The organism is Microbacterium sp. Ag1 (assembly GCF_001005635.1).
Classification (GTDB): domain Bacteria; phylum Actinomycetota; class Actinomycetes; order Actinomycetales; family Microbacteriaceae; genus Microbacterium; species Microbacterium oxydans.
On the sequence record NZ_LBCR01000032.1, the window covers coordinates 1 to 56304 of the forward strand.

At 68.9% G+C, this 56304-nt stretch carries 53 protein-coding genes (1 of these 53 only partly in view); 39 read left to right on the forward strand and 14 right to left on the reverse strand.

All coding sequences use genetic code 11. The features are described from left to right. Positions 1–28: 28 nt before the first annotated feature. Positions 29–481 (reverse strand): hypothetical protein, encoded by a 453-nt coding sequence (locus tag AAY78_RS13220; RefSeq protein ID WP_046748780.1) that lies wholly within the window; start codon positions 479–481, stop codon positions 29–31. 165 nt (positions 482–646) lie between these two features. On the opposite strand from AAY78_RS13220, the gene AAY78_RS13225 reads away from it, so the two are divergent. From AAY78_RS13225 to AAY78_RS13275, 12 genes are all read left to right on the forward strand, one after another. Beyond that, on the forward strand, positions 647–961 hold the full coding sequence (locus tag AAY78_RS13225; protein ID WP_046748781.1) for a DUF2277 domain-containing protein: 315 nt from the start codon (positions 647–649) through the stop codon (positions 959–961). A 143-nt stretch (positions 962–1104) separates the two neighbouring features. Next, positions 1105–2148 (forward strand): response regulator, encoded by a 1044-nt coding sequence (locus AAY78_RS13230; RefSeq protein ID WP_046748782.1) that lies wholly within the window; start codon positions 1105–1107, stop codon positions 2146–2148. Continuing rightward, positions 2148–3137, forward strand: a complete 990-nt coding sequence (locus AAY78_RS13235) for an ATP-grasp domain-containing protein (RefSeq protein ID WP_046748783.1) — start codon at positions 2148–2150, stop codon at positions 3135–3137. The genes AAY78_RS13230 and AAY78_RS13235 overlap by 1 nt, the downstream gene beginning before the upstream one ends. After that, positions 3134–3847 (forward strand): PHP domain-containing protein, encoded by a 714-nt coding sequence (locus tag AAY78_RS13240; protein WP_046748784.1) that lies wholly within the window; start codon positions 3134–3136, stop codon positions 3845–3847. The genes AAY78_RS13235 and AAY78_RS13240 overlap by 4 nt, the downstream gene beginning before the upstream one ends. Then, a complete protein-coding gene (locus AAY78_RS13245; protein WP_046748785.1) occupies positions 3847–5334 on the forward strand; it encodes a glycosyltransferase family 2 protein in 1488 nt (495 codons plus the stop codon). The genes AAY78_RS13240 and AAY78_RS13245 overlap by 1 nt, the downstream gene beginning before the upstream one ends. Continuing rightward, on the forward strand, positions 5331–5474 hold the full coding sequence (locus AAY78_RS19955; RefSeq protein WP_170224283.1) for a hypothetical protein: 144 nt from the start codon (positions 5331–5333) through the stop codon (positions 5472–5474). The genes AAY78_RS13245 and AAY78_RS19955 overlap by 4 nt, the downstream gene beginning before the upstream one ends. Beyond that, entirely contained in the window at positions 5471–5818 is a 348-nt protein-coding gene (locus AAY78_RS13250; protein ID WP_046748786.1) for a response regulator transcription factor, read from the forward strand. Before AAY78_RS19955 ends, AAY78_RS13250 begins: the two co-directional genes overlap by 4 nt. Beyond that, complete coding sequence (locus AAY78_RS13255) at positions 5815–7620, forward strand: sensor histidine kinase (protein ID WP_046748787.1); 1806 nt, start codon at positions 5815–5817, stop codon at positions 7618–7620. Before AAY78_RS13250 ends, AAY78_RS13255 begins: the two co-directional genes overlap by 4 nt. Positions 7621–7656: 36 nt before the next feature. After that, on the forward strand, positions 7657–7905 hold the full coding sequence (locus tag AAY78_RS13260; RefSeq protein WP_046748788.1) for an AbrB/MazE/SpoVT family DNA-binding domain-containing protein: 249 nt from the start codon (positions 7657–7659) through the stop codon (positions 7903–7905). Next, entirely contained in the window at positions 7905–8267 is a 363-nt protein-coding gene (locus AAY78_RS13265) for a type II toxin-antitoxin system VapC family toxin (RefSeq protein WP_046748789.1), read from the forward strand. The genes AAY78_RS13260 and AAY78_RS13265 overlap by 1 nt, the downstream gene beginning before the upstream one ends. A gap of 102 nt (positions 8268–8369) precedes the next feature. Further along, positions 8370–8921: an OsmC family protein gene (locus AAY78_RS13270; RefSeq protein WP_046749043.1), complete on the forward strand. Its 552-nt coding sequence runs from the start codon at positions 8370–8372 to the stop codon at positions 8919–8921. Positions 8922–9060: 139 nt separating this feature from the next. Continuing rightward, positions 9061–10749 (forward strand): ABC-F family ATP-binding cassette domain-containing protein, encoded by a 1689-nt coding sequence (locus tag AAY78_RS13275; protein ID WP_046748790.1) that lies wholly within the window; start codon positions 9061–9063, stop codon positions 10747–10749. Positions 10750–10804: 55 nt separating this feature from the next. Here the strand turns inward: AAY78_RS13275 and AAY78_RS13280 are convergent, their stop codons facing one another. Continuing rightward, on the reverse strand, positions 10805–11890 hold the full coding sequence (locus tag AAY78_RS13280) for an FAD-dependent oxidoreductase (RefSeq protein WP_046748791.1): 1086 nt from the start codon (positions 11888–11890) through the stop codon (positions 10805–10807). A gap of 73 nt (positions 11891–11963) precedes the next feature. Here AAY78_RS13280 and AAY78_RS13285 point away from each other — a divergent pair, with 73 nt between their 5' ends. The 5 genes from AAY78_RS13285 (at position 11964) to AAY78_RS13305 (ending at position 20483) form a co-directional block, all read left to right on the forward strand. Then, positions 11964–13079: a GuaB3 family IMP dehydrogenase-related protein gene (locus AAY78_RS13285; RefSeq protein WP_046748792.1), complete on the forward strand. Its 1116-nt coding sequence runs from the start codon at positions 11964–11966 to the stop codon at positions 13077–13079. 59 nt (positions 13080–13138) lie between these two features. Continuing rightward, positions 13139–13900 carry an SURF1 family protein gene (locus tag AAY78_RS13290; RefSeq protein ID WP_046749044.1) on the forward strand — a complete coding sequence of 254 codons (762 nt, stop codon included), beginning with the start codon at positions 13139–13141 and terminating at the stop codon, positions 13898–13900. A 236-nt stretch (positions 13901–14136) separates the two neighbouring features. After that, positions 14137–18756, forward strand: a complete 4620-nt coding sequence (locus AAY78_RS13295; RefSeq protein WP_052748785.1) for an ExeM/NucH family extracellular endonuclease — start codon at positions 14137–14139, stop codon at positions 18754–18756. A 174-nt stretch (positions 18757–18930) separates the two neighbouring features. After that, a complete protein-coding gene (locus tag AAY78_RS20280; protein WP_046748793.1) occupies positions 18931–19212 on the forward strand; it encodes a helix-turn-helix domain-containing protein in 282 nt (93 codons plus the stop codon). Beyond that, positions 19209–20483, forward strand: coding sequence for a HipA domain-containing protein (locus AAY78_RS13305; RefSeq protein ID WP_046748794.1), 1275 nt, complete (start codon positions 19209–19211; stop codon positions 20481–20483). The genes AAY78_RS20280 and AAY78_RS13305 overlap by 4 nt, the downstream gene beginning before the upstream one ends. Before the next feature lie 9 nt (positions 20484–20492). On the opposite strand, the gene AAY78_RS13310 is transcribed toward AAY78_RS13305, so the two are convergent. Beyond that, entirely contained in the window at positions 20493–21116 is a 624-nt protein-coding gene (locus AAY78_RS13310) for a glyoxalase (RefSeq protein ID WP_046748795.1), read from the reverse strand. Between the two features lie 118 nt (positions 21117–21234). On the opposite strand from AAY78_RS13310, the gene AAY78_RS13315 reads away from it, so the two are divergent. The 5 genes from AAY78_RS13315 to AAY78_RS13335 all read left to right on the forward strand — a co-directional run bounded on the left by AAY78_RS13315 (position 21235) and on the right by AAY78_RS13335 (position 26601). Further along, positions 21235–21747 (forward strand): DUF3817 domain-containing protein, encoded by a 513-nt coding sequence (locus AAY78_RS13315; RefSeq protein WP_021198891.1) that lies wholly within the window; start codon positions 21235–21237, stop codon positions 21745–21747. Beyond that, positions 21744–23330: a glutamine-hydrolyzing GMP synthase gene (gene guaA / locus AAY78_RS13320; RefSeq protein WP_046748796.1), complete on the forward strand. Its 1587-nt coding sequence runs from the start codon at positions 21744–21746 to the stop codon at positions 23328–23330. Before AAY78_RS13315 ends, guaA begins: the two co-directional genes overlap by 4 nt. Before the next feature lie 8 nt (positions 23331–23338). Continuing rightward, positions 23339–24727, forward strand: a complete 1389-nt coding sequence (locus AAY78_RS13325; RefSeq protein WP_046748797.1) for a glycosyltransferase — start codon at positions 23339–23341, stop codon at positions 24725–24727. Between the two features lie 139 nt (positions 24728–24866). Then, positions 24867–25292 carry a YciI family protein gene (locus AAY78_RS13330; RefSeq protein WP_046748798.1) on the forward strand — a complete coding sequence of 142 codons (426 nt, stop codon included), beginning with the start codon at positions 24867–24869 and terminating at the stop codon, positions 25290–25292. 13 nt (positions 25293–25305) lie between these two features. Further along, a complete protein-coding gene (locus AAY78_RS13335) occupies positions 25306–26601 on the forward strand; it encodes an RNA polymerase sigma factor (protein ID WP_046748799.1) in 1296 nt (431 codons plus the stop codon). A 61-nt stretch (positions 26602–26662) separates the two neighbouring features. On the opposite strand, the gene AAY78_RS13340 is transcribed toward AAY78_RS13335, so the two are convergent. Together AAY78_RS13340 and AAY78_RS13345 are read right to left on the reverse strand one after the other, a co-directional pair. After that, the gene (locus AAY78_RS13340; RefSeq protein WP_045263759.1) at positions 26663–26935 is read right to left on the reverse strand and encodes a GlsB/YeaQ/YmgE family stress response membrane protein; all 273 of its coding nucleotides are present in this window, start codon (positions 26933–26935) and stop codon (positions 26663–26665) included. A gap of 168 nt (positions 26936–27103) precedes the next feature. After that, positions 27104–28024, reverse strand: a complete 921-nt coding sequence (locus AAY78_RS13345; protein WP_046748800.1) for a Bax inhibitor-1/YccA family protein — start codon at positions 28022–28024, stop codon at positions 27104–27106. Positions 28025–28114: 90 nt separating this feature from the next. Here AAY78_RS13345 and AAY78_RS13350 point away from each other — a divergent pair, with 90 nt between their 5' ends. Then, the gene (locus tag AAY78_RS13350) at positions 28115–29101 is read left to right on the forward strand and encodes a glycerophosphodiester phosphodiesterase family protein (RefSeq protein WP_046749046.1); all 987 of its coding nucleotides are present in this window, start codon (positions 28115–28117) and stop codon (positions 29099–29101) included. A 16-nt stretch (positions 29102–29117) separates the two neighbouring features. On the opposite strand, the gene AAY78_RS13355 is transcribed toward AAY78_RS13350, so the two are convergent. Together AAY78_RS13355 and AAY78_RS13360 are read right to left on the reverse strand one after the other, a co-directional pair. After that, entirely contained in the window at positions 29118–29579 is a 462-nt protein-coding gene (locus AAY78_RS13355; protein ID WP_046748801.1) for a hemerythrin domain-containing protein, read from the reverse strand. 40 nt (positions 29580–29619) lie between these two features. After that, the gene (locus AAY78_RS13360; RefSeq protein ID WP_046748802.1) at positions 29620–30018 is read right to left on the reverse strand and encodes a YccF domain-containing protein; all 399 of its coding nucleotides are present in this window, start codon (positions 30016–30018) and stop codon (positions 29620–29622) included. 89 nt (positions 30019–30107) lie between these two features. Between AAY78_RS13360 and AAY78_RS13365 the strand changes: the two genes are divergently transcribed. The 7 genes from AAY78_RS13365 (at position 30108) to ligD (ending at position 41130) form a co-directional block, all read left to right on the forward strand. Next, entirely contained in the window at positions 30108–31067 is a 960-nt protein-coding gene (locus AAY78_RS13365) for an ABC transporter ATP-binding protein (protein ID WP_046748803.1), read from the forward strand. After that, the gene (locus tag AAY78_RS13370; protein WP_046748804.1) at positions 31064–32083 is read left to right on the forward strand and encodes an ABC transporter permease; all 1020 of its coding nucleotides are present in this window, start codon (positions 31064–31066) and stop codon (positions 32081–32083) included. Before AAY78_RS13365 ends, AAY78_RS13370 begins: the two co-directional genes overlap by 4 nt. A gap of 154 nt (positions 32084–32237) precedes the next feature. Beyond that, on the forward strand, positions 32238–35354 hold the full coding sequence (locus AAY78_RS13375; RefSeq protein WP_046748805.1) for a lamin tail domain-containing protein: 3117 nt from the start codon (positions 32238–32240) through the stop codon (positions 35352–35354). A gap of 144 nt (positions 35355–35498) precedes the next feature. Continuing rightward, positions 35499–36110: a LysE family translocator gene (locus AAY78_RS13380; RefSeq protein ID WP_046748806.1), complete on the forward strand. Its 612-nt coding sequence runs from the start codon at positions 35499–35501 to the stop codon at positions 36108–36110. Between the two features lie 89 nt (positions 36111–36199). Continuing rightward, positions 36200–38671: an ATP-dependent helicase gene (locus tag AAY78_RS13385; RefSeq protein ID WP_046748807.1), complete on the forward strand. Its 2472-nt coding sequence runs from the start codon at positions 36200–36202 to the stop codon at positions 38669–38671. A 75-nt stretch (positions 38672–38746) separates the two neighbouring features. Further along, positions 38747–39970 carry an SseB family protein gene (locus tag AAY78_RS13390; protein WP_052748786.1) on the forward strand — a complete coding sequence of 408 codons (1224 nt, stop codon included), beginning with the start codon at positions 38747–38749 and terminating at the stop codon, positions 39968–39970. Positions 39971–40056: 86 nt separating this feature from the next. After that, complete coding sequence (gene ligD / locus AAY78_RS13395; RefSeq protein WP_046748808.1) at positions 40057–41130, forward strand: non-homologous end-joining DNA ligase; 1074 nt, start codon at positions 40057–40059, stop codon at positions 41128–41130. 52 nt (positions 41131–41182) lie between these two features. Here the strand turns inward: ligD and AAY78_RS13400 are convergent, their stop codons facing one another. Both AAY78_RS13400 and AAY78_RS13405 read right to left on the reverse strand, forming a co-directional pair. Further along, entirely contained in the window at positions 41183–42226 is a 1044-nt protein-coding gene (locus tag AAY78_RS13400; protein WP_046748809.1) for an ATP-dependent DNA ligase, read from the reverse strand. A 44-nt stretch (positions 42227–42270) separates the two neighbouring features. Beyond that, entirely contained in the window at positions 42271–43722 is a 1452-nt protein-coding gene (locus AAY78_RS13405; protein ID WP_046748810.1) for a phytoene desaturase family protein, read from the reverse strand. A 72-nt stretch (positions 43723–43794) separates the two neighbouring features. Here AAY78_RS13405 and AAY78_RS13410 point away from each other — a divergent pair, with 72 nt between their 5' ends. Then, entirely contained in the window at positions 43795–44283 is a 489-nt protein-coding gene (locus AAY78_RS13410; RefSeq protein WP_046748811.1) for a hypothetical protein, read from the forward strand. 2 nt (positions 44284–44285) lie between these two features. Then, positions 44286–44819, forward strand: a complete 534-nt coding sequence (locus AAY78_RS13415; protein WP_052748787.1) for a GNAT family N-acetyltransferase — start codon at positions 44286–44288, stop codon at positions 44817–44819. On the opposite strand, the gene AAY78_RS13420 is transcribed toward AAY78_RS13415, so the two are convergent. Then, a complete protein-coding gene (locus AAY78_RS13420) occupies positions 44804–45601 on the reverse strand; it encodes an AraC family transcriptional regulator (RefSeq protein WP_082108691.1) in 798 nt (265 codons plus the stop codon). The two genes, AAY78_RS13415 and AAY78_RS13420, sit on opposite strands and share 16 nt — an antisense overlap. A gap of 54 nt (positions 45602–45655) precedes the next feature. Here AAY78_RS13420 and AAY78_RS13425 point away from each other — a divergent pair, with 54 nt between their 5' ends. After that, positions 45656–46945 (forward strand): CynX/NimT family MFS transporter, encoded by a 1290-nt coding sequence (locus AAY78_RS13425; RefSeq protein WP_046748812.1) that lies wholly within the window; start codon positions 45656–45658, stop codon positions 46943–46945. A gap of 22 nt (positions 46946–46967) precedes the next feature. Here AAY78_RS13425 and AAY78_RS13430 read toward each other — a convergent pair whose 3' ends face one another. Both AAY78_RS13430 and AAY78_RS13435 read right to left on the reverse strand, forming a co-directional pair. Then, a complete protein-coding gene (locus AAY78_RS13430) occupies positions 46968–48203 on the reverse strand; it encodes an acyl-CoA dehydrogenase family protein (RefSeq protein WP_046748813.1) in 1236 nt (411 codons plus the stop codon). Between the two features lie 62 nt (positions 48204–48265). After that, positions 48266–48928, reverse strand: a complete 663-nt coding sequence (locus AAY78_RS13435; protein ID WP_046748814.1) for a TetR/AcrR family transcriptional regulator — start codon at positions 48926–48928, stop codon at positions 48266–48268. Positions 48929–48988: 60 nt separating this feature from the next. Between AAY78_RS13435 and AAY78_RS13440 the strand changes: the two genes are divergently transcribed. The 3 genes from AAY78_RS13440 to sucD all read left to right on the forward strand — a co-directional run bounded on the left by AAY78_RS13440 (position 48989) and on the right by sucD (position 51554). Beyond that, positions 48989–49342, forward strand: a complete 354-nt coding sequence (locus tag AAY78_RS13440) for a DUF2510 domain-containing protein (RefSeq protein WP_046748815.1) — start codon at positions 48989–48991, stop codon at positions 49340–49342. Between the two features lie 115 nt (positions 49343–49457). After that, positions 49458–50624 (forward strand): ADP-forming succinate--CoA ligase subunit beta, encoded by a 1167-nt coding sequence (gene sucC / locus AAY78_RS13445; protein WP_045263776.1) that lies wholly within the window; start codon positions 49458–49460, stop codon positions 50622–50624. 27 nt (positions 50625–50651) lie between these two features. Further along, positions 50652–51554: a succinate--CoA ligase subunit alpha gene (gene sucD, locus AAY78_RS13450; RefSeq protein WP_046748816.1), complete on the forward strand. Its 903-nt coding sequence runs from the start codon at positions 50652–50654 to the stop codon at positions 51552–51554. Between the two features lie 313 nt (positions 51555–51867). Here sucD and AAY78_RS13455 read toward each other — a convergent pair whose 3' ends face one another. Then, the gene (locus AAY78_RS13455; protein WP_046748817.1) at positions 51868–52446 is read right to left on the reverse strand and encodes a TetR/AcrR family transcriptional regulator; all 579 of its coding nucleotides are present in this window, start codon (positions 52444–52446) and stop codon (positions 51868–51870) included. Between the two features lie 76 nt (positions 52447–52522). Here AAY78_RS13455 and AAY78_RS13460 point away from each other — a divergent pair, with 76 nt between their 5' ends. Continuing rightward, positions 52523–52924, forward strand: coding sequence for a VOC family protein (locus AAY78_RS13460; protein WP_046748818.1), 402 nt, complete (start codon positions 52523–52525; stop codon positions 52922–52924). Between the two features lie 147 nt (positions 52925–53071). On the opposite strand, the gene AAY78_RS13465 is transcribed toward AAY78_RS13460, so the two are convergent. After that, the gene (locus AAY78_RS13465) at positions 53072–54547 is read right to left on the reverse strand and encodes an NCS2 family permease (protein ID WP_046748819.1); all 1476 of its coding nucleotides are present in this window, start codon (positions 54545–54547) and stop codon (positions 53072–53074) included. Between the two features lie 90 nt (positions 54548–54637). Between AAY78_RS13465 and AAY78_RS13470 the strand changes: the two genes are divergently transcribed. Together AAY78_RS13470 and purN are read left to right on the forward strand one after the other, a co-directional pair. After that, a complete protein-coding gene (locus AAY78_RS13470; RefSeq protein ID WP_046748820.1) occupies positions 54638–56014 on the forward strand; it encodes a cell division protein PerM in 1377 nt (458 codons plus the stop codon). 62 nt (positions 56015–56076) lie between these two features. Next, positions 56077–56304, forward strand: partial view of a phosphoribosylglycinamide formyltransferase gene (gene purN, locus AAY78_RS13475; protein ID WP_046748821.1) — the start only. It continues 360 nt past the right edge of the window; the window shows 228 of its 588 coding nt (coding positions 1–228); the start codon lies at positions 56077–56079; the stop codon falls past the right edge of the window.

Genomic DNA, 56304 nt, shown 5'->3' on the forward strand with positions numbered 1-56304 from the left:
GGCCCCTCTTCGTGTCACGCCGCTGCGGTCACCCGCAGGTGTAGGTGACGCCGTTGACTTCCCAGACGCCGGCACCCAGCTCGGCGCACGTGCCGAAGATCGCGGCGAAGACGGTGACGGACAGGATGATCCCGATGATGCCGAGGATCGTCAGGATCGCGCCGATGATGATGCCCGCGATGGCCAGCCCCTTCGGCTGCCCGGTCTTGCCGAGTTTCACCGCGGCGACGATGCTCAGGATGAGTCCGATCGGCGCCGCCAGGAAGGCGAGGACCAGACCGACGATCGACAGGACGCGACCGGGAGGCGTGGGCTCCGGCTGCGGGTACGCCGGTGCCGTGGGCGCCGGATAGGCCGGGGCTGCTGTCGGTGCGGATTCCCAGGCCGGGGCTGCGGTCGGCGGAGCGGGAGGGGCAGCGGGCGGTGTCGTCGGGGTCGAGGAGTCGGGAGCGGGCGGTTCGGGGAACGGCGGGTTCGTCATGGTCTGTCCTGTCGACGGGGGTGGGGATCGCACTGGCGGCCCCGATAGCCCCGAGCGTAGCGAGCGGCCCTCGGCGGCACCATCCCCTGTCGTCGGTCCGACCCCGGCGGGCGGGGAGACGCCGCGACTCTTCCGTCGACCCGCCGCGCGGCGTAGCGTGCGGGTATGTGCCGCAACATCATCCCGCTGAACAACCTCGAGCCCGCTGCGACCGCGCAGGAATGCCGCGATGCGGCGTTGCAGTTCGTGCGCAAGATCGCCGGGACCACGGCGCCGTCGCGGGCGAACCAGGCCGTCTTCGAGAGCGCGGTCGACGAGATCGCGGCTGTCGTCGACCGTCTCCTGGGTGAGCTCGTCACCACCGCACCTCCGAAGAATCGTGAGGACGAGGCGGCGAAGCGACGGGCGCGCTCGGCCGAGCGGTACGAGGCGATCCGGGTGTTCCAGGAGGAGAAGCGCGCCGCCCGCGCAGGAGCGTAGGCGCATACCGTCGCAATGGCGGCGGCGTATGCCAGAATCGTCATACCCCGCTCGACTTTCCCTGCGGTCCCGGTGTTGAAGGCGCCGAGATCGCGCCGCCGATCCCCATCGGTCAGGGAACCTCCCCAAGGAGAGCCGTACACATGCCTGAGGACTCTCCTCGCGTTCTCGTCGTCGACGACGATCCGGACGTCGCCCTGCTCGTCAAGACCGTGCTCGAGCGACGTGCCGCGTGCATCGTCGACGTCGCCGAGGACGGACAGGTCGCGATCGATCGGGTCGCGGAGGTGCGGCCGGACGTCGTGGTGACCGACATCGAGATGCCGGGACTGAGCGGCCTCGAGCTGCTCGCCGAGCTGCGACGCATCGTTCCGTCGGTGCCTGTCGTGGTGATGACCGCCCACGTCTCCGTGGAGTACGCGGTCTCGGCCCTGCGAGCGCAGGCGGACGAGTTCCTGACCAAACCGCTCGACAACGGCAAGCTCGTGGAGGCCGTCACCCGTCTGGTCGAGGAGGGGCGCCGCCGCCGAGCGGAAGCGCGCACACCGGAGCGGGTGCTCGCGATCGGCGCACATCCGGACGATGTCGAGATCGGTGTCGGTGGACTGCTCGCCGCGCACGCCAGGGCTCAGGACGAGATCACGATCCTCACGCTCTCCCGCGGTGCCAGGGGTGGGGACGCCGACAGCAGGCAGAACGAATCCCTCGCAGCGGCGGAGATGCTGGGCGCCCGTCTCTTCCTGAAGGACCTCATCGACACCGAGATCTCCGGAGGGGGATCCACGGTGCGCATCATCGAAGAGGTCGTGCAGGAGATCCAGCCGACGATCGTCTACACGCATTCGCCGCACGACCGGCACCAGGATCACCGTGCCGTGAGCGAGGCGACCGTCGTGGCCACGCGTCGGGTCGGTACCGTCGCGTGCTATCAGAGTCCGTCGGCGACGATCGACTTCCGGCCCACGAGGTTCGTGCGCATCGACCAGTACCTCGACGAGAAGCTGCGGCTCCTCGAACGCTTCGGCTCGCAGACGGCGAGCCGCGACTACCTCGCGCCCGAGTTCGTCACGGCGACGGCACGGTACTGGTCGAGATTCGGTGGGGGAACGGCCGTCGAACCGCTCGAGGTCGTGCGGGAGACCGCCGAGTTCATCGGCGCCCACGAGCTCACACGACGGGAGAGCTGATGACGAAGCGCGTGCTGGTGACCGGTGCCGGTGGTCCGGCGGGAGTGGCCGTGATCCGGTCGCTGCTCCGCCGCTCGGACCTGACCGTGTTCGCCGCGGACATGGACGGCTGGGCGAGCGGCATCTACCTGGTGCCCCCGGAGCAGCGACGCCTCGTGCCACCGGGACGTGACGACGACTTCGTGCCGGCGATCGCGCGCATGGTGGCGGACGACGGCCTCGATCTGGTGATCTCGACCGTCGACGTCGAGCTCATCGCCCTCGCGGGACGGCGCGATGAGCTGGCACCCGCCGTGCTGGCTGCGCCGTCCGAGAACACGCTGAACACCGCGCTCGACAAGCTCGCCCTCGCGGAACGCTGCGCGTCGACCGGTCGCGTCCCGCGCACCGTCCTCGCCGGGCGTGATGCCGAGGCCGTCGAGTGGGAGTTCCCGGTCTTCGCCAAGCCGCGTCAGGGTGCAGGGAGCCGTGGCGTGCGGCTCGTGCCCGACCGTGCTGCTCTCGAGGCCCTGCCGACGGACGAGGGACTCATCGTCCAGGACTTCCTTCCGGGGGAGGAGTACTCCGTCGATGTCATCGCGGATGCCACCGGAGCCGTCGTGGCAGCGGTACCCCGCACGCGAGCCAGGGTCGACTCCGGCGTCGCCATCGCCGGACGCACGGTCCGCGATGCGGAACTCGAGGAGACGGCGGCATCGATCGCCCGCGCGATCGGACTGGTCGGCGTCGCGAACGTGCAGTTGCGGCGCGATCGCACGGGTCGTGCGGTGCTGCTCGAGGTCAACCCTCGCTTCCCCGGCGCCTTGCCTTTGACGATCGCGGCCGGCGTCGACATCCCGTCGCTCGTGGCCGACCTCTTCCTGGGGCGAGAGCTTCCCGTGCAGATCCCGTTCCGCGAGGTCGCCTCCGTGCGCTTCCTCGAGGATGTGATCGTGGAGATCGACGATGTGCTGGTCTCCGACCATGCGGGGCATCAGGAGGAACTGTGAGCCACGCGCTGCTCCGCGGCGACCACCACGTCCACTCCACCTTCTCGGACGATGCGGTCTCGACACTCGCACAGAACGTCGAGGCTGCGGCCGCAGCGGGACTGAACACGGTGCGCCTCGTCGACCACGTGCGTCAGAGCACGACCTGGGTGCCGGAGTACCTCGCTGCGGTGCGGGTGCTCCGGGTGCCGGACGGGCTCACGGTGCTCACCGGTGTCGAGGCGAAGATCCTCGACGTCGGGGGAACTCTCGACATCCCGACCCTCCCCGACGGCATCGATCGGATCCTCATCGCCGACCACCAGTTCCCGGGGGTGGACGGTCCGCTCGGACCCACCGCGGTGCGGGAGCGGCTGGCCGCGGGATGGGCCGCTGACGACGTTCTCGATCAGTTCGTCGAGGCGCTCATCGCCACGATGCGGCGCTACCCGGGGAACCAGCTCGCGCACTGCTTCTCGATCCTGCCGAAGATCGGTCTGTCCGAGGCCGACCTGGGTGCGCAGCGCGCGGATGCCTGGGCACGCACCGCCGCCGACACCGACACCCTCGTCGAAGTGAACGAGAAGTGGGGCTGCCCTGGGGTCGATGCGCTGGCCGCGCTGCGCCGCGCCGGCGGCACGGTGGTCGCCTCGACCGACAGCCACGACGCCGCCGAGGTGGGCCGGTACTCGAGGATCCTCCCGCTGCTCGACGCGGTGGCGGTCTCCTGATGGCCGATCTCACCTGGCTGGAGACCGTGCTGGTCATCCTCCTGCTGCTCTGCATCCTCGTCGGCACGCTGCCTGTGGTCAACACCGGCCTGCAGTTCCTCATCCTTCCGCTGCATGCGTTCCGCAACCATTACGGCAAGGCGGCGCCGTACCACCCGAACGTCGCCGTCGTCATCCCCGCCTGGAACGAGGGTGCGGTGATCGGCCCCGCGATCGAACGGCTGCTGCAGCTGGAGTATCCGGCTGAGCGCCTGCGGGTCTTCGTCGTCGACGACGCATCGACCGACGACACCCCCGAGGTCGTCGCCGCCACGTCAGCGGCCCACCCCGGCCGCGTCGTGCACCTGCGGCGCGAGAAGGGGGGAGAGGGTAAGGCGCACACGCTCAACCACGGTCTCGACGTGATCCTCGCCGACACGTGGGCCGAGGCCGTGCTCATCATGGATGCGGATGTGATCTTCGCCCGTGATTCGCTGCGCAAGCTCACCCGTCACCTGGCCGACGAGAAGGTCGGTGCCGTGACGGCCTACATCGCCGAGGGCAGCCGCGACCGCAACTACCTCACGCGTTTCATCGCCATCGAGTACGTGATCGGTCAGCTCTCCGCACGTCGGGTGCAGAACGTCGGCGGCGCCATCGCCTGCCTCGCGGGCGGCGCCCAGCTGCACTCGCGCGCGAACCTCGAAGCCATCGGCGGACGCATCCCCACGGGAACCCTCGCCGAGGACACCATGACGACGTTCGAGGGCCAGCTCAAGGGACGCCGGATGGTGTTCGAGCCGCGTGCCGTGGTGCTGGCCGAGGAGCCGCGGACGATCGACAGCCTGTGGAAGCAGCGTCTGCGCTGGGCGCGCGGCAACGTGCAGCTCACCTCGATCTACCGAAAGCTGTGGTTCCGCCCGAGCCGGGACCACAACCTGGGCAGTTTCGGCTTCGGGCTCGCCTGGTTCACGATCCTCCTGCTCCCTGCGTTCATGCTGCTCGCGGCGGCCGGCCTGCTCGCGCTCCTCCTGCTGCACAGCGACATCGCGGAGTTCGTGTTCCGCTTCATGTGGATCGCGGCGGCCTGCATCTACATCTACTCGATGCTCTACTCGGTGCAGCTGGATCCCCGCATCGGCAGACAGTCCTGGCGCGAGGCGATCATGTTCCCAGGGCTCGGTGCCCTGATCCTGATGGCCATCGCGATCTTCCCGCAGCTGTTCGAGTCCGCGTTGCTCGCGCTCGGGCTGCCCGTGACGCACGAGGCCCGCATCATGTGGGCGGTGATCTTCTACCTGTGGGGACCGATCTCGATGCTGGGGATCTGGCTCGCCCGCGTGGTGGAGCCGCTCCCTGGCGGACGCTTCTTCGCGGGGCTGCTGCTCTACGTCTGCGGGTACGGCTCACTGCTGTGCGCCATCACCGTGGATTCCTACATCAAGGAGTGGCGTCGCGCCGATGCCTCCTGGATCAAGACCGAGAAGATCGGACGTGTCGACTCATGACCGCAACCCCGTCGAACGATGCCGAGGTGGAGGAGATCGCCGCGGATGCCCGACGTGAGCGACGTCTGATCCCTCAGGCTCTGCTCGCCCTCGCCGTGGTGGTCGTCATCGTCGTGGTGAGAGAGCTGCTGCTCCGATGAGCGGGAGGCCGTTGGCCCTCGTCGTCGAGGACGCGCCCGATCAGGCCGCGCTGCTGCGCCGCTATCTCGACCGCGAGGGGTTCGACGTGTTCGTGGCCCGTGACGCCGAGTCGGCGATCGCCGCGTTCTCCGAGATCGATCCCGTGGTGGCCGTGCTCGACCTGCTGCTGCCCGGTATCTCGGGACAGGAGTGCGCGCGGCTGGTCCGGGCCCGGTTCCCCGACTGCTTCCTGGTGATCAGCTCGGTGCTCGATGCCACCGACTATCCGCCGGCGGACGCCGCGCTCCCCAAGCCGATCACGGGTTCCGAGCTGCACGCGATCGTCGAGGGCGTGCGGCGATGAGGGCCACGCCGCTCGATCGCGCGGAGAACCGCTGGTATCAGGTCTTCGACAACCCGAGCCCGCTGCTCAAGCAGGCGCCGACGGTCACCGCGACGGTGATCGCGGCGCTCCTCACCTGGTGGGTTCCCGACCTTCCCATGACGCACGTCGCACCGGCCGTGGCGGGGATCATCCTGGTGCTCGCGGCCACGGCCTTCGCCGCGGTGCTGACGGCCCGCGGGGTGCACGAGGGATGGGCGCTCCTGCTCATCCCCATCGTCGACATCATCGGCCTCGGACTCTTCCGCACGGGTACCGGGGGAGCGACATCGCTCTTCTCATCACTCGTGCTCCTCCCGGTGGTCTGGCTGGCCGCCGCCCCGGGCATCCGCTGGGTGTTCGTGGTCGGCGGGCTCACGTCGATCGCGTTGCTGATGCCGTACGTCACCGCGCCACCCGCGACCTCGGTCGAGTGGCTGCGGGGCGTGGTGGGCCCGCTCGTGTTCTCGGCGGTGGCGGCCGTGATCAACCAGCTCGCGCGGCAGCAGCGGATGCGCGTGGAACAGGCGGAGGAGCTCGTCGCCGAACGAACCAGAGCGCTGTCCGAGAACGTGGCCATGATCGTGCAGCTGCGCGAGAAGGAGCACCAGTACCGGGAGCTGCTGGACTCGTTCGAGAGCCTGTGGTCGTCGATAACGGCGCAGGCCGTGGTGGCCACGGACTGCAGCGGTATCGTGACGGCCTGGAACCCGGGAGCGGTGCGCCTGCTCGGACTTCCCGTCGACGAGGCTCTCGACGACGTGCGCATCGATCGCTTCTTCTCGACCGCCGTGCTCTCGATGCTGGCGGCTGACACGGCGGAGCACTCCGCGCCGTCCGGCGACATGCCCGCCGGCTACGCCGAACTCGACCCGGGGATCAAGGCTCTGTTCGGACAGGCGGACGCCGGTGTCCCCGTCGACGGGGACATCGAGGTCGTGACCGCAGGCGGGACGACGGTTCCCGCACGTGTGACGGTCACTCCCCACAAGGACGGTGCGGGCGCGCAGCAGGGATATCTGTTCGTGCTGACGGACGAGACCAGGGCCGTCGAGGTCGCGAGGATGAAGGACGAGTTCGTCGGGATGATCTCCCATGAGCTCCGGACGCCCCTCAGCGCCATCATCGGCTTCCTGGACCTGCTGCAGAACGATCCAGGGCAGCCGCTCACGGAGGACCAGCAGGAGTTCGTCGGCATTATCGAGCGCAACGCGCAGCGTCTGCTCAATCTCGTCGGCGACCTGTTGTTCACCGCCCAGGTCGAGTCCGGGCGATTCCCCCTCGAGCGTGATGAGGCCGATGCGGCCGCGCTGGTGCGATCCGCGGTGGTGTCGGCCGGTCCGCATGCGCAGCGGGAAGGGATCGAACTCGTCGCGGAGGTCGGTCCTGCGGCGATGCCCGTCTTCGTCGATGCCGGAAGAGTGGGGCAGGCCATCGACAACCTGCTCTCCAATGCCATCAAGTTCACCTCTCGCGGCGGGAAGGTCACCGCGCGAGTGCGCGCGGTCGACGGCGGCGTGGAGTTCTCGATCGCCGATACCGGGGTCGGGATACCGGAGGACGAACAGGGGATGCTGTTCACCCGCTTCTTCCGTGCGTCGACCGCGACGCGCAACGCGGTACCCGGCGTGGGTCTCGGTCTCACGATCACCCGTGCCATCGTCCTCGCGCACGGAGGGACGATGGACGTGACGAGCAAGGAGGGTGTCGGCACGGAGTTCCGCTTCTTCCTGCCTGCCGCTCCGCGCACCGAGGTGCTGACGAGTCTGAGTCGCGCCGAGTGAAGCCCCCGCCGTGAGGGACGGTGGTATCGTCGAAGGATGGATACCACATTCGTTGCACCGATGGGTGATCGTGGTCGCCTCGTGGTCCCTGCCGAACTCCGCGACCGTCAGCATTGGGACCAGGGCGTGCCGCTGCTCATGATCGAGACGTCGGGAGGCGTGATCCTGCTCACCAGGGAGCAGGCCAAAGCCCTCGTCAGGTCGCAGCTGGAGGGGGAGCGCGCTCTCGAGTCGCTGCTCGCGGAGCGCCGGAGGTCCGCGGACTCCGAGGATGCAGCGGCGTGATGGTGGTCGACGCGTCAGCTCTCCTCGCTTTCCTGCAGGGCGAGCCTGGCGCCGATCGCGTCGAGGAGATCCTCGACGACTCCGTGATCGGAGCCGCGAACTGGTCGGAGGTCGCGCAGAAGGTGCGCGCGTCCGGAGCGGACTGGGGCATCGCCTCCGGCTTGTTGCTCAGCTACCGGCTGAAGGTCGAGCCGGTGTCCCGGCGCGACGCGGAAGCCGCCGCGGAATCGTGGAGGCGCGGAAGCGGGCTGTCGCTGGCGGACCGCCTGTGTCTCGCACTTGCGCGACGGCTCGACCTTCCTGTTCTCACGGCGGACCGGGCGTGGGAAGAGTCCGAGCGCATCGAGCAGCTGCGGCGCTGACACCACCGGCGTGGTCTCGGCGTCGTGACGCTGCGTTTCGCGGTGTGAAGCCCGATGACGGGCGGCGGGCGCGGGGAACCGGACGATCGCTACCGTCGGGCCATGACTCTTCTCCAGGACCAGCTCGCCGGTGTCGCGGATGTCACCCCGGCCGAGCGCGCGCAGCGACTCACCGACGCGGGATCGGCGTGGAACGAGCGGATCGCCGCGGACGAAGCAAAGGCGCGATTGACGTACCGCGTCAGCGGACGCGGAATCGGCTCGGTCGCGACCGAGATCCGGGCCGGCGCGCACCGCTTCCTCGTCGACGAGCCGGGTGCGCTCGCCGGGGACGACGTCGCGGCCAGTCCGGTCGAGTACGCGCTGGGTGCGCTCGTCTCGTGCCAGGTGGTCGTGTACCGGCTCTACGCCCAGGCCCTCGGCCTCACGATCGACGCGATCGAGATCACGGCCGAGGGCGACCTCGACGTGCGCAAGCTCTTCGGCATCGACGAGTCGGGGCGCGCCGGATTCCACGATGTGCGCGTGGCTGTCGACATCACCGGTCCGAACAGCGTGGAGGAGTATGAGAACCTGCGCGCCGTCGTCGATGCGCATTGCCCGGTGCTCGACCTCTTCGCCGCTCCCGTACCGACGTCGAGCGCTCTCATCTGAGCGGTCCGCAGCGTCTTCGGCCCGGTGTCGTCTGCGACCTGGCCCGTTCCGTCCGTGACCTGGCCCGTTGGGTCCGTGACCGCTCCTGCTGATATCCTGGTCGGCTCGGCATGTGCGGGCGGAAGGACGGCCACGCACCGTGGGCTTCATCGATGTATCCAGCGTCTCCCTGACGCTTCCAGACGGCAGACCGCTTCTCGACGAGGCGAGCTTCCGGGTCGGCGCGGGCTCGACGAGCGCTCTGATCGGCCCGAACGGCGCCGGCAAGACGACGATGCTGCGCATCATCCGCGGCGATCAGACGGCTGATGACGGCGTCGTGACGATCGACGGCGGACTCGGCGTCATGGACCAGTTCGTCGGCCACGGCGAAGCGGGCGAGACCGTGCACCAGCTGTTGGTGCGTGTCTCTCCCACACGTATCCGCGTCGCTGCGGAGGCGCTCGAGACCGCGGAGAACGCGCTGATCGAACGCGACGAGCACGATACGCAGATGGCCTATGCATCGGCGATCGCCGAGTACGCGGACGCCGGCGGATACGAGCACGAGACGATCTGGGACCAGTGCACGGTCGCCGCGCTCGGCGTCCCGTTCGAGCGCGCAAGATACCGCGAGCTCACCACGCTCTCCGGCGGCGAGCAGAAGCGCCTGGCGCTCGAGGCCCTGTTGCGCGGACCCGACGAGGTGCTGCTGCTCGACGAGCCGGACAACTATCTCGACGTGCCGACGAAGCGCTGGCTCGAGGATCAGCTGCGCCAGACGCCCAAGACCGTGCTGCTCGTGTCGCACGACCGTGAACTGCTCGCTCGAGCGGCCGACCGCCTCATCACGCTCGAACCCGGAGGCGCCGGGGCCACGGCCTGGGTGCACGGCGGCGGCTTCGGCACCTACCATCAGGCTCGCACCGACCGGATGGACCGGCTCGACGAGCTGCGCAGACGGTGGGACGAGCAGCACGAGAAGCTGCGGACCCTGGTGGCCAACCTCAAGGTCAAGGCCTCGGCGAACGACGGCTTCGCCTCGCGCTACCAGGCGGCGCAGACACGCCTGCGCAAGTTCGAGGAAGCGGGTCCCCCGGAGGAGCGTCCGCCGGCCCAGGACTTCGACATGCGCCTGCGCGGCGCGCGCACGGGCAAACGGGCGGTGGTCGCGCAGCGCCTGGAGCTGACGGGTCTCATGCGGCCCTTCGACGCGGAGGTCTGGTACGGCGACCGGGTGGCCGTGCTCGGGTCGAACGGGTCGGGCAAGTCGCACTTCCTGCGCCTGCTCGCTCGCGGTGGATCCGACCCCGACGCCACGCTCGGTCACGTCACGTCGACGGGTGAGCAGCTCAGTGCTGTCGAACACACCGGCTCGGCCGTGCTCGGAGCGAGGGTGGTGCCGGGCCTGTTCGCGCAGACGCACGCGCACCCCGAGTTCGTCGGCCGCACGCTGCTAGAGATCTTGCATCGGGGGGACGATCGCCGTGCGGGTATGCCACGCGACGCCGCGAGTTCGGCACTCGACCGCTACGGTCTCGTGCGTCAGGCGCAGCAGAGCTTCGACTCGCTGTCGGGAGGACAGCAGGCGCGGTTCCAGGTGCTCCTTCTGGAGCTCTCCGGGGCGACGCTGCTGCTGCTCGACGAGCCGACCGACAACCTCGACCTGGAATCGGCCGAGGCGCTGGAGCAGGCCCTCGCGCGCTTCGAGGGAACGGTACTGGCGGTCACGCACGACCGCTGGTTCGCCCGTTCGTTCGACCGGTTCCTGGTGTTCGGGTCGGACGGCGAGGTCTACGAGTCCGACGAGCCCGTGTGGGACGAGAAGCGGGTGGCGCGCTCGCGCTGACGTTCGTTCGCGGACACGGGCCGTGCTGCTGTGTCGCTCAGGACAGTCGGGTCGCTCAGGGCAGTCGGAAGGGTGCGGCAGCGCGCGCGGCGGGGTCGATCGCGAGGTCGGCGAGGACCCCGCCGACGCCGGGAGCGAACTTGAAGCCGTGGCCGGAGAACCCGGCTCCCACCACGATCCGGCCGAGGCGATCGAGCACGAAGGCGCCGTCGCCGGTCGAGGTGTACGTGCAGCTGAGCGGTTCCGGCCCCGCCGGGTCGAGGCCGGGCATCCACTCCCGCACGTAGTCCGAGAGCGCACGCTGATGCGTCGGCAGGTGCGGGCGGGCATCGGGATCGACCTCGTCGCCGACACGGTGGAACCCGACTTTCACGCCCTCTCCTGGCGTCGGCATGCCGTACACGGTCGCGGGGTAGATCCCCGGCTGCAGGTAGTGGTTGAACGAGGGCCACGGCGCGTCCGTGAGCGGCCGGAAGTGTGCCGGCGTCTCCTCGGTCACGGTGAGGCGCGGCAGGCCGAAGTGCGGAAGCAGAGTCCGCGTCCAGGCTCCCGCCGTCACCACGACGGTCTCGGCACGCAGGTGGATGTCCTCGGCGACGGTGACCCCCACGCCGTCCGAGTCCTCCTCGATGCGCTCGACCGGGGTGCTCCAGCGCACTTCTCCGCCGCCGATGACGACGCGACGCTCCAGCTCCCGCAGTGCCTCGGCGGCGCGCACGACCCCGGCGTCGGACGACCACAGCACGTCGCCGCCGAAGCGCATTCCCGGCCACCGGGCACCCGCCTCGGCGGGCGAGAGGACGGCACTCGGGATGCCGCGGCCCTCCAGGCCCGACCGCACGGCGGCGATGTCGATGTCGCCGTGGGTCACGAGGCCGTGCAGACGAAGGAGAGACTCGCCGCCGACCGACCCGAGGGCGTCCCACCCTTGACGGGCGCGCACGAGCAGGTCGAGGTAATGCTCCTCGTCGTAGGCGTTGTTGAAGTTGCGGGTCGCGCCGTGCGATGCGCCCTCACGGTGACCGCGGGCGAATCTCTCCAGCACGACCGGTCTGAGTCCTCGACGCACGAGGGCCCAGGCCGTCGCCAACCCCATGACCCCGCCGCCCACCACGACCACGTCGACATGCTCGATCCTCATGGTGCCTCCCGGTCTCGCCTCCAGTCTCCCAGCACGGGCGGCTCCGCCTGCCGGGTAGGCTGGAGGGGTGACCATGGAGATCGAGCTCGGCCGAGGAAAGCGTGCACGTCGCGCGTACACGTTCGATGACATCGCGGTGGTGCCCTCGCGGCGCACGCGCAACCCGGAGGACGTGTCGACCGCCTGGACGATCGACGCCTTCGGGTTCGAGATCCCGGTGCTGGGTGCGCCGATGGACTCGGTCGTGAGCCCTCAGACGGCGATCATGCTCGGCCAGCTCGGCGGCCTCGGAGTGCTCGACCTCGAGGGGCTCTGGACACGCTACGAGAACCCCGAGCCGCTGCTGGCGGAGATCGCAGGTCTCGACGACACCAAGGCGACGGTCCGCATGCAGGAGCTCTACTCGGAGCCGATCAAGCCCGAGCTCATCACCCGTCGCCTCGCCGAGGTCCGCGAGGCCGGCGTCACCGTGGCCGGCTCCCTCACGCCGCAGCGCACGCAGGAGTTCTACGACACCGTCGCCGCCGCAGGTGTCGACCTGTTCGTGATCCGGGGGACCACGGTCTCTGCCGAGCACGTGTCGAGCGTTGCCGAGCCCCTGAACCTCAAGAAGTTCATCTACGACCTCGATGTGCCGGTCATCGTGGGAGGAGCTGCGACCTACACGGCAGCCCTCCACCTGATGCGCACGGGGGCTGCGGGCGTGCTCGTCGGCTTCGGCGGGGGAGCGGCCTCGACGACGCGGGCCACCCTCGGCATCCACGCCCCGATGGCGACAGCGGTCTCCGACGTCGCCGCTGCGCGCCGAGACTACCTCGACGAGTCCGGTGGGCGCTACGTGCACGTGATCGCCGACGGTGGCGTCGGCACGTCCGGCGACATCGTCAAGGCTCTCGCGATGGGCGCAGACGCCGTCATGCTCGGCGTCGCGCTCGCTCGTGCGACCGATGCGCCGGGACGCGGGTTCCACTGGGGACCTGAAGCGCATCACCCGAAGCTCCCGCGCGGGCACCGCGTCGAGGTGGGTGGCATCGGCACGCTCGAGGAGATCCTGTACGGACCGGCGCCCGTCGCCGACGGCACCGCCAACCTCATCGGCGCGCTGCGCAAGTCGATGGCGACCACCGGGTACTCCGACCTCAAGGAGTTCCAGCGGGTCGAGGTCGTGCTGGCGCCCTACGAGGCCTGAGGGTCCTGCGCGTCACCGTGACCACTCCTGCACTCTTCCCCCCGACTCTCCGCGAGGTCATGCTCAGGGGACGCTGGATCGGCATGCTCCTGCTCTGCCTCCTGGTGGCCGGGGTGTTCGCCTGGCTCGGTCAGTGGCAGCTGGAACGTGCGATCGAGACCGATCCGCCGGCCCCTGGCGCCACCGAGCAGGTGCAGCAGCTCGAGGATGTGCTCCAGCCGGGGGAGTATCTGCCGGAACCGCTCGTGGGCCAGCGGGTCCAGACCGCGGGCACCTGGGTTCCCGGCGACTTCATCGTCGTGGCGAGCCGTTTCAACGACGATGTCGAGGGGTATTGGGTCACCGGCCAGCTGCGGGTGGCCGACCGGACCTCGATCGCCGTCGCGGTCGGCTGGGCACCGGATCCCGAGTCGGCCGAGGCGGCTGTCGAAGAGCTCGAGGCTGCGGCTGACGGCTCCGAGGTCGAGATCACCGGGCGCATCATCTCGGACGAGGGCCCCAGGGTGCCTCCGCACGCCGACCCGCAGCGACTGGACCGCATGTCGCCCGCCGCGCTCCTCAGCCGCTGGCACGACATCGAGGAGCTCGACGTCTACCGTCCGTACCTCGCCTCGACGACCGCGACGGCCGGGCTGGTCGACATCTCGTCCCCCGCGCCCGATGAGCTTTCTCCCGTCAACTGGCTCAACGTGTTCTATGCCGTCGAGTGGGCCATCTTCGCCGGTTTCGCGTTCTACCTCTGGTACCGACTGGCGAAGGATGCCTGGGAGCGCGAGGTCGAGGAGTTCGAAGACCGGGCCGGAGAAGGCGCAGTCGTCTGATCGGACGCGCATCCGCGCGCCCCGCGGTGCGCAATTGCGTGCTCGCGTGCGTCGGTAGTGACCTTCGTCAGGGGTGCTTCCGGCCATCCGGTGAGCGCTCGATGACGAATCGGAAAACTCCGTTGAGGATGTCCGGACCGCTCCGTATGCTCGCACCATGTGAGCACGCTGGGAGTTTCCCCTGTGTGCCGTGACAGCCCTGAGAAGTGTCGAACCCGACCGAGGAGACAGCACCGATGATGTCCGCTCCAGATGACGAGAACCGCGTGGCTCCCGTCTCGCACCGTAGAAGTCGGGGGCGCATCGGCGCTCTCGCCGTGACCTGCGTCGCCGCATTGAGCCTCGGCTCGCTGGCCGCGGTTCCCGCCACAGCCGACACCACGGGCACGGGGGTGGTGATCAACGAGGCCTACCTCTCCGGCGGCAGCGCGGGCGCGGCCTTCAAGAACAAGTTCGTCGAGCTCTACAACCCCACCTCGGCTCCGGTCACGCTCGACGGGATGTCGCTGCAGTACCGGTCCGCCACCGGGTCGGCCGCCTTCAACGGCGTCGCTCCGCTCACCGGTGTGATCCCCGCCGGCGGTTACTACCTGGTGCAGGGCAACAGCAACGGCGCGAACGGTGCGGAGCTTCCGACCCCTGATACCGTCAGCGCTCTGACCCCGAGCGGCACCAACGGCACGCTCGCGCTCGTCGAGGGTACGGCGGCGGTGAGTCTCACTCCCGGCTCGGTCGTGGGCGTCGACGGCGTCGTCGACCTGCTCGGCTACGGCACGTCCAACACGTTCGAGGGTGCGGCGGCGACCGCACCCGCCGGCAACACCGACGTCAAGTCGCTCAACCGCACCGGCGGTGTCGACACCGACGTCAACAGTGCCGACTTCACGCTCTCCGCCGCCATCACGCCGCAGAACTCGGGCGGCGTCGACCCCGGCCCCGGCCCCGGCACCGATCCGAAGAAGGCGACGATCGCCGAGGTTCAGGGCACCACCGACGTCTCGCCGCTGAACGGCCAGACGGTGCAGGTCGAGGGTGTCGTCACGGCCGACTACCGCACCGGCGGTTACAAGGGCATCGTGATCCAGACACAGGGGTCCGGCGGCACGACCGATGCGACTCCCGGTGCGTCCGACGGTGTGTTCGTCTTCTTGAACGCGCTGACCCCGACCCTCGCGATCGGCGACCTCGTCTCGGTGACGGGTTCGGTGAGCGAGTACTTCGGTCAGACGCAGATCAACCCGGCGGCAGCCGCCGACGTCTCGGTCGTCACCGCCGGCGTCGGAGTTCCCGCCGTCACCCCGCTGCCCGCCACGGTGCAGGGCACCGACCGTGAGCAGTACGAGAACATGTACGTGGCCCCGGAAGGCACCTATCGCCTGGCTTCGAGCCACCAGCTGTTCAACTTCGGAGCGCTCTGGCTCAACGCCGGCGACGCGCTCGCGGTGAAGAGCACCGAGACCACGCGACCCGGTGATCAGGCCGCCGCGATCGCTGCAGCGAACCGCGCGAACCGCATCCTGCTGGATGACGGCTGGTCGATCCAGGTCACCAACAGCGGTCACCCGGGACAGCAGCCGTACTTCACGAAGGACACGGTGGTCCGCAACGGCGACACCGTCGACTTCGGCGACAACGGCTACGTGCTGCAGTGGGGCTTCAACGACTGGCGCCTGCAGCCGGTCGTCCCGATCGACGACTCCTCGTCCGCCGACCTCAAGGTCGGATTCACGGCGACGAACCCGCGCCCCGCACAGGCTCCGGAGGTCGGCGGCGACGTGCAGGTCGCGTCGTTCAACGTCTACAACTACTTCACGACGCTGAAGAGCGAGAACTCCAGCGCCCGCGGGGCCGCGAACGCGGCGCAGTTCGCGATCCAGAAGTCGAAGATCGTCGCGGCGATCAACGGACTGGACGCGGACATCGTGTCGTTGATGGAGATCGAGAACTCGGTGAAGCTGGGCAAGCCGATCGACACGGCCCTGAAGGATCTGGTCGCCGGACTCAACGCCGACGCCGGGAGCGACGTGTGGGGCTACGTGCCCACGCCCGCCGCCCTGAACGACGCGGCGACGACCGACTTCATCACCAACGCGATCATCTACAAGAAGGACGCCGTCAAGCGGGTCGGCGACAGCGTCACCGTCACCGATGAGTCCGTGTGGGGCAACGCCCGCGAACCGATCGCTCAGGCGTTCGACATCGACGGACGCGTGGTCACGGTGGTGGCGAACCACCTGAAGTCGAAGTCGCCGCCCGAGGGGGCAGGTGCGGAGCCGGCCGACGGTCAGGGCTTCTTCAACGCCGACCGGGTGAAGCAGGCGAACGCGATCCTCGCCTTCACCGCTCAGCTGGAAGAGACGACAGGCAGCGGCGACATGCTGCTGATCGGCGACTTCAACGCCTACGGCAAGGAAGACCCGATCGACGTGTTCACCTCGAACGGGTGGAGCGACCTCGTCGCCGACAAGGCATCTGGTCAGTACACGTATTCGTTCGACGGCGAGCTCGGATCGCTCGACCACGTGATCGCGTCTCCGTCGCTCGCCTCGTCGATCACCGGCGCCGGCGTGTGGGGCATCAACTCGCCCGAGTGGAGCGACCGTGGCTATGCCTTCGGCGCGACCGAGCAGGGCACGCCCTACCGTTCCAGCGACCACGACCCGATCATCGTCGGCGTCTCCTCGGAGATCCCGCCGGTGAGCATCGACGTCGTCACGGTGAACGACTTCCACGGTCGCATCGAGGCCGACGGTGCCGCAGCGGGTGCAGCGGTGCTGGCCGGTGCGGTCAAGCAGTTCCGTGAGGCGAATCCGAACACGATCTTCGCCGGTGCCGGCGACCTGATCGGCGCATCCACGTTCACCTCGTTCATCAACGACGACAACCCCACGATCGACGCGCTCAACGCAGCCGGCCTCGACGTCAGCGCGGCGGGCAACCACGAGTTCGATCAGGGCTGGGCCGACCTCCGCGACCGCGTGCAGGACCGCGCGGACTGGGAGTACATCTCCTCGAACGTGTTCGTCACCGAGACCGGCGAGCCCGCGCTCGCACCGGCATGGGTGAAGGAGCTCGACGGGGTGCGGGTCGGTTTCGTCGGAGCGGTCACCGAAGACCTCGATTCGCTCGTCTCGCCCGAGGGCATCAAGGACCTCGAGGTGCGCAGCATCGTCGACTCCGTGAACGCGGTGGCCGACGACCTGCGCGACGGTGACGAGTCCAACGGCGAGGCGGATGTCGTCATCCTGCTCGTGCACGAGGGTGCATCCAGCACCGCCGTCTCCAGCATCACCCCGGACTCGCCGCTCGGCGAGATCGTCTACGGGGTCGACGGCGACGTGGACGCGATCGTCTCGGCGCACACCCACCTCGCCTACAACCACGTGATCGACGGCCGCCCGGTGGTCTCCGCGGGGCAGTACGGCGAGAACCTGGGCCTGATGAACATCAAGGTCGACCCGAAGACGAAGGACCTGATCTCGATCACCAACGAGATCAAGCCCCTCACCGCCGCGGGCAAGCCGCTGTACCCGGCCGTGCCCGAGGTACAGGCGATCGTCGACCAGGCGAAGGCCGAGGCCGACGTGCTGGGCGCGGTCAAGGTCGGAGACATCACCGCCGACTTCAACCGTGCGCGTCAGACCAACGGTTCGGAGAACCGCGGTGGCGAGTCCACGATCGGCAACTTCGTCGCCGACGTGCAGAAGTGGTCCACGGGCGCCGATGTGGCGATCATGAACCCGGGTGGCATCCGTGCCAACCTGTCGTACGCCTCGGCGGGCGCGAACGATCCGGCGGGCAATGTCACCTACCGCGAGGCGGCGACGGTCCAGCCGTTCGCCAACACGCTGGTGACGCTGACGCTCACGGGTGCGCAGCTGAAGGGTGTTCTCGAGGAGCAGTGGCAGCCGGCGGGTTCGGCTCGTCCGTTCCTCAAGCTCGGCGTCTCGAAGGGTCTGGTCTACACCTACGACCCCGCCGCGGCGCAGGGTTCGCGGATCACCTCGATCACGCTCAACGGTGCGGCGCTCGACCCGGCTGCGAACTACACGGTCGCAGCCAACTCGTTCCTCGCGGCTGGTGGAGACAACTTCTTCACCTTCAAGGAGGGCACGGGCAAGCGCGACACCGGCAAGATCGACCTGCAGTCGATGGTCGACTGGTTCGACGCGAACAAGACCGCGAGCCCCGACTACGCCCAGCGCGCCGTCGGAGTCTCGGTCAGCGCGGCGGACGCCGACGGCTACAGCGCCGGCGACCAGGTGACCGTGTCGCTCTCCTCGCTGGCGTTCAGCGCCGGTGAGCCGGCTCCGGGCGAGGTGACGCTGTCGCTCGGTGGCACGCAGCTCGCTGCCGGCGCCGTCGATCCGGCTGTCGTCGACACCACGGACGAGGGCGGGCGCGCCAGCCTGACCTTCACGGTTCCGTCCGGCGTCTTCGGCGACCAGGTGCTCACCGTGAACGTCGCCGGCACCGGAACCACCGTGCAGGTGCCGTTCACGATCGCCGGCGAGGAAGAGTTCGCCGGGACGATCGCGCTCGGTTCGTCCAAGGTGACCGCCGGCAAGAACCTCAAGGTCACCGGCGCCGGCTACGTGCCCGGCGAGACCGTGAGCATCGAACTGCGTCCGAAGAAGGGCAAGCCGGTGCAGGTCGGCACCGTCCAGGTCGGCGCAGACGGCACCTTCAGCACGTCGGTCACCGTGCCGAAGAGCGCTCCGTCCGGCAAGTACACCGTCGCCGCATCGCAGGCGGACGGGGACGCGGCGACCGCGACGGTCACCGTGAACCGGGCAGGCGGGATCATCGGCGCGATCCTCGACTGGCTCTGGGAACTCCTGACCCGGTGGTTCTGACCGGATGACACAGGCGAAGGCCGTCGGGAGTGATCCCGGCGGCCGTCGTCGTCTCCTCGCCCGATTGTGTGTTCCAGACCACAGGCCGAGAAGTGTGTTCAAACGCACTAGGCCAAGTGTTACTTTTACGACACATAGGCGATAGTGTTTTTAAACACACAGCATGGAGGTGTCATGGAGAGTCAACCATTCCACTCAGCGCGACAGCTCGGGGCCGTTCTGAGAAGCGCGCGTCTGCGTCGAGGCTGGAGTCAGACGGAGCTTGCTGAGCGGGCGGACGTCGATAGGCCTTGGTTGGTGAAGCTGGAGACTGGGCGCGTCGACAACCCGACGCTTCGCCGGGTTCTGCATGTGGTGGAGTCTCTCGGACTGCAGCTGAACGTCCAGGAGCACGCAAAAGGCGATTCCTCGTTCGATCTCAGTGCCTTGTGGAGCGAGGAGGAGGGCGGGAGATGAACGCCGCATCCTCTGCGCAGGGCGATCTGGTCGCGTTCGTCGATGGTCAGCGCACCGGCCTGTTCACTCAGAATGCGCATGGCGCGATCAGCTTCGCGTATGACGACGATCTGTCGCCCGTGGCGACGCCACTCTCGATCTCGATGCCACTCGTGGCCGGTGCGGAGTACGGCAACCGGGTGGCACGACCGTTCCTGCAGGGGTTGCTGAGCGACAACCCCGCAACTCTGGAGGCCATCGCTGCTGCGCATCACACGAGTCCCCGGAACCCGATGGGTCTCCTCCGCCATGTCGGACGTGATACGGCCGGTGCGCTCCAGCTGTTGCCTCCGGGCGAAGCGTCCGACGACGCTGCGGCGCGCACGGGTGACGTGCATTACATCGACGACCTCGGCGAACTCGTCGCGTCCGTGGTCGATTCCGCAGGGAATTGGTCCGAGAGGTACGACGAGTTCCGTTGGAGCCTCGCCGGTGCGCAGCCGAAGCTTGCGCTGTACCGTTCAGACGACGGCCAATGGGGTGTTCCGCGGGATTCGACGCCGACCACCCACATCCTGAAGCCCGCAGCGCGTGGTGGCCGTCACGACGTCAACGAGTTTCTGACCATGAGAGCTGGGCGTCGTCTGGGGTTGCGGGTCGCCGACCACGGGCTCATGGTCACGGACCGCGGCGACTTCGTCTTCGTCGCGAAGCGCTATGACCGTGTCCAAGCCGGTGATCGGCTCCACCGGCTCCATCAGGAGGATTTCGGGCAGGCACTCAGCGTCGACCCCGCGCTCAAGTACCAATCCGACGGTGGCCCCGGGCTGGAGAAGTTCGCTCGGGTGGTGCGGGCGTTCGCCCCGTCCGAGCAGCGGCGCGCGGCGAACGAGCTGTTCGAAGCGCTCGTCTTCACCTGCGCCGCGGCGAACACCGATGCACATGCCAAGAATTACTCCGTCATCCATTCGGGGACGCAGATGAGGTTGGCGCCTCTCTACGACCTCGGAAGCAACGCGCTCTACCGAGGGGATCAGCCGATGCCCTCTGCGGTGTCCATCGGAGGCGAGCGCGTGATGGCACGCATTGGGATGACGCACTGGTTGAAAGCGGCCAAAACGCTCGGAGTCGAGGCGCAGGCGGCACGGGATGCCGTCGAGCGAATCCGCGGCGGGGTCTCCGCCGCCTTCGTGGCCGCGCGCGCCGACCTCCTAGCGGACGACGACGGACTGGACTACGCCGATCGGCTCGTAGAGGCCGTCGAGGAGCGCGCTCGCCATCACGGGTGGTGAACGCGTCGCCTAGGCGCTCACCGCGACGGGAGCCCAGACGAAGCCGTCGGGATCGACGGCCGCACCGAGCACGCCGTTGACGGTGATCCGATGCGAGCCCGAGCCTTCTGCCGGAACGCCCGCATCCTTGGCGAGTGACGCGTGCCGGTACAGGCCGAGGCCGATCGAGCCGGATCCGGTGTCGAACTGCACGTAGCTGCGGCCGAAGCTCTTGTCGACCGGGATGCCGCGCTCCACGTAGAAGGTCTTCGAGGCGACCACATCGCCTGCGCCGAGCAGGAGGATGATCTCGTCGACCGTGCGGCTCGGGGGAGCGGTGTCCTTCTTCGCCGAGGTCGCGACTTTCCAGATCGCACCGTCCGGTGCCTGGATCGTGCCACCGACGCCCCAGAGCGACTTCGATACGGGCTTGATCACGGTGGCCCCAGCGGCGACGGCCGCATCGACGAGCGCGTGCACGTTCGCGGGCTGCGAGACGACGAGCGACAGCGTGTAGCCGCGGAAGCCGGAGGAGGGGGCATCCGCGGCGCGGAACCGCAGGCGGTCGCCCAGGTCGAACGCCTCCGCGTAGAAGGAGCGGGCGGCGTCCACATCCGGGACGTCGAGGGTGAGGGAATCGATGGTCGTGTTCATGTCGACGACGCTACGACCGTGACCTTCCGGCCGCTTCTCGATTCCTGACCGATGCATCGCCCTCTCCCGGACGCCGCTGCCGGATTCGTCACGATTTCCCGGCGGCTAGACTGGACGCATGCCCGAACCGAAAGTCGCCAGCTTTCCGGCGATCCGCGGTGCACTGAAGTTCTACCAGATCGCGTCGATCATCACAGGTGTCATGCTGCTCCTGCTGTTGACCGAGATGGTGCTGAAGTACACGCCGATCCACCTCGAGCTCTTCATGGGCGGCTCCGGAGGTCCGCTCTGGTTCGCCGGCGTGCTCGCCGGTCCCGACTGCCAGTGGTGGTCGCTGTTCGCCCCCATGACGAACTCCTGCGAGATGACGTCTCTGGGTGACGGCTTCAACCTGTCGCTGTTCATCCTCGTGGCGCACGGCTGGTTCTATGTCGTGTACCTCTTCGCGTGCTTCCGCATGTGGAGCCTGATGCGCTGGCGCTTCCCGCGCTTCATCCTCCTCGCGCTCGGCGGCGTCGTGCCGCTGCTGTCGTTCTTCATGGAGGCGGTCGTCGCCCGTGAAGTCAAGACCTATCTCGCCACCAGGGAGGCCGCCGAGGCCTCCGCCCCCGCCCCGGAAGGTGTCCGTTGACCGAACAGTCCGAGACCCAGCAGCGTCCTGCGCTCGTCGTCGACTTCGGCGCGCAGTACGCGCAGCTGATCGCCCGTCGCGTCCGTGAGGCGGGTGTGTACAGCGAGATCGTGCCGCACACCGCCACGGCAGAGGAGATCGCCGCGAAGAACCCGGTCGCGATCATCCTCTCCGGCGGACCGTCGTCGGTGTACGAGGAGGGTGCCCCCAAGCTCGACCCCGCGGTCTTCGATCTCGGTGTCCCGACTCTCGGCATCTGCTACGGCTTCCAGTACATGGCCCAGACACTGGGCGGCGAGGTCGCGAACACCGGTCTGCGCGAGTACGGCGCGACGGACGCCGTCATCACGGGCGACGGCGGCACGCTGCTCGGCGGCCAGCCGGTGCAGCAGAACGTCTGGATGAGCCACGGCGACCAGGTGGCCGAGGCCCCCGACGGCTTCGAGGTGCTCGCGACGACGGAAGCGACCAAGGTCGCCGCATTCGCGAACCCCGAGCGCGGTTTCTACGGTGTGCAGTGGCACCCCGAGGTCAAGCACTCCGACCATGGCCAGCGTGTGCTGGAGAACTTCCTCCATAAGGGTGCCGGACTCGCCTCGGACTGGAACAGCGGCAACGTGATCGCCGAGCAGATCGAGCGCATCCGGGAGCAGGTGGGTGACGCCCGCGTCATCTCCGCGCTCTCCGGTGGCGTCGATTCCGCGGTCTCGACCGCTCTCGTGCACAAGGCCATCGGCGACCAGCTCACGGCCGTCTTCGTCGACCACGGGCTTCTCCGCAAGGGCGAGCGCGAGCAGGTCGAGAAGGACTACGTCGAATCCACCGGTGTGCGCCTCATCACGGTCGATGCCGCCGACACGTTCCTCGGTCACCTCCAGGGTGTGACCGACCCCGAGGAGAAGCGCAAGATCATCGGCCGCGAGTTCATCCGCGCGTTCGAGAAGGTGCAGCTCGACCTGGTGGCCGAAGCCAAGGCCTCGGGTGGCGCTCCGGTGAAGTTCCTCGTGCAGGGCACGCTCTACCCCGACGTCGTCGAGTCGGGCGGCGGCGCTGGCACCGCGAACATCAAGTCGCACCACAACGTGGGCGGTCTCCCGGACGACCTCGACTTCGAGCTCATCGAGCCGCTGCGCGCCCTGTTCAAGGACGAGGTGCGTGCGATCGGTCGCGAGCTGGGCATCCCCGAGGCGATCGTCGGACGCCAGCCGTTTCCGGGGCCCGGCCTCGGCATCAGGATCATCGGTGAGGTCACCGCTGACCGTCTCGAGATTCTGCGTGAGGCCGACGCCATCGCCCGCGAGGAGCTGACCAAGGCCGGCCTCGACCAGGAGATCTGGCAGTGCCCGGTCGTGCTTCTGGCCGACGTGCGCTCGGTGGGCGTGCAGGGTGACGGTCGCACCTACGGTCACCCGATCGTGCTGCGCCCGGTGTCGAGTGAAGACGCCATGACGGCCGACTGGACGCGCCTGCCGTACGACGTGCTGTCGAAGATCTCCAACCGCATCACGAACGGCGTCCGCGACGTCAACCGCGTTGTGCTCGACGTCACGTCGAAGCCGCCGGGGACGATCGAGTGGGAGTAGGGAGCACGATGCTCCCCGACGCGGCGCCGGCACTTCCCGACGCCGAGTATCTGGTGCTGTCCAGTCGGCTCATCCCCGGCATGGACGGCGGATACACGATCGCGACGCTCACACGCGCCCGACAGCTCGCCGCCGCGGGTGTGGCCGACGGCGCGGGCCCGCAGCTGCTCACGTTCGACCCGGGGACCGTGGCCGACCACGCCGAGCACCGACGGACGTTCGCGGAGCAGGGTGCGCTCGTCGATCCTTCGCGCATGCGGAACCTGTTCGACGAGGCCACGGCTTCCGACGGGGGAGCGGCCGATTGGCTGCGGACAGCCGCAGATCCCGCCGTGAGCGCCGATCCCGATGTGGAGTACCGGGTGCTCACGGATGCCGAGGGGCGACCGTTCGCGGCGCTGCCGGTGATCCCGGGCAACCCGGACTGGCATCTGAGCGAGGAGCCCGTGCTCGTCTACGACGCCGCGGGCCAGGTGACGGGAGCGCTGCACGGCTTCCGCGGCCTCTATCGAGCCTGGCTCGACCACGTGACCGGGGCCTTCGGCGACCGTCGGATCATCGTGATCTGCGAGTCCAGGCAGCTCGGCGAGCTCATCGCGGACTGGTCCGACCCGCGCGTGCGCATCCTGCACACGATCCACACCATGCACGTGGAGGCGCCGTACACGCCTGATGCCCCGATGAACACGCTCTGGACACGGTGGTTCCGGCTGGCCGACCGGTTCGACGCCGTGATCTGGCCGACCGCCACGCAGCGCGATGACGTCGTGTCGCGCTTCGGTGCATCGGCTCGACACGTCCTGGTGCCGAACCCCATCGCTCCGGTCGACCGTAGCGACGACCTGCGCGAGGAGGGCCTCGTGGTGGTGCTGGGGCGCCTCGCGCCCGGAAAACGCGTCGATCAGGCGATCCGCGCCTTCCTCGCGGCCGACGTGCCTGGCACCCGCATGGAGATCTGGGGCGGCGGCCCGGAGGAGGAGCGGCTGCGCGCGTTGATCGCGGAGCTCGATGCGGGAGATCGTGTGCTCCTCGCCGGTTACACGGATTCACCGGGAACCGTTCTCGATCGAGCCGCGATGATCGTCACCGCGACCGCCTTCGAGGGACAGCCGCTGTCGATCGTCGAGGCGCTCCTGCACGGTGCCCCGGTGGTGTCCTACGACGCCCGGTACGGTATCCGGGATGTCCTGGAACAGGGCGGTGGCGTTCTGGTGCCGAGCGGTGACGTCGAGGCGCTGGGACAGGCGATCCGCGCACTGCTCACAGACCCCGATCGACTTGCGGCTCTGAGCGCCGAAGCCCCGTCGGTCGCGGCCGCGTGGAGCCCGCAGCGCTCGCTCGACGCCCTCACGGCAGTGATCGCCGAAGCCGCCGCGCGCCCGTCCCGTCGCGCCTGACTTCCCGACACCAGAGCTTCTCCGTCGCTCGGACAGAATTTCTCGGAGAGAATTCCGGAACGATGTCGATCCGCGGCGTTCCCGTTCGACGTCCTAGATGAGAGGGTCGAGAGACGGCCCATCGAACAAGGAGAACCCCATGAAGTTCATGCTCATCATGCGCGCGACCGACGAGGCTGTGGAGGCGTACAAGGAGATGCCCTTCGAGCAGGTCATCGAGGCCATGGGCAAGTACAACGAATCCATGATCAAGGCCGGTGTGCTCGTGGCCGGTGAGGGACTGACCGACGCAGCCGAGGGCTTCGTCGTCGACTTCAGCGCCGAGAAGCCGCTGATCACCGACGGCCCCTACGGCGAGACCAAAGAGCTCTTCAACGGCTTCTGGATCATCGAGGTCCCCACGCGCGAAGAGGCGGCGGAGTGGGCGAGCCGTGCTCCTCTCGGACGAGGGTCGTACCTCGAGGTGCGTCGCGTGACCGGCGTCGAGGACTTCCCCGCAGACAACGAGTGGATCCAGAAGGAAGCGGGCTGGCGCGAGGACGCAGAGCAGCGCGCGCAGCAGTGACGGACGAGCAGCGATGACGCCTCCCGTGAACGACGAGACGGCGCGCTCGGCACCCGATCCCGGGTCGGCGGAGCGCGCCGTCGCCGCGGTGTGGCGCATCGAGTCGGCGCGTATCGTCGGCGCGCTCACCCGGATGGTGGGTGACTTCGGGCTCGCGGAGGACCTGGCCCAGGAAGCGTTGATCGATGCGTTGCAGCAGTGGCCGGTCGAGGGGGTTCCGCGTAACGCCGGGGCATGGTTGACGGCGGTCGCGAAGCGCAAGGCCATCGACCGGTGGCGTCGCCAGGAACGACTCGACGACAGGGTGGCCCTGCTCGCGCATGACCTGGAGCGGGAACAGGCGGAGGGCGGCGACCTGCTGTGGGATCCGGATGCCGTGGATGACGACGTGCTGCGACTGATCTTCATCTCCTGCCACCCGGTGCTCGCCAAGGAGGCTCAGGTCGCTCTGACGCTGCGTGTCGTCGGCGGGCTGTCGAGTGAGGAGATCGCCCGTGCGTTCCTGGTGCCGACGGCGACCGTGCAGCAGCGCATCGTCCGCGCGAAGAAGACGCTCGCCGCCGCGAACGCTCCGTTCGAAGTGCCGCCCCGTGAGGAGCGGGCTCAGCGCATCGGTGCGATCCTCGGGGTGCTGTATCTGATCTTCAACGAGGCGCACGCCGCGAGCAGTGGGCCTGAATGGATGCGTCCTGAGCTGAGCGACGAGGCCATCCGCCTCGGCCGGGTGCTCGCCGCTCTCATGCCGCAGGAACCCGAGGCGCACGGTCTGCTGTCCCTGATGGAGCTCACGGCGGCCCGGTTCGCCGCGCGGGTGGACAGACATGGAGACCCCGTGCTGCTGGCCGATCAGGATCGCAGGCGCTGGGACCGGGGTCGTATCGCGCGGGGCCGGGCCTCTCTCGCCACCGCCGATGCGCTCGGCCGCGGCCGGGGGACGTACTGCCTGCAGGCGGCGATCGCGGAGTGTCATGGTGTGGCGGCGTCGGTCGACGAGACGGACTGGGATCGGATCGTCGTGCTGTACGAGGCGCTGGGCCGCATCTCCCCGTCACCGGTGGTGGAGCTCAATCGAGCGGCGGCCGTCGCGATGGCAACCGGCCCTGCGTCCGCGCTGCGCATCATCGACGAGCTGGCGAGTTCCGGGGCGCTGCGCGGCTACCATCTGCTGCCGGCCACTCGGGGAGAGCTGCTGCGTCGACTCGGTCGCGAGGAGGAGGCCCGCAGCGAGTTCGCCACCGCGGCGGCGCTCGCCGGCAACGATCGGGAGCGCGCACTGCTGGAGCGCAAGGCGCAGGGCGCACAGAAATGACCCGCCCCCTTCGGTAGCGTGATGCTGCCGAAGGGGGCGGGCGTCTGGATCCGGGGGATCGTCAGTCGTTGACCTTCTGGCCACGGCCGGCGATCAGGCCGTAGATCAGCAGGACGATGATCGAGCCGCCGATGGCGAGGAGCCACGTACCCAGGTCCCAGAACTCGGTCAGCGGACGGTTGAGGATCAGGCTGCCGAGCCAGCCGCCGAGCAGCGCACCCACGACGCCGAGAAGCAGCGTGATGAACCAGCCGCCGCCCTGCTTGCCGGGAAGGATCAGCTTGGCGATGGCACCGGCGATGAGGCCGAGAAGAAGAAAGCCGAGAAAACTCATGGTCAGCTCCTGTGATCGGGAGCCCCGGGGTGCCGGGGCTTCTTGTCCACAAGCCTGCCGAAATCCGGATCCGAGTGCCAACCCCTTGCGCGTGCACCCCCGGATATGCCAAGAGGCCCGACTCCCTCGTGGGAGACGGGCCTCTGCGACTGTGGCGACGCGGTCGCGTCAGTTGTTGCCGCGGGCGATCGCGATGATGCGCAGGATCTCGACGTAGAGCCACACGACAGTGACCATGATGCCGAAGGCGCCGAGCCAGCCGTACTTGCGGGGAGCGCCATTGCGGACGCCCTGCTGGATCTGATCGAAGTCGAGCACCAGCGAGTACGCGGCCATGATCACGACGAGGACGCCGATGATGAGGCCGAGCGGGATGCCGAAGATCTCCTGGCTGAACAGACCGAACGCGTTGGTGTTCACGCCCGTCCACATGAGGACGAGGTTCAGGAGCGAGAAGACCAGGTAGCCGATCATCGCGATCATGAAGATCTTGGTGGCCTTCTTCGAGGCGCGGATCTTGCCGCTCGCGAAGAGCGCGAGGGTCACACCGACGACCGAGATCGTCGCGAGCGTCGCCTGGAACACGATGCCGGGCCACTGCACCTCGAAGAACGCCGAGATGCCGCCGATGAAGAGACCCTCGAAGGCCGCGTAGGCGAAGATGAGCGCGGGGCGCACCTTCTTGCGCGACGTGAAGGTGATGACCATGGCGAGCACGAAGCCGCCGAGGGCTCCGATGGCCCACGGCAGCACGTTGACGGCAGCGGGGTTGTACGGGTTGTAGCGGGGGACGTCGAGTCCGCCGAGCGTCAGCACCCAGCCGATCGCGGCGGTGACGAGCAGGATGCCGAACAGGCCGGCGGTCTTCCAGACGGTGTCCTCGACCGACATGCGGTCGGTCTCGATGGCGCCGGCGGGCGGTGCCGCGTACATGCCCTCGAGCTGTGCGTTGGCCGCAGCGTCCATCGCCCCGTGCTGGAGCGAGGCGCTCTGCGCGCCCTGGGCAGCCTGAGGTCCGCCCGGGTACGTCGCGACGTTGCGCGGGTCCTGCTGCTGGAAAGCAGGGTTGTTGAAAGCGAAGTTGCTCATTGGTGGGCCTCACTCCAAAGGGGGGTAGTAGGTCTCTTTCCTCCACGATACTCGGCAGGGGGCGCCGCCGGGGTGTTCTACGCTGAGAGCGTGCCCAGGAATTTCCCCCTCGTCATCGGGCACCGCGGTGCGCCCGGCTACCGTCCGGAGCACAGCCGCTCCTCCTACGAGCTCGCCCTCGCCATGGGGGTGGATGCGGTCGAGCCCGACGTCGTGGCGACGAAGGACGGTGTGCTCATCGTGCGTCACGAGAACGAGATCTCGGGCACGACCGATGTGGCGGACCATCCGGAGTTCGCCGACCGCAAGACGACCAAACGCGTCGACGGAAACGCGCTGACCGGCTGGTTCACCGAGGACTTCACCTGGGCGGAGCTGTCCACCCTGCGTATCCGGGAGCGTCTGCCGGAGGTGCGGGCCTCGAGCGCGAGTTTCGACGGCGCTCAGCAGATCCTGCGACTGCGCGACGTGCTCGACATCGTGCGTGAGGGTTCGGCGGAGCACGGACGCGAGATCGGCGTGGTGCTCGAGGTCAAGCACGCCACGTACTTCGCGAGCATCGGCCTCGAGCTCGCCCCGCTCATCGACCTCGAGCTGCACGACGCCGGATGGGCCGAGGGCGAGCTGCCCCTGGTGATCGAGTGCTTCGAATCGACCGTGCTCGGGCAGCTGCGAGAGCGCGGGATCTCGGCCTCGTACATCTATCTGATCGAGGCGTCGGGGCGTCCCTACGACCTGCTGGTGGCGGAGGGCAAGCGTGCGCTGACCTATAAGGAGACGGTCGCGCCGAAGGGGCTCGACGCTCTGGTCGGTCGGGTCGACGGCATCAGCGTGAGCAAGAAGATGCTGCTCGACCGTGGCAACACGATCGTCGCCGATGCGCACGCGCGCGGACTGCAGGTCTTCACGTGGACGTGCCGACCGGAGAACGCCTTCCTCGCCGCGGAGTTCCGAGGTCCGGGCGGCCGCGGGGAGTTCGGCGACTATGAGGCGGAGTGGGGCGTCCTCGCCCGTCAGGGCATCGACGGGGTGTTCGTGGACCATCCGGACCTCGGCGTCGCCTTCTTCCGCGGCTGAATCGTCTCCGACCGCGTCAGAGCGGGCCGAGCACGCTCTTCACGTCGTCGTCGAGCGTCAGCGTGCGCAGAGGTTCGAGGATCTCCCGTTCCTCGAACCGGAAGTGCGATTCCATGATCGCCGCGATCCCGTCGAGGTGCCCGCCGATCGTCGCCGCGTCATCCCCGCGCTCGGCCGCACTGCGCAGCGAGGCGAGCAGGTGGGCGAGCATCGAGTGATCCTGCATGAGCTTGTCGATGACTCCGCCGAGCTCGGGATGCTCGGCGCGCAGGGAAGGGAAGAGCTGCCGGTCCTCGGCGCCGTGGTGACCGTCGAGGGCGGCGCAGAAGCCGATGCAGTAGAGAACGAGCTCCGACGTCGCATCCGGCACGTCCGCACCCCGGCCGAGCGCGTCGCGCGTGGCAGCGAGGGCAGCGCGCAGACGGGAATGCGCCGACCGGAGTTCCTGATCCCAGGCGATCAGGCGGGCGGCATCCATCGGGCCAGTGTAGATCGGTTCAGTGCAGGAGACGTCCCGTTCAGAGTGTGCGGTCGAAGGCCCCGCGCCGCGTGGAGACGATCTCCTTGCCCAGCGGCATGAGGGAGACGGGGACCATCTTGAAGTCGGCGATGCCCATCGGGATGCCGATGATCGTGATGCACAGCAGGATGCCCGAGACGATGTGGCCGATCGCGAGCCACCAGCCGGCGAGGATCACCCAGAGCACGTTGCCGAGGAACGATCCGACCCCGGCGGTCGGCTTGCTGATGACCTCTCGTCCGAAGGGCCAGATCGCGTAGGCGGCGATGCGGAACGAGGCGATCGCCCACGGGATCGTGATGATCGGGATGCACAGCAGGATGCCGGCCAGGACGTACCCGAGGAACAGGGCCCATCCGGCCAGGATGACCCAGATGATGTTGAGGATCGTGCGCATGAGCCGATTGTGTCACCACCGCCCCGCCGGGACTGAGCATCCGCCCGGAGGTCCCGGCCGAGACCGTGTGCGGATGCCAGACTGACCGCATGACCGGAATCGTTGTGCAAGACGTCAGCAGAGCATTCGGGACGGTGCAGGCGGTGAAGGGGGCCACTCTTCGTGCGGAGCCGGGGCGCGTGACCGGCCTCGTTGGTCCGAACGGTGCGGGCAAGACGACGCTGCTCCTGATGCTCGCCTCCCTGCTCGCTCCCGACGCGGGGACGATCAGCATCGGCGGTGTCGACCCGTCGGTCGACCCGCTCGCCGCGCGACGTCTGCTCGGCTGGATGCCGGACGCGCTCGGCGCCTGGCCGTCGCTCACAGCTCGCGAGACCATCGTCACGACCTCCCGTCTGTACGGGATCGAGAAGCCCGATGCCGAGGTCCGCGCCCAGCAGCTGCTCGCCCTCGTCGGTCTGGCCGACCTCGCTGACTCCCCGGCCAAGGTGCTCTCCCGTGGCCAGAAGCAGAAGCTCGGACTCGCGCGTGCCCTCGTGCACGATCCGCAGGTCCTTCTCCTCGATGAGCCGGCCTCCGGCCTCGACCCCGAAGCGCGGGTGCAGTTGCGCGTGCTGCTGCGCGGCCTCGCCGCCGAGGGGCGCACCGTGCTGATCTCCAGCCACATCCTCTCCGAGCTGGACGAGGTCGTCGACGACGCGGTGTTCCTCGTCGCCGGCTCCGTCGTCGACGCTGCGCCGGCACAGCGCGTGATGCGGGCCTGGCGGGTGCGTCTCGCCGGCGCGACGGAGGAGCGGACGAAGGCCGACGCATGGCAGGTGGCATCGACCCTCGGCATTGCGCCCGAATCGCTCGGACAGGATCGCGGTGCCGTGCTCGTCCGCCTGGAAGGGGAGGGGGCTGCGGCGCAGGCACTGCGGCACCTCGTCGAGGCGGGACTCCCGGTCGTCGAGTTCGCGCCGGCGCAGAGCCAGCTCGAGCACACCTTCCTGAACCTGCAACAGGCGTCACCGCCCCCAGCACCCACCGGAACGGAGGCGGGCGCATGAGCCTCGCGAACATCGGCATCATCGCCCGACTGGAACTGACCCAGCGGCTGCGCAGCGTCGGGTGGTACGTGCTGCTCGGCGTCTTCGCTCTGGTACTGCTCGGCGTCACGGCTCTGTCTTTCGCCGTGTACTCGTGGGGCGACGCGATCGGCGCCGGCGTGTACTCGATCGTGGTCAACGTCGTCCTGCTGCTGGTCGTGCTCGTCTCGCCGACGCTCAGCGGCAACGCGATCAACGGCGATCGGGATGCCGCCACCCTCGCCGCGGTGCAGGTGACCGCCGCATCGACCGGTGACATCATGCTGGGCAAGCTCGTCGCTGCGGTCGCCACCGGCGGTGCCTTCCTGGTCGTGGCGGTTCCGTTCCTCGGGCTCTCCCTGCTCGGCGGAGGCACCAACCCCGTCGTGCTGCTCGTCTCCCTGCTCGTGCTCGCGGCCGAGATCATCATCGTCGCCGCGATCGGCGTGGGCCTGAGCGGTCTCATCGCGCGCCCGCTGTTCTCGGTGGCGACGACGTATCTCGTGGTCGCCGCCCTCGTGTTCGGAACGCTGATCGCGTTCGGACTCGGCGGCATGGCGGTGCGCGGCGAGGCCACCGTCTACTCCCGCCCGTACGACGCGAACGGCAACCCCGAATGCGATCGCTGGGAGGTGAACAGCATGCAGGAGGTGCCGCGATTCGATCTGGTCTGGTGGACCCTGTCGGCGAACCCCTTCGTCGTGCTCGCCGATGCCACCCCGACCGAGTATGCGACCGGTGGCTACCCCGTCGACCTGTTCGGTCAGATCAAGTACGGCCTGCGCAGCGCCCAGCAGTCGCCGCTCGAACAGCGCTGGGACGCCTGTGACCCCGATGGCGGATACCGCACACCGCAAGAGGTCATCGAATCGACGGTGCCGAGCTGGTTCGTCGGACTCGGAGTGCAGGTCGTCATCGCCGGCTCGCTGTTCGCGGGGGCATGGGCGCGCACCCGCACCCCCGCCCGGCGTCTGCCTCCTGGCACGCGAATCGCCTGACGGGAATCGCCACCTCCTGTTCACCTGGTGTGCACCCGAGGGATCCTCGGCGGCCATCCGGGGTCGCTGGTCTGGGCTGGTACCCGACTGAGTCCCGTCCGGACCGTCCTCGCGTCCCGCGGAGGCTGCCGGCCCAGCCACCCAGGAGTCCTCCATGCCCCGCATGCATCGTGCAGCGGCGGTCACGGCGGTGTGCGCGTTGAGCGCCGCCGCCCTGCTCGCCACTCCCGCCGTCGCGATCGGCGCCGATCCCGGCATCCGTCCGACCGAAGCGATCTCGGCTGCTCCGAGCCTCGTGCTGAACGAGATCGTCTACGACGACGCGGCTAGCGGCCTCGCCGATCAGGTCGAGCTCTACAACGCCGGCGCCGAGACGGTGGACCTCACCGGCTGGACCATCGCCGACGAGAAGCGCGACAGCTTCGGCAAGGCGCCGGATGGCACGTCTCTCGCACCGGGGGAGTTCCTGGTGCTCGTGAAAGACGTCGACTTCGCCTTCGGACTCGGCAAGGGCGACGAGGTCGTGCTGTTCGATCCGAGCGGCGCCGAAGCGGACTCCTATGCGTACGAGAACACCGCGCCGTTGTCGGTGTGGGCACGCTGTCCCGACGGGACGGGGCCGTGGGCACCTGCGACGACGGTCACGCCGGGCGCGCCGAACGACTGCGCGGTCGCTCCCGTCGACGGCTCCATCGTCGTCAACGAGGTCGACTCGCAGCCGGCCGACTGGGTGGAGTTCTTCAACCCCGGCACCGCAGCGCTCGATATCTCGGGCTACGAGATCCGCGACAACTCCGACGATCACCGCTGGCAGTTCCTTCCGGGAACGCAGATCGGAGCGGGACAGTTCCTCGTCGTCGAGGAGGGGACGATCGGCCTCTCCGGAGGCGTCGAGGTGGCCTTCCGCGAGCCGATCGGCATCGGCAGCGCCGACCGCATCCGGCTCTATGACGCCTCGGGCGCGATGATCGACGACACGCTGCCCTGGCAGGGCCACGCGGCGATCGACGGCGACTTCGCCGCGGCGACCCTGGCTCGCTGCCCCGACGGCGTCGGGGCGTTCGTGCTCGCCCACCCGACTCCCGGTGCGACGAACTCGTGCGTCATGCCCGACGTCGTGATCAACGAGATCGAGTCGAACGGCGACACCACCGACTGGGTCGAGATCGTCAACACCGGGGCCACAGCGGTCGACCTCTCCGGCTGGACCGTGATGGACAGCGACCCGACGGGGCACGCCGCCGAGACCACGCCGCTCCCGTCCGGGACGATCCTGCAGCCGGGCGGCTACTTCGTCTTCGACCAGCCGGAGAACTTCGTCTTCGGCCTCGGTAACGGCGACACCGTGACGATCCGCGACGCGAACGGCAACACGGTCGATGAACACGTCTACACCGCGCACGCGGCCGGCGTCCTCGCCCGCTGTGCCGATGGCGTCGGGGACTTCGTCGACATCGCGGTCTCGACCAAGGGGCTGCGCAACGCGTGCGGCAACCCGGTGCGCATCAACGAGGTCGAGTCCGACGGCGGCTCGCCCGACGATTGGGTGGAGCTCGTGAACCCGACGGACGCCGCGCTCGATGTGTCGGGCCTCGTGGTGAAGGACGACGATGACGCGCACGCCTACGCGATCGCGGACGGCACCACGATCGGAGCGGGGGAGTACCTCGTGATCGAGCGGGCTCAGCTCGGCTTCGGACTCGGCGCGGGCGATGCGGTGCGGGTGTTCGACGGAGATCTGCTCGTGGACTCGACCTCGTGGGGCGATGGCCACGCCGCGACCACCTGGGGCCGCTGCCCCGACACCACCGGCGCCTTCGCCGTCACCGCTGCTTCCACGAAGGGCGTCGCGAACGTCTGTGCCGGCGAGGTCGCCGTGGGAACGTGGCCAGGCTCCGCCGAGGTGCGCGTGGTGGACAGCATCCCGACGTTCCTCGAGGACAGCTCTGGTCTCGACGTGCAGGAGACGGCCGACGGGGCGTTCCTCTGGGCGGTCGACAACGGCGAGGGGCGCATCTGGAAGCTCGAAGCACACGCCGACGGCTCGATCACGAAGGTCGACGGCTGGGACGCGGGCAAGCGGGTGCGCTTCCAGAAGGATGCAGCGAACCCGGGAGCCGCAGGTCCAGACACCGAAGGCATCTCGGTCGACGGAGACGGCTTCGTCTACGTCGCATCCGAGCGAGACAACAGCGCCAAGGGCGTGAACCAGAACGTGGTGCTGAAGGTCGACCCCGACGCCTCGCCCGGCGATCTCGTCGCCCAGCAGGAGTGGGACCTGACCTCGCTGCTGCCTGCGGTCGGGGCGAACCTCGGCATGGAGGCTGTGCAGTGGGTTCCGGACTCCGCGCTCGCCGGAAAGCTCTTCGATGACCGGAAGAGCGCCGCATACGACCCGAAGGACTACGCGGGACACGGGGGCGGGCTGTTCCTCGTCGCGGTCGAGGACAACGGTCATGTGTACGCCTTCGCGCTCGGCTCCGACGGCTCGGCGACGCTGGTCTCGGAGATCGCTCCCGGCCTCGCCGGAGTGATGGCGCTCGACTACGACAGCGTGCGCGACAGCCTCTGGGCGGTGTGCGACGACGGGTGTCAGGGGCGCTCGGCCGAGATCACGCTGAACGGCACCGCACAGCCGGGCATCGCGCACTATGCCCGCCCGGCTGGAATGCCCGACATCAACAACGAGGGCTTCGCCACGGCGCCGGCCTCGCTTTCGGTCGACGGGCAGCGGCCGGTCTGGTGGTTCGCCGACGGTTTCGCCTCGGAGGCGCTGCGCACCGGGACGCTCCCCGGTGGTGGCGGCACTCCTGGAGGAGAGATCCCGCCGCTTCCCGGCACGGAGCTCGTCGACGGCAACCGCGGTGGTCTGACCGTCGATCCCGCGGTCGCGACGCGAGGCCAGACGGTCACGATCACCGTCGACGCGAAGGGCGCTGGCACGGACGTCGCGATATGGATGTACTCCGATCCGACGCGTATCGCGACGGGCGCGCTCGCGGAGGGCGGCACCATCGCGGTGAGGATCCCGGCGGATGCACCGCTCGGGGCACATCGGATCGCGGTGTTCGATGCGAGCGGCGCTCTCCTCGGCTGGGCCGACATCCGGATCTCTGCGGAAGCGGGAGCGGGAGCAGGGGCCGGTGCTGGCGCCGGCGCAGGTGGGCTCGCGGCCACCGGATCCGAGCTTCCCCTCGCGGCTGCAGTCCTGGCGCTGCTGCTGCTCACCGCCGGCGCGGCGACGATGGGACGTCGGCGGCGCGGGGCCTGAGTCGTGAGCGGGGGTGCGATCTGCTCGTGCCCCCGCGCACCCGCGCACCCGCGCACCCGCGCCATCTTCCTCCAGGGGGTGCGCGCACGACGCCCGACCGACTAGACAGGGTGTGAGCGCGGGGAACCGCATGAGAGGACGTCGATGAGCATCGCATTCCTGCTGACCACGCTGGTGATCGTCGCGACGCCCGGCACCGGCGCCGTCTACTCCATCGCCGAGGGCATATCCCGTGGGCGCAGAGCGGGCATCATCGCCGCATTCGGCTGCACGCTCGGCGTCATCCCGCACATGATCGCGGCGATCACGGGGCTGGCCGCGATCCTGAACGCCTCCGCCGTGGCATTCGAGACGATCAAGTGGATCGGCATCGCCTATCTGCTCTTCCTCGCCTGGCAGACGCTGCGCGACAAGTCGCTGATCCAGGCCGAAGAGGATCCTGCTCCGCGCTCGTCGTGGCGCGTGATCGGCACGGCGGTGCTCATCAACGTGCTCAACCCGAAGCTCACGATCTTCTTCTTCGCCTTCCTCCCTCAGTTCGTGCCGTCGCAGGCGCCGGACGCCGCCTGGCAGATGGCAGGACTCAGCCTCGTGTTCATGGCCCTCACCTTCGTGGTCTTCGCGCTGTACGGCATCTTCGCCGCCACGATGCGCACCCAGGTGCTGGGGCGGCCGAGGGTCGTGACCTGGTTGCGCCGCTCCTTCGCCGCGACCTACGTGCTCCTGGCCGGACGCCTTGCGCTGGAGACCCGGTAGCGTCACCTGCACGCGCAGTCGCTGCACGCCTCCGGGGAGGCGGGGTTCCGTGCCGTGGTGTCGGTGCCGACGCCTAGACTCGTAGGGCCATGACCGAAGCTCCTCTCATCGTCCCCTCCACAGCCGGTCCTCGCTCGTCGGGAACCCCGGGGCAGGACCATCTCCTCGCCGGCCTCAACCCTCAGCAGCTCGAGGCCGTCACCTATCGCGGCCCGGCGCTGCTGATCGTCGCGGGCGCCGGATCGGGCAAGACCAGCGTGCTCACCCGCCGCATCGCCTCGCTGCTGCGCAGCCGGGAGGCGTGGCCGAGCCAGATCCTCGCGATCACCTTCACGAACAAGGCCGCCGGCGAGATGCGCGAGCGTGTCGAAGGGCTCATCGGCGACGCCGCGCGCGGCATGTGGATCTCGACCTTCCACTCCGCATGCGTGCGCATCCTGCGTCGCGAGGCCCAGCAGTTCGGATTCACCAAGAACTTCACCATCTACGACTCCGGCGACTCGCGCGCGCTCATCAAGCGACTCGTGAAGGAGCACGAGGCCGATGCGTACGGGCTCACCCCCGCCGCGGTGCAGGGTCGCATCTCCAAGCTGAAGAACGAGCTGTCCGATGCCGAGGGCTATGCGCGTCAGGCCAACATGTCGGATCCCGCCGAGCGCGTATTCGTCGAGGTGTTCGCCGACTACCAGCGGCAGCTGCAGAAGGCCAACGCCTTCGACTTCGATGATCTGATCGGCCAGACCGTCTACCTGTTCCGCGCCTTCCCCCAGGTGGCGGACACCTATCGCCGTCGGTTCCGGCACATCCTGGTCGACGAGTACCAGGACACCAACCACGCCCAGTACGCGCTCATCCACGAGCTCACCCGGCCGGTGTCGGGCGCGGGTGCGGCATCGGAGCCATATGCCTCGAACGGCATGATGATCTTCGAGCCCGACCCTGAGCCGGCACCGGGCGCCGGTGAGGCCGGGGCGTCGCTCACGGTCGTCGGTGACTCGGACCAGTCGATCTACGCCTTCCGTGGTGCCGACATCCGCAACATCAGCGAGTTCGAACGCGACTTCCCCGGAGCGAAGGTGGTGCTGCTCGAGCAGAACTACCGTTCCACCCAGAACATCCTGTCCGCCGCGAACGCCGTGATCGGCAACAACTTCGACCGCAAGGACAAGAAGCTCTGGAGCGACAAGGGCGACGGTGACGCCATCATCGGCTTCACCGGGTATTCCCAGCACGACGAGGCGCAGTTCGTCGCCGACGAGGTCGAGGCACTCCACCGCAAGGGGATGCCGTACTCGGAGATGGCCGTCTTCTATCGCACGAACTCGCAGTCCCGCGCGCTGGAGGAGATCTTCATCCGCTCCGCTGTGCCGTACAAGATCATGGGCGGCACGAAGTTCTACGAGCGCGCCGAGATCAAGGACGCGCTCGCCTATCTCGTCGCTGTCGCCAACCCCGCTGACGAGATGTCCGTCCGCCGCATCCTCAACAAGCCGCGGCGCGGCATCGGCGATGTCACGGAGACGGCGATCGCCCGCTTCGCAGAGGAACACGGGATCTCGTTCCGAGACGCCCTGTCGCTTCCTGGCCAGCTCGGCGTCGGCCCGAAGATCCAGGCCGCGATCGCGCAGCTCGACGCGGTGCTCGCCGAAGCGACGGCGATCATGCTGCCGGCGACGGGCGAAGTGCCGCCGCCCACCTCGGTGGCCGATGGGCTCAGCCTGCTGCTGTCGAAGAGCGGCTACCTCGACGCGCTGCGAGCCAGCCGCGACCCGCAGGACGAGGCACGCGTCGAGAACCTCGACGAATTCGTCGCCGTCACGCGCGACTTCGCCCGGAACAACCCCGAGGGCACCATCACCGACTTCCTGACCGAGGTCGCCCTGGTGTCCGACGCCGACGATCTCGACGACGAATCCGGCTCCGTATCGCTCATGACGATGCACACCGCCAAGGGCCTGGAGTACGACGCGGTGTTCGTCACCGGCGTGGAGGAAGACCTCATCCCGCACCGCATCTCGGCGGGAGAGCCCGGAGGGCCGCAGGAGGAGCGTCGACTGTTCTACGTGGGGATCACCCGCGCCCGCAAGCGCCTGCACCTGTCCTTGGCGATGACCCGCGCGCAGTTCGGCGAGGTCACGGTCGCGATGCCCAGCCGCTTCCTGCAGGAGATCCCCGCGAACCTGATCGACTGGCGGCAGTCCCCGGGCGACGTCAACTCGCGCGGCGGGATGCAGTCGCGTGCGCTGAACGCCCGTCGTCAGGGCGGTTTCGGCGGATCGGGCTCCGGAGATCGCTTCGCGGTGAAGTCGTTGCCGGGGCGAGACTCCTTGAAGCCGCTGTCGACCGCCATGGACAAGTTCCCCAACAGGGTCACGGCCAAGATGCGCGACAACGGCGACCTCGAACTCGCCGCGGGCGACCGCATCCGTCACGTCGACTTCGGTGAAGGACGGGTGGACGCGGTGACCGGCGAGGGCGCGAAGCGCATCGCTCACGTGCGGTTCGACTCGGCGGGACAGAAGAAGCTCCTCATCAAGGTCGCGCCGATCGAGAAGATCTGACCCCGTCCCGGTGCGCCCGCGTCGGCGGAGCCTCGGGAGGGAGCGCCGTGCGGATTGCCGGTTAGGCTGGCTCATATGGCCCTCTTCTCTCGCCGCAAGAAGTCCGGTGACGATGCCGTCGCCCCCACCGCCGAGGCCGTCGAGCCCCGCACAGCGCAGGGGGATGACCATCCCGCCGAGAGTGCGCTCTCCGAAGGCACGGCGTCAGAGAGCGCGACGTCCGACAGCGTGACGTCGAACAGCGCGACGTCGGACAGCACCGTCGACGAGCAGCCCGCTGCGGCGCCGTCGATCGGGATCTCGGTGCAGGCGTTCCGAGGCGTCGGTGCGGAAGCGGGTCCTGAGGTCGAGCTGCCGTCCTCCGACGCGCCGTCGAACCCGCAGACGCCGCCCGCAGCTCCGGCCGCGCCGCAGACCCCGCCGCGTCCTGCCACCCGGCCCGAGGCGCCCGAGGAGCGGCGCCTGCCCCTCGCGTCCGCGCTGCCGCCGGAGCAGACCGAGACGGTCCCCGGCATGAAGGACAACGTCCTGCTGCGTGAAGCGCTCACCGAGATCGAAGCCGGCGCGACCAACGATCAGCTGCTCGGGGTCATGCGTCAGGCGCTCCAGGGGCACCTCTACATCCGCGTGAACGGCGACGCGCGTGCACAGATCAGCGAGGGCAAGGCCCTTTCGGTCGCGGTCGTCCGAGACAGCGAGGACCGCCAGTACATGCTGGCGTTCAGCTCGGCGGGCGCCGTGCGTGATTCCGTGCAGCTCGAGGCCGACCCCTCGTCGACCTCGGCGGTCGCTCAGCCGGTCACCTCGGTGCTGCAGCAGGTCGTGTCCGGTGACTTCGCCGGCCTCATCGTCGACAACGCCTCGGCTCCGCACCGCGTGGTCTTCCCGACCGAGCTCCTGCAGAAGACTCTCGAGCAGGCCGACGTCGACATGACGGTGAAGAGCATCCTCGCAGCCCCTCGCGAGCAGGACTCGGCCGTCAAGGTCGGGGAGGCACTCGCGACCACGCGGATGTGGGTCGCCGTCAACGACGGTTCCGGCGGCGGCCCCGTCGGCATCGCCGAAGCCCAGACGACGGACGGACGCCGATTCCTGCAGCTCTTCTCGCACCCGCTCGAGGTCATCGCCCTCGGCCGCGGCGACCGACCGCTCCCGTTCGCACCCGAGCAGCTCGCGAAGGTGCTCACCAGTCACGCCGACATCGCCGGGGTGATCGTCGACTCGGCCGGTCCCTCCATCGTCGTCGAACGGGATGCGCTCACGCCGGTCCTGGTCCTCGCCGTCGACCTCGGCGACTGACCCAGATCTGCTGACCTGATCCGGCCCCCGCGCGCTGCGGAGCGAGCGGGGTTCCGTCCGTCCTGGCTGCACCCTAGGGTCGGAACATGGCCTCAGAACGCGTGACCCTGACCGTCGCCGACCTCGACGGAGAGCGCGAGGTCGCGCTCTCCAGCCCGAATCGCGTGGTGTGGCCCGACCTCGGCATCACCAAGGCGGAACTGGCCGAGTACGTGCAGCTGGTCGCCGGCCCTTTCCTGGCCGCCAACGGCAACCGCCCGGTGTCGCTGGAACGGTTCCGTGACGGTATCGGCCCCTCCGGAGGGGCCAGAGCGGAGGGCTTCTTCTCGAAGAACCCGCCCAAGGGGACGCCGGATTTCGTCGATGCCGTGACCGTCACCTACAACAGCGGGCGTCGACACCCGCAGATCGTCCTGAACCGCGCCAGCGCGATCGTCTGGGCGGTCCAGATGAACACGATCGTGTTCCACCCGTGGGCCTCGCTCGCCACCGACCCCGACGATCCCGTCGAACTGCGCATCGACCTCGACCCGCAGCCGGGCACCGACTTCGCAGACGCCGTGACAGCCGCCCACACGCTGCGCGAGGTGCTCCGCGAGGCCGGACTCGAGGCCTTCGCCAAGACGAGCGGCAACCGCGGGCTGCATGTGTTCGCGCCGATCGAACCGACTCACGAGTTCCTGGATGTGCGTCACGCGGTGATCGCCGCCGGACGCGAGCTCGAGCGGCGGATGCCCGAGCAGGTCACGACGAACTGGTGGAAGGAGGAGCGGGGCGAGCGCATCTTCGTCGACTTCAACCAGGCCAACCGCGACCGCACGATGGCGGGCGCCTACAGCCCGCGTGCCCTGCCGGGAGCGACCGTCTCGACACCGGTGGCGTGGGAGGAACTCGACGGCCTCGACCCGACGGCGTTCACCGTCCGGAGCATTCCGAAGCGCCTCGATGACATCGGCGATCCGTGGGCATCGCTGCAGGACAGCCCAGGACGCATCGACACGCTGCTGGAGTGGTGGGAGCGCGACAAGGAGAACGGGCTGGGCGAGCTGCCCTTCCCGCCGGAGTTCCCGAAGATGCCCGGCGAGCCCCCGCGGGTGCAGCCGAGCAAGAAGGTCGCGGCGAACTGGGACGACGACGGCACCCCGGCCGAGAAGGGCTGACCCCGCCGTCGAGTCTGGGATGTCAGCGCACGACGGTTTCAGCTAGCGCTTTTCAGCTCAGGACGTCTGCGAGGTCGTAGCCCGCGACGGTCTCCAGCTGCTCGTAGGTGCACGAGCGGGCATCGCGATCGGGCCGCCAGCGCTCGAACTGCACGGTGTGACGGAAGCGAGCGCCTTCGAGCTGGTCGTATCGCACCTCGAGCACGCGCTCAGGACGCAACCGCACGAACGAGACATCCTTCGATCCGCTGAACCGCGATCGCTCGCCCTCCGCGGTCACGGCTTCGCCCGCCTCATCGCGCTCGACCAGCGGGTCGAGCTCCTCGACGAGTTCTTGCCGACGGGCATCGCTCCACGCCGCCACACCGCCGACCTGGCGAAGAGTCCCGTCCTCGTCGTACAGCCCGACCAGGAGGGAGCCGACGCCCGAGCCGGACTTGTGGACGCGGTAGCCGAGCGCGACCACGTCGGCTGTGCGGGCGTGCTTGATCTTGAAGAGCGTGCGCTTGCCGGGTGCGTAGGGCTGATCGAGCGGTTTCGCCACGACGCCGTCGAGTCCGGCTCCCTCGAACTCGGCCAGCCAGCGCACCGCGGCTTCGCGATCGCGGGTCGCGCGGGTGAGGTGCAGCGGGTGCTCGACGGTCTCCAGGAGCGTCTCGAGGCGCACTCTTCTGGTCTCGAACGACTGGGTGAGCAGATCGTCCTCGCCGGCGGCGAGCAGATCGAAGGCGATGAACATCGCCGGTGTCTCGACGGCGAGCTTCGCCACGCGCGAGGCGGCGGGATGGATGCGCTGGCTCAGCGCCTCCCAGTCCAGTCGCTGCGATCCGTGCGGACCGGTGGCGACGACGATCTCTCCGTCGAGCAGACACGGTTCAGGCAGCAGCTGGGGGATCGCATCGACCAGTTCGGGGAAGTAGCGGGTCAGCGGTTTGGCGCCCCGCGAGCCGATCTCCACCGTCTCGCCGTCCCACGCGATGAGTCCGCGGAAGCCGTCCCACTTCGGTTCGTACAGCAGCCCACCCGGGGTCTTCGCGGGGTCGGGCACCGCGGGCACCGCTTTGGCGAGCATCGGCGCGGGGATGTCGTAGCGCATGCTCCCATCCTGGCTGCGCGTGATCGGCGAGGGAAGAGGGGCGGTCAGCCGTACAGGTCGGAGAGCGCCGCGGGTTCTCCCGCATCCCGCAGCGCGGTGCGAGCGGCGTGCCAACCGGCCATCCCGTTCACGGACGGACCGGGGGGCGTCGAGGCGGAGGCCAGATACACGCCCTGCATCGGGGTGCGCCACGGGGCGGGGGAGAGCACCGGGCGACGCAGCGCCTGACGGATGTCGAACACTCCGCCGGAGATGTCGCCGCCGATCTCGGTCGGGTTGATCGCCTCCCGCGACGACGCCGGCACCGCGTGATGCGCCAGGATCAGGTCGCGGAAGCCCGGGGCGTAGCGCTCCACCTGCGCGGTGATGAGCTCTGTGGGGTCGAGGTCGGAGCCCGGAGGGACGTGGATGTAGGCCCAGAACACGGCCTTCCCGGCGGGAGCACGGGAGTCGTCGAGGACAGAGGGCTGCACGGCGAGCACGTAGGGGCGATCGCTCACGTGGCCTGCGGCGACGGCGTTCTCACTCGCCCAGACCTCCGCGCGGGTGCCCCCCAGGTGCACGGTGGGTGCGCCGGCGACGTCGGGGTTCGTCCACGGAACCGGGCCGTCGAGGGCGAAGTCGACCTTCGCGGCACCTGGGCCGTAGCGATAGGAGCGGACGGAGCGGGCGTAGCCTGCGGGGACGTCGGGGTGCGTGAGTGCGAGTCGCGGCGAGGTGTTGAGCAGCAGCAGGTCGCCGCGCTGCGGGTCGCCCCAGTCCAGCGTCGCGAGATCGGAGACGGGGGTGCTCGCCTCGATGGTGCCGCCGTGGTGTTCGAGGTCGGCGACCATGGCGTCGGCGATGCGCTGCGCACCACCGCGCGGATAGGGCCAGCCTCCCGCGTGACCGAGCGCGGCGAGCAGCAGCCCTGCGGCAGCGCCCGCTAGCGACGGCTGCGGGGAGTTCGCGTGCGCCACCACCCCCGACATCAGTGCGGCGGCCTCCTCCGTGCGGAATGCCGCGGCGGCCAGGGGCGTGCCCTGATCCAGCATCCGCAGGGCGTAGCGCACGGCGGTCACCGGATCGCGCGGGATCCGGAGCAGCTGATTGCCCGTGAAGTCGACGACCCCCTCGATGTGCCGGCTCAGAGGCCGCAGTCGGGACAGCCAGGCTCCGCCGTCGACGCCGAGCTGTGCCGCGGTGCGATCGATATCGCGCCATGCCACCGCCGCACGTCCGTCGTCGAGGGGATGCGCGTAGGACGCCTCCGGCCGGATCCACTCGATCCGCCGATCGAGACCGAACGCCTGGAAGAACGGAGAGGAGAGGGCAGCGGGGTGCACGGCGGAGCATACGTCGTGCTGGAAGCCGGGGAGCGTGGATTCGCGGGTACGGACCCCGCCGCCGATCGTGTCCGCGCCTTCGAGGACGCGCACCGTGTAGCCGGCACGAGCGAGCGACACCGCCGCCGCGAGGCCGTTCGGGCCGGATCCGATGATCGTCGCCTGAGCCATGACGTCAGTTTGGCACGTATACGAGGAGAAAACGGTCGGCCGCACCCCTCGCGGCGTGGGATCCTGGAAGGGATGAAAGAAGTACAGGGCCCGACCCCCGCAGGCACCTCCCGTCCATACCGTTCGCTCCCGGAGGCGCTGCGCGCGCACCGCATCGACCCGTCGAACCACGCGTTCATCACGGCGATCGTCGAGGCCATCGGGATCAGCTCGTTCATCGACCGCGGTCGATACATCGAGGCGATCCGTCGTGGCGAGGGAGCGTCCCTCCACATCGGCCGCACCTACACGAACGGCTTCACGGAAGACGAGCGACTCATCGTCGGTTCCGCACCGTTGCGACTGCAGCCCAGCGAGGGGCGCCCGCCGTACTTCTACGTCAGTCACCCGAGCGAGTTCATCCCGCTGACTCCGCAGCGTGCGGCGAAGCGTGCGACGACTCCTCGCGTCTCCGCCCGCCGCGCGGAGAAGGCGCCGAAGCCCGTCGAGGAGCGCGACTACGGCGTCTGCGACGTGTGCTTCATGGTGAAGACGCCGTCCGGCGGCTGCGGCTGCGACTGAGCGTGAGCGTCGCGCTCGGACCCGAGGCGGATCGACCGGTGATCCGGCTCGCCGACCTGTCCGGAGCCGATGCGCACGAGGTCCGCGCTGCGGTGCGGGCATATCTGCTGCAGACCGAGCGTGAGAAGAGGCAGCAGGAAGGCAGCAGCGCGCCCGATCCCTCCGGAGCACTTCCCGAGCGCTATCGCCGCGAGATCGATGACCCCTCAGCGGCCTACGCGGGTCACCGCGTGCGTGTGGCCCAGCTCGGCGATCGCGTCGTCGGGGTCGTCGTGCTCTCCGTGAGCGACGACGTGGCCGAGATCAAGCGCTTGTGGGCGGTGCCGGAGGTGCGTGGCCGAGGCGTCGGGTCCGCACTGCTCGACGCCGCGCTCCACGACGCGCGCGACCTCGGCGCCGCGCGGGTACGCCTGTCGGTCTGGGACTGGCGGGCCGGGCCGGTGCGCCTCTATGAATCGCGAGGCTTCGAACGCGTCCCGTCCTGGGACGAGCGTGCGCGCCTCGTGTGCATGGAGCTGTCTCACACCGCGGGCTGAGACTGTCGGTATCGGCCGGGGGTCATCCCGACGAGCGGCGTGAACTGCTCGATGAACTGGCTCGTCGTCGCCCAGCCGCACGCGGCAGCCGTCCCGGTGACCGAAGCTCCGTCCGCGAGCAGGACGAGTGCGCGGTGCACCCGCAGCTGGAGACGCCATTGCCGATAGCCCATCCCGGTCTCCTGCTGGAACAGGCGGCTCAGCGTCCGTTCGGCCGTACCGGTGCGCATGCCGAGCTCACCCAGCGGCACGGGGCGGGCGAGGTCGTGCTCGACGATGCGCGCCGCCCTGCGCAGTCGCGGATCGCGGGGCTCCGGCAGATGCAGCGGCTGCTCCGGCGCCGTCACCGCCTCGTCGACGACGACATGACGCAGATGGTCCAGTGCGCTGGAGCTGCGGGGGCGGTCGCACGTCATCGCGAGCAGCGCCTCCCGCGCAAGAGGCGTGGCGACGAGAACGGCAGGAGCGGAGGGCAGGAGTGCTGCGAGTTCGTCGTCCAAGTGCACGATGCGCATGTCGGTGCGACCGTGCGCACGATGGCGATGCTCGGCGCCGGCGGGCACCCAGGCCATGCGCGTGGAGGGCGCGATCCAGGCTCCGTCGTCGGTGAGCAGGGAGAGGACACCGGAGGCGGCATGCACCAGATGTCCGAGCGGATGAGCATGACGCGGAGATGTCTCGGCGTGCGCGAACCGGTAGGCGCCCTCCAGGGGGAGAGTGGTCAGCGCGTCGAAATCGACCAGGTGCAGGTCGACCATTCGAGATTGGCGGGTATTCGACATCAGACTGCAGTGTACGTGTTTCCTGACGCACGGCGCGGATGCTGGACTCGAAGCATGACCACCATGCAGGAACCGTTCGACACCGCCCCGACCCCACTGACGCCGTCCGTTCGTCGTGGTGGAGTCCTCGCCGGGATCTATGTCGGCGTCGGCCTGCTCCTGATCGCGCTGAACCTCCGCATGGGCGTCGCCTCGGTCGGGCCCGTGCTCCCCGCGATGGAGCGGAGCCTCGGGCTCCCGGCAGCCGCGGCAGGACTGCTGACCACGATCCCGGTGTTCGCGTTCGGCGCCTTCGCCTTCCTGACGCCGGCGCTGACGCGCTGGGTGGGCCTGCATCGGCTGCTCGCCCTGACCATGGTCGTCGTGGCGATCGGCATCGGCGTCCGCCTGCTTCCCTCACCCGTGGCGTTGTTCGGCGGCACTGTGCTGGTCGGCGCGGGCATCGCAGTGGCGAACGTGTGCATGCCCGCTGTCATCAAGCAGGACTTCGCCCACCGCGTCGGGCTCATGATGGGGCTGTACTCGACCGCGCTCTTCCTCGGTGCTGCGGCGGCTGCGGCCCTCACGGTGCCCTTCATGACCGCTCTCGACGGTTCCTGGCGTGGTGCCCTCGCGGTCTGGGCGATTCCCGCCGTGCTCGCGCTGGTGGTGTGGCTGCCGTGGGCGTTGCGCGGGGTCCCGGGAGCGCCGGTCCGCTCGCCCGCGACAGGCGCTCCCGCGGATGCGATCGTCGAGCCTCGAGACGAGCCGCGGATGTCGGTTCTGCTGCGTGATCCCGTCGCCTGGGCGGTCACCGGATTCATGGGGTTGCAGAGTCTGAGCTACTACGCAGCGCTGACCTGGATCCCGACCATGCTGCAGGACGCCGGCGTGCCGGTGTCCGAGGCGGGACTGCTGCTGTCGTACTCGAGTCTCCCGGGGATCGCCGCCGCGCTGCTCGTGCCGACGATGCTGCGACACCTGCGGCCGAGCTGGCTTCCCGTCCTGCTCTCCGCACTCCTGTGCGCGGCAGGTCTGATCGGCCTTCTGGTCGCGCCGGGCGGAGCCGCGCCCTGGGTGTGGATGACCCTCCTCGGACTCGGTCAGGGTGCGGCCATCGCGCTGTCGCTGACCTACATCGTGCTGCGTGCCCCCGACGCACAGCACACCGCGCACCTGTCGACCATGGCCCAGGGGATCGGCTACCTGCTGGCAGGGCTCGGCCCGATCGGTCTTGGCGTGCTGCACGCTGCCGTCGGAGGGTGGGGCGTCCCCGTCGTGGCGCTGGTCCTGCTGCTCGGCGTCCAGGCCGTGGCCGGGGCGGCAGCGAGTCGCGAGCGCCACGTGCGCGCGCGGCGCAGGTGAACCGGTCCTCGCGGACGGAGGCTCAGGCGAAGGCGCTCATCCCCGTGATGTCGCGTCCGAGCAGCAGGGCCTGCACGCTCTCGGTGCCTTCGTAGGTGTGGATCGCCTCGATATCGGCCAGGTGCTGCATCACGCCGTTCTCGAGCAGGATGCCGTTGCCGCCGAGCAGGTCACGGGCGGTCGAGGCGATCCGGCGCGCGGCACGCGTGTTGTGGAACTTCGCCAGCGACGCCTGAGTCGGACGCAGCTCGCCGGCCGTCTCGAGGTCGGCCATGCGCCGGCAGTACAGCTGCATGGCTGTGAGGTCTTCGAGCATGTGGGTGAGGCGCTCCTGGACCATCTGGAACTTCGCCAGGGGCTTTCCGAACTGCACGCGCTGGGTCGCGTAGGCCAGCGCCGCTTCGTAGCAGGCGGTCGCGTGCCCCAGTGCCGACCAGGCGACACCGGAGCGGGTGGCGTAGAGCACGGTCGATGCGTCCTTGAAGCTCTTCGTACCCGGCAGTACGGCATCGAGCGGCACCCGCACGTCGTCGAGCTCGATGTGGGCCTGGTGGATGGCGCGCAGCGAGGCCTTGCCGCGGATCACGGTGCCGGTGTAGCCGGGGGTGTCCTGCTCGACGAGGAAGCACCGGACGGCACCGTGCTCGTCGGCGCCCTCGTCGTCGACACGCGCCCAGACGAAGGTGACACCGCCGGAGGCGCCGTTGCCGATCCACTTCTTCGTGCCGCGGATGACCCAGCTCTCCCCGTCGCGGCGGGCGACCGTCTCCAGCGATACCGAGTCGGAGCCGTGATCAGGCTCGGTCAGAGCGAACGAACCGAGCACCGAACCGTCGGCGAGGGCCGTCAGCCATCGCTCCTGTTGCGCGGGGGAGCCGAACAGGGCCAGGGTGCGCAACGCGAGTCCGCCCTGCACCGCGAGGATCGTGCCCAGCGAGCCGTCACCGCGGGAGATCTCCATGTTCACGAGGCCTGCGGCGAGGGGCGACAGGCTCGTGAGCGACGGGTGCTGGACCCCGTCGACGACGAGATCCATCTCGCCCATCCGGCGTGCGGCATCGAGCGGGTACTCGGCACGGTCCCAGGCATCCGCCATCTGCGGGGCGACCTCGTCGACGTAGGCCTTCGCGCGGTCCCACGCCTCCCGGTCGGCGGAGGGGATGTCGGTGAAGACCGCGTAGTAGTCGCTGTCCTGACGTCCGGTGATGTCGTACGACGAGACGCGCTCGCCGGGGAAGGGGGAGGCTGCAGTGCTCATGGGGCTCCTTCGTGGCACCAAGTATCGTACTCCTCGATACTGGGTTCCACGACCGGGACGCGTCAGTCGAGCTGGGACTGCAGCCTGCGGCTCACCTCTGCGATGGGCATGGAGCGGGGGAAGACGGCGACCACCATGTCATCCGGAGCGGACGCGGCCTCATCGGCCGCGACACCGTAGCGCCGGCGCACATCGACCAGCGCCGTCTGGAGCGTAGACAGCGGCACCTTCTTGCGGCCGCGCAGCAGCTGGCGCAGCACGTGGTTGTGCACCGCTGTGACCAGAGCGGCGAAGCCGACCGCGTCGAGCGGATCGACGCCGGGAAGCGCGCTGCGCAGGTAGTCGTCGAACAGTCGTTCGTAGCGGAAGACCGTGATGATCTCGCGCTCGCGCAGCACGGGGACCTGGCGCACGATCTGGTAACGACGCCTGGCGAGTTCCGGGTCGCGGGCGAAGTGCGCGAAGACGGATTCGGAGGCGGCGCACACGGCACCCCATGGATCGTCATGACCCTCGTCGAGGAACTCCCTGAGCTGCTCGAGGAGCACCTCGTGATCCGCGAAGACGACGTCCTCCTTGCCGCCGAACTGACGGAAGAACGTCGAGCGGGAGACCCCGGCGGCCTTCGCGATCTGCTCCACCGAGGTCTGGTCGAACCCCTGGGCGTTGAAGAGTTCGAGCGCGGCGGCGACGACGCCGGTGCGCAGTTCTGCGGATTCGTGCATGGCGAAAGCCTAGACCGGAGCGCGTGGAGACGCCCAGGCATCGCCGTCATACTGAGGAGCGTGAGAGACGACGGGATCCCGGCCGGCTGGTTCGACACGCGGCGACGTGGCACCCGGCGGTGGTGGGACGGGGTGCGGTGGACCGAGCACATCCGGGTGCGGGGGCGGGAGACCACCCTGGCGGACGACGGGGCCTCGGTGCGCCGCCAACTCCTGATGGTCGAGGTCGTGCTGGCCGTCGTCCTCGTGGTCGCGATCCTGGTCGCCTTCGTGGGCGGTCTGCCCGTGGTCGTCGTGCGTCCGCTGATCGTCGCGGTCGGTGCCGCGCTCGTGTTCACGCCGTTCGCGATCAGGCGTCAGCTCCGCTTGGCCGGCGTGCCGGTGCGACGAGTCGGCGTTCCCCCGCTGCGTTGAGGGAGGGCGGCCTCGCGGCCGCAGGAGCGCCCAGGCCGAGGTAGTAGGCTGGGGGACTGGTCGATGTCTCGACATCGAGAGAATTACCAGACAGCAGCCCAGTGAAGGAACCACAGTGGATCTGTACGAGTACCAGGCACGAGACGTTTTCGAAAAGTACGGAGTGCCGGTCCTCGCCGGCATCGTCGCGGACACCCCTGAAGAGGTGAGGGCGGCCGCCGAGAAGATCGGTGGAGTGGTCGTCGTCAAGGCTCAGGTGAAGACCGGCGGCCGTGGAAAGGCGGGCGGCGTCAAGGTCGCCAAGACGCCCGACGAGGCGTACGAGGCAGCGAAGGCCATCCTCGGCCTCGACATCAAGGGCCACGTCGTCAAGCGCGTCATGGTCGCGCAGGGTGCGCGCATCGCCGAGGAGTTCTACTTCTCCGTGCTGCTCGACCGTGCCAACCGCTCCTACCTGAGCCTGTGCTCGGTCGAGGGCGGCATGGAGATCGAAGAGCTCGCGGTCGAGCGCCCCGAGGCGCTCGCGCGCGTCGAGGTCAACCCGCTGACGGGCATCGACAAGGAGAAGGCCGTCGAGATCGCCCGTGCGGCCAACTTCCCCGAAGACCTCGTCGACAAGGTGTCCGACGTCTTCGTGAAGCTGTTCGACGTGTACAAGGGTGAGGACGCGACGCTGGTCGAGGTCAACCCGCTCGTGCGTACCGAAGAGGGCGACATCATCGCGCTCGACGGCAAGGTCACGCTCGACGACAACGCCTCCGAGATCCGCCACCCCGAGCACGAGGCGCTCGAGGACAAGGACGCCGCCGACCCGCTCGAGGCCAAGGCCAAGGAGTCGGGCCTGAACTACGTGAAGCTCGACGGCGAGGTCGGCATCATCGGCAACGGCGCGGGACTCGTCATGTCGACGCTCGACGTGGTCGCCTACGCCGGCGAGAACCACAACGGCGTGAAGCCCGCCAACTTCCTCGACATCGGCGGCGGCGCTTCGGCTGAGGTCATGGCAGCCGGCCTCGACGTCATCCTCGGTGACCCGCAGGTCAAGAGCGTGTTCGTCAACGTGTTCGGTGGCATCACGGCGTGCGACGCCGTCGCCAACGGCATCAAGGGCGCGCTCGAGACGCTGGGCGCCACGGCCTCCAAGCCGCTCGTCGTGCGTCTGGACGGCAACCGCGTCGACGAGGGTCGCGCGATCCTCGCCGAGTACGCGCACCCGCTTGTCACCCTGGCCGCAACCATGGACGAGGGCGCCGATAAGGCCGCCGAGCTCGCCAACGCCTGATCGCCTGAGACACAAGGAACCAGAGCTATGTCTATCTACCTCAACAAGGACTCCAAGGTCATCGTCCAGGGCATCACCGGCGGCGAGGGCACCAAGCACACCGCGCTGATGCTCAAGGCCGGCACCCAGGTCGTCGGTGGCGTCAACGCCCGCAAGGCCGGTACCACGGTCTCGCACACGGACAAGGACGGCAACGCCGTCGAGCTTCCCGTCTTCGGATCGGTCGCCGAGGCCATGAAGGAGACCGGCGCCGACGTGTCGATCGCCTTCGTCCCCGGCGCCTTCACGAAGGACGCGATGATCGAGGCCATCGACGCCGAGATCCCGCTGCTCGTCGTGATCACCGAGGGCGTGCCCGTCGGCGACTCGGCCGAGGCGTGGGCGTACGCGCAGAGCAAGGGCAACAAGACCCGCATCATCGGACCGAACTGCCCCGGCATCATCACCCCCGGTGAGGCGCTCGTCGGCATCACGCCCGCGAACATCACCGGCAAGGGTCCGATCGGCCTCGTGTCGAAGTCGGGCACCCTGACCTACCAGATGATGTTCGAGCTGCGCGACCTGGGCTTCTCGACCGCCATCGGCATCGGCGGCGACCCGGTCATCGGCACCACGCACATCGACGCGCTCGCCGCGTTCGAGGCCGACCCCGAGACCAAGGCGATCGTGATGATCGGCGAGATCGGCGGCGACGCCGAGGAGCGTGCGGCCGACTACATCAAGGCGAACGTCACCAAGCCCGTCGTCGGCTACGTCGCGGGCTTCACGGCCCCCGAGGGCAAGACCATGGGTCACGCGGGTGCGATCGTCTCCGGTTCCGCCGGTACCGCTCAGGCGAAGAAGGAGGCCCTCGAGGCCGCCGGAGTCAAGGTCGGCAAGACGCCGTCCGAGACGGCGGATCTGATGCGCGCGATCATCGAGTCGCTCTGATCTGAGTTACGCTTGATCTGAAGGCCCCGGGCTCCACCCCGGGGCCTTCTTTCATGCCCGGCCGCTTGACCGGCTGCATGACCCGATGACACCTGCATGACCGAGGAGCCCGTGTGGGTCATGCATCCGTGCGACCCTCATGCATACGCCCTCCAGACTCCCGAGGATCAGTTCGCGGTACTGCGCGAGGCGCCGATCGAGGTCTTTTCTCAGCTCGAAGGGGGCGTGATGGTCGTGTGGCATGTGCACGCAGCTCCTCCCGGTCGTCGAGCTTCCACCCTCGCGCGGTCGACGGTGGCCGCGCAAGCACCGCTCAGCTTCGGCTGGCAGCTGTGTCCAGAAGCGCGTCGAGTGCGCGGTGGGCCTGTTGTCGTGCCTCCGCGTCGTCCGGGCGAACGGCGAGCCAGAGGGCGAGTTCGTTCATGGCGCCGGACAGGGCTGCGGTCAGGGCGTCGAGGAGCGCGGGCGGGGCTCCTGCTTCACGCAGTCCAGTCCGCAGCTCGCGCTCCGGCCCCTCCGCGTCGAGGCGGCGCCACTCCTCCCAGCCGAGCACGGAGGGTCCGTCGATGAGGAGTACGCGCGCGGCCGTCCTGCCCGTGATGCCGTCGAGGTAGGCATGGCTCCCCTCGCGGAGTGCGGTCTCCGGGGTGCTGTCCCTCGTCGCGGCCACGATCGCCTCGGCGACGCTCTGCTGTTGGCGGGTGGCGACCGCGGCGAACAGTCCCGGCTTCGATGCGTAGTGGTGGTACACGGCCCCGCGGGTCACTCCGGCGGCGCGTGCGAGGTCATCGACGGAACAGGATGCGTAGCCGTGTTCGGCGAAGTGCGCGGTGGCGGTCTCGAGGATGCGTCGCGCCGTCTCGGCGGCGTCGGCAGCGGATGCTCGCGGCATGGGACTTCCTTTACGTGCGACTTGTATGTATTCTAGCCACCGATGTTACAAACACACTGTATGTAAAGGAGAGTTCATGGAGATCACGAGCTTCTACCCGGTTCTGATGGTCGATGACGTCGCCGCTGCCGCGCAGTTCTATCGTGAGGAACTGGGCTTCGAGACGACGTTCGAGGCGGACTGGTACGTGAGCCTGCGCGTCGAAGGAGGAGAGCTCGCGCTCCTCGACCGGGGTCACGAGACGATCCCCGACGGCTTCCGTGAGCCCGTCCAAGGTCTGCTGCTCAACGTCGAGGTCGTCGACGCGACGGCAGCGCACCGTCGGCTCGTGGGTGAGCACGGGTTGGTCGAGCGCCTCGCGCTTCGGGACGAGACCTTCGGGCAGCGTCACTTCATCGTCGAGGCGCCGGGGGGTGTGCTGATCGACGTGATCGAGCCCATCGAGCCGTCAGCGGAGTTCGCCGAGGCCTATTCCTGAGGCCCTGTCGGATGCATGATCGGCCGACACCTGCATGACCGAGGACCCCGTGTGGGCAATGCATCCGTGCAGTGCTCATGCATCCGGGCGACGGTGACGAACAGAAGAGGGGCGGATGCCGCAGCATCCGCCCCTCGTGTTCTCGCGTCAGATCCCGACGCCGAACAGCGCCTCGATGGGGCCTCTCGCGAAGAAGATCAGGAAGCCGGCGCCGACGACCCACAACAGCGGGCTGATGGTCTTCGCCTTGCCCGAGAACGCGTGGATGAGCACCCAGCTGACGAAGCCCGCCCCGATGCCGTTCGCGATCGAGTAGGTGAGCGGCATGACCGAGACGGTGAGGAACACCGGCAGCAGCACGCGGAAGTCGCTGAAGTCGATGTAGCGGATCTGCGCCATCATCATCGCACCCACGATGATCAGGGCCGCGGCCGCGATCTCGGTCGGGACGATGGAGGTCAGCGGGGTCAGGAACATCGCGATCAGGAACACGACACCCGTGACGACGTTCGCGAGTCCCGTGCGGGCTCCCTCGCCGATACCGGCACCCGACTCGATGAAGACGGTGCTGGAGGACGACGAGGTCGCACCACCGGCGATCGCGCCGACGCCCTCGACGACCAGTGCCGACTTGATGCGGGGGAAGTCCCCGTTGTCGTCGGCGAGGTTCGCCTCCTTCGCCAGGCCGGTCATGGTTCCCATGGCGTCGAAGAAGTTCGTGAAGAGCAGCGTGAAGACGATCATCACGATCGCGACCAGGCTGACCTTGCTCAGGTCGAAACTGAAGTCGACGGCGCCGATCAGGCTGAGGTCCGGGATGCCGACGGGGGAGCCGTTCAGTGCCGGGACCGTGAGGCCCCAGCCGCCGGGGTTGACCACGTTGCCCTCGTCGTCGAAGCCGCGGGCGCCGATGTGCCAGATCGCCTCGACGATGACTGCGAGCACGGTGCCGCCGATGAGACCGATGAGCATGCCGCCCTTGACCTTGAGGGCGACGAGGATGCCGGTGAGGAGCAGGGTGATCACGAACAGCAGGGTCGGCACGGTCGCGACCGAGCCGTTGACGCCGAGCCCGACCGGAGGGGACGAGGCGCCGGTCGCGGTGACGAAGCCCGAGTTGACGAAGCCGATGAAGGCGATGAACAGGCCGATGCCGACCGTGATGGCGATCTTCAGCTGGAAGGGCACGGCGTCGAAGATCGCCTTCCGCAGCCCGGTGGCTGCGAGCAGCACGATCACGACACCGTTGATCATCACGAGTGCCATCGCCTCGGGCCAGGTCACCTGCCCGACCACGGAGAACGCGACGAAGGCGTTGATGCCGAGTCCTGCGGCGAAACCGAAGGGCAGGCGCGTCACGAGACCGAACAGGATCGTCATGACGCCGGCGGTCAACGCGGTGGCGGCGCCGACGGCGTTGAAGCTGAGCATGTCTCCGGCGACGTCGGGCTTGCCGGAGAGGATGATCGGGTTGAGAATCACGATGTAGGCCATCGTGACGAACGTCACCAGACCTCCTCGGATCTCGGTGCCGATCGTGGATCCGCGCTTGCTGATCTCGAAGAAGCGGTCCAGGGAGTTCTTGGGCTCGGTGGGTGCCGGGGCGGGCGGGGCAGTTGTCATCGGGAAACCTCCGGAGAAACGCTATCGTGTCGCCGACCCCACGCGCGCCCCCGGGGCTTCGTCGGGAACTCGTCGTAGTCTCGAAGCGCTATGCAACGCCTCCTCGTCGCGCTCCTCGCCGCCTTCGACGCCGCCATCGCCGCGGCGGTCGGTCTCGTCGTGCTGCTCGCGCCGTTGACGCTGCTGTGGACTCTCGCCTTCGGGATCAGCGCCGACTGGGGTGCGCTCTGGCCGCTCACCGGCACGCTCTGGGAGTTCGGACACGGGGTGCCGCTGGCGGTGACGATTCCTGACGAGCTTCTGGTCGCCCTCGCGATCCCCGCCCAGGCCGCCTCGTTCGCGGTGTCGATCACCCCGCTGGCATTCCTACTCTTCACACTGCTGTTCGCCGCGCGCTCCGGAGCCAGAGCCGCCACGGCGGGAACCTGGCTGCTCGGCGTGGTGTCCGGCACCGTGGTGTTCACCGCGATCTCCGCCGGTGTCGCGCTGACGGCGCGGCTGGATGCGGCGCAGACGCCCCTCCTGCTCGCGATCGCCCTTCCCGCTGCGGTCTACTTCGTCGGCGCGCTGTGCGGCGCCGTCCGGATCGCCTGGGAAGAGGGCGACGGCGGCATCCTCGACCGTCTGCACGATCGCATCGACGTCCGCGACGACTGGGCACCGGTCCCCGCCGCCGTCGTTCGAGGCGCGGCCTTCACCCTGATGGGCGTGGTCGGCGCTTCTGCTCTGGCCCTCGCGGTGGTGACGCTGTTCCGGGGAGGTGAAGTCGTCGCGCTGTTCCAGGCCTCGCGCGTCGACGCGCTGGGTGCGACGGTGATGACCCTGGCGCAGCTGGTGTACCTGCCGACCCTCATCGTCTGGGTCGCGTCCTGGCTCGCCGGCCCCGGGTTCGCCGTCGGCGTCGGCACCGCGGTGTCGCCTGCGGGCACCCAGCTGGGAGTCGTGCCCGGCATCCCCGCGTTCGGACTGCTGCCCGAGAACAGCTCGATGTGGATGCTGATCGTGGTGCTCGTCCCGATCACCGCCGGAGCGTTCGCGGGGTGGGCGGTTCGCTCCCGTCTCGTCTGGGAGGGCACTCCGCTGGGAACGGCGCAGCGTGCCGTCATCGCGGTGGGGATCGCGGTCGTCACCGCCGGTATCGCCGGGATCGCCGCCGTGCTGGCGAGCGGGTCGATGGGACCGGGACGGCTGTCGGACGTCGGACCAGCGGCGCTGCCCTTCATGCTCGCCCTGGGCCTCGAGGTGCTCGTCGGCGCCGCGATCCTGCTCCTGTCCCCACGACATCGCGATGAACTGGCGGAGGAGCGCACCGATCGGTGGATAGCCGAGATGTCCGAGCTCGATCCGAGCGCAGCGCCCGTGGTCCCGGTGCCTGGCATCCCCTTGCCCCACACGCAGGCCTTCGATGACACGGCTCCGCTGGATGATGTCCGCGGTCTCACGCCGCCGAGGGACGACCGCGACTGACGGCTCCCGGTGTGCGTGCGACGCAGGCGGAACGAGCTTCGGCGCCCCGGTAGACTGGGCGCGTGCTCACGGTCGCCGTTCTCATCTCGGGCACCGGCTCGAATCTTCGCGCCCTCCTCGAGGCCGCTCGTCATCCCGATTTTCCCGCCAGGGTGATCGTGGTCGGCGCCGATCGCGAAGCTGAGGGGCTCGCCCATGCCGAGGAGTTCGGCGTCCCCAGTTTCACGGTGCCGTGGCATGAGCACGAGAGTCGCGAGGCGTGGGGTGCGGAACTCGCCGGCCAGCTCGCC

What these genes read in the sequence shown, in the direction of transcription:
- AAY78_RS13305 (WP_046748794.1), top strand. Translation starts at nt 19,209, where the DNA reads ATGAACGCCGCATCCTCTGCGCAGGGCGATCTGGTCGCGTTCGTCGAT.
- AAY78_RS13375 (WP_046748805.1), top strand. Translation starts at nt 32,238, where the DNA reads ATGCCCCGCATGCATCGTGCAGCGGCGGTCACGGCGGTGTGCGCGTTG.
- AAY78_RS13295 (WP_052748785.1), top strand. Translation starts at nt 14,137, where the DNA reads ATGATGTCCGCTCCAGATGACGAGAACCGCGTGGCTCCCGTCTCGCAC.
- AAY78_RS13425 (WP_046748812.1), top strand. Translation starts at nt 45,656, where the DNA reads ATGACCACCATGCAGGAACCGTTCGACACCGCCCCGACCCCACTGACG.
- AAY78_RS13435 (WP_046748814.1), bottom strand. Translation starts at nt 48,928, where the DNA reads ATGCACGAATCCGCAGAACTGCGCACCGGCGTCGTCGCCGCCGCGCTC.
- AAY78_RS13335 (WP_046748799.1), top strand. Translation starts at nt 25,306, where the DNA reads ATGACGCCTCCCGTGAACGACGAGACGGCGCGCTCGGCACCCGATCCC.
- AAY78_RS13370 (WP_046748804.1), top strand. Translation starts at nt 31,064, where the DNA reads ATGAGCCTCGCGAACATCGGCATCATCGCCCGACTGGAACTGACCCAG.
- AAY78_RS19955 (WP_170224283.1), top strand. Translation starts at nt 5,331, where the DNA reads ATGACCGCAACCCCGTCGAACGATGCCGAGGTGGAGGAGATCGCCGCG.
- AAY78_RS13285 (WP_046748792.1), top strand. Translation starts at nt 11,964, where the DNA reads ATGGAGATCGAGCTCGGCCGAGGAAAGCGTGCACGTCGCGCGTACACG.
- AAY78_RS13235 (WP_046748783.1), top strand. Translation starts at nt 2,148, where the DNA reads ATGACGAAGCGCGTGCTGGTGACCGGTGCCGGTGGTCCGGCGGGAGTG.
- ligD (WP_046748808.1), top strand. Translation starts at nt 40,057, where the DNA reads ATGGCCTCAGAACGCGTGACCCTGACCGTCGCCGACCTCGACGGAGAG.
- AAY78_RS13430 (WP_046748813.1), bottom strand. Translation starts at nt 48,203, where the DNA reads ATGAGCACTGCAGCCTCCCCCTTCCCCGGCGAGCGCGTCTCGTCGTAC.
- AAY78_RS13410 (WP_046748811.1), top strand. Translation starts at nt 43,795, where the DNA reads ATGAAAGAAGTACAGGGCCCGACCCCCGCAGGCACCTCCCGTCCATAC.
- AAY78_RS13250 (WP_046748786.1), top strand. Translation starts at nt 5,471, where the DNA reads ATGAGCGGGAGGCCGTTGGCCCTCGTCGTCGAGGACGCGCCCGATCAG.
- AAY78_RS13470 (WP_046748820.1), top strand. Translation starts at nt 54,638, where the DNA reads ATGCAACGCCTCCTCGTCGCGCTCCTCGCCGCCTTCGACGCCGCCATC.
- AAY78_RS13360 (WP_046748802.1), bottom strand. Translation starts at nt 30,018, where the DNA reads ATGCGCACGATCCTCAACATCATCTGGGTCATCCTGGCCGGATGGGCC.
- AAY78_RS13310 (WP_046748795.1), bottom strand. Translation starts at nt 21,116, where the DNA reads ATGAACACGACCATCGATTCCCTCACCCTCGACGTCCCGGATGTGGAC.
- AAY78_RS13330 (WP_046748798.1), top strand. Translation starts at nt 24,867, where the DNA reads ATGAAGTTCATGCTCATCATGCGCGCGACCGACGAGGCTGTGGAGGCG.
- AAY78_RS13365 (WP_046748803.1), top strand. Translation starts at nt 30,108, where the DNA reads ATGACCGGAATCGTTGTGCAAGACGTCAGCAGAGCATTCGGGACGGTG.
- AAY78_RS13355 (WP_046748801.1), bottom strand. Translation starts at nt 29,579, where the DNA reads ATGGATGCCGCCCGCCTGATCGCCTGGGATCAGGAACTCCGGTCGGCG.
- AAY78_RS13460 (WP_046748818.1), top strand. Translation starts at nt 52,523, where the DNA reads ATGGAGATCACGAGCTTCTACCCGGTTCTGATGGTCGATGACGTCGCC.
- AAY78_RS13225 (WP_046748781.1), top strand. Translation starts at nt 647, where the DNA reads ATGTGCCGCAACATCATCCCGCTGAACAACCTCGAGCCCGCTGCGACC.
- AAY78_RS13220 (WP_046748780.1), bottom strand. Translation starts at nt 481, where the DNA reads ATGACGAACCCGCCGTTCCCCGAACCGCCCGCTCCCGACTCCTCGACC.
- AAY78_RS13385 (WP_046748807.1), top strand. Translation starts at nt 36,200, where the DNA reads ATGACCGAAGCTCCTCTCATCGTCCCCTCCACAGCCGGTCCTCGCTCG.
- AAY78_RS13280 (WP_046748791.1), bottom strand. Translation starts at nt 11,890, where the DNA reads ATGAGGATCGAGCATGTCGACGTGGTCGTGGTGGGCGGCGGGGTCATG.
- AAY78_RS13455 (WP_046748817.1), bottom strand. Translation starts at nt 52,446, where the DNA reads ATGCCGCGAGCATCCGCTGCCGACGCCGCCGAGACGGCGCGACGCATC.
- AAY78_RS13230 (WP_046748782.1), top strand. Translation starts at nt 1,105, where the DNA reads ATGCCTGAGGACTCTCCTCGCGTTCTCGTCGTCGACGACGATCCGGAC.
- AAY78_RS13325 (WP_046748797.1), top strand. Translation starts at nt 23,339, where the DNA reads ATGCTCCCCGACGCGGCGCCGGCACTTCCCGACGCCGAGTATCTGGTG.
- AAY78_RS13260 (WP_046748788.1), top strand. Translation starts at nt 7,657, where the DNA reads ATGGATACCACATTCGTTGCACCGATGGGTGATCGTGGTCGCCTCGTG.
- AAY78_RS13255 (WP_046748787.1), top strand. Translation starts at nt 5,815, where the DNA reads ATGAGGGCCACGCCGCTCGATCGCGCGGAGAACCGCTGGTATCAGGTC.
- AAY78_RS13245 (WP_046748785.1), top strand. Translation starts at nt 3,847, where the DNA reads ATGGCCGATCTCACCTGGCTGGAGACCGTGCTGGTCATCCTCCTGCTG.
- AAY78_RS13315 (WP_021198891.1), top strand. Translation starts at nt 21,235, where the DNA reads ATGCCCGAACCGAAAGTCGCCAGCTTTCCGGCGATCCGCGGTGCACTG.
- AAY78_RS13405 (WP_046748810.1), bottom strand. Translation starts at nt 43,722, where the DNA reads ATGGCTCAGGCGACGATCATCGGATCCGGCCCGAACGGCCTCGCGGCG.
- AAY78_RS13390 (WP_052748786.1), top strand. Translation starts at nt 38,747, where the DNA reads ATGGCCCTCTTCTCTCGCCGCAAGAAGTCCGGTGACGATGCCGTCGCC.
- AAY78_RS13420 (WP_082108691.1), bottom strand. Translation starts at nt 45,601, where the DNA reads ATGTCGAATACCCGCCAATCTCGAATGGTCGACCTGCACCTGGTCGAT.
- AAY78_RS13465 (WP_046748819.1), bottom strand. Translation starts at nt 54,547, where the DNA reads ATGACAACTGCCCCGCCCGCCCCGGCACCCACCGAGCCCAAGAACTCC.
- AAY78_RS20280 (WP_046748793.1), top strand. Translation starts at nt 18,931, where the DNA reads ATGGAGAGTCAACCATTCCACTCAGCGCGACAGCTCGGGGCCGTTCTG.
- AAY78_RS13340 (WP_045263759.1), bottom strand. Translation starts at nt 26,935, where the DNA reads ATGAGTTTTCTCGGCTTTCTTCTTCTCGGCCTCATCGCCGGTGCCATC.
- AAY78_RS13290 (WP_046749044.1), top strand. Translation starts at nt 13,139, where the DNA reads ATGCTCAGGGGACGCTGGATCGGCATGCTCCTGCTCTGCCTCCTGGTG.
- AAY78_RS13270 (WP_046749043.1), top strand. Translation starts at nt 8,370, where the DNA reads ATGACTCTTCTCCAGGACCAGCTCGCCGGTGTCGCGGATGTCACCCCG.
- AAY78_RS13380 (WP_046748806.1), top strand. Translation starts at nt 35,499, where the DNA reads ATGAGCATCGCATTCCTGCTGACCACGCTGGTGATCGTCGCGACGCCC.
- AAY78_RS13345 (WP_046748800.1), bottom strand. Translation starts at nt 28,024, where the DNA reads ATGAGCAACTTCGCTTTCAACAACCCTGCTTTCCAGCAGCAGGACCCG.
- sucD (WP_046748816.1), top strand. Translation starts at nt 50,652, where the DNA reads ATGTCTATCTACCTCAACAAGGACTCCAAGGTCATCGTCCAGGGCATC.
- AAY78_RS13400 (WP_046748809.1), bottom strand. Translation starts at nt 42,226, where the DNA reads ATGCGCTACGACATCCCCGCGCCGATGCTCGCCAAAGCGGTGCCCGCG.
- AAY78_RS13265 (WP_046748789.1), top strand. Translation starts at nt 7,905, where the DNA reads ATGGTGGTCGACGCGTCAGCTCTCCTCGCTTTCCTGCAGGGCGAGCCT.